Here is a 57,334-nt window from a genome sequence, read left to right as displayed (position 1 = left end):
GCGGGTTTTTCGTTCCGAGAACCGGCTGCCTGATCTTCGGCCCGCAGCTCAGTCGAGGAAATCGGCGCGGTGCGGCGTGAAGCTGTCGACCAGTCGTCCCGCCTCCAGCGCCTTGACGCCATGGACAAGGTTGGACGGAACGATGAAGCTGCTTCCCGTTTCCAGGACCTCGGTCCTGCCGTCGATGGTGACTTCGAAACAGCCTTCGGCGACGTAGCTTGCCTGGACATGCGGGTGCGAGTGCAGTGCGCCGACGCCGCCCTTGTCGAAACCGAACTCGACCATCATCAGTTCGTCCGTGTGCAGGAGCACGCGCCTGCGGTTGCCATCCGGCGTCGGCGTCCACGCAGCCTCGCCGGCATGCGAGAAGATTTTGGTTCCGGTCATCGCCAAACTCTCACCTTTTCATCGTGCCAGCCAGCCGCCGTCCACCGGCACCACCGCGCCGTGCATGTAGTTGGACGCCGGCGCCAGCAGGAAGACGGCTGCGTCGCCGATGTCTTCCGGCGCGCCCCAGCGTCCGGCCGGGATGCGCGCCAGGATCGAGGCGCTGCGGTCGGGATCGGCGCGCAGCGCCTCGGTGTTGTTGGTCTCGATATAGCCCGGCGCAATGCCGTTGACATTGATGCCCTTTGCCGCCCATTCACAGGCCAGCAGCCGGGTGATGCCGAGCACGCCGTGTTTGGAGGCGGTGTAGGAGGCGACACGGATGCCGCCCTGGAAGCTCAGCACCGAAGCGATGTTGACGATCTTGCCGCGCCGTCCCGGCTCGGCAAGCACGCGCCTGGCAAAACTCTGGCTGAGGAAGAACACCGTCTTCAGATTGACGCCGATGACGTCATCCCAGTCGGCTTCGGTCAGGTCGACCGCGTCGGCACGCCGGATGATGCCCGCATTGTTGACCAGGCCGTCGAGCGGTCCGGTGCCGTCCCAGACGCGGTCAAGCATCGCCTGGGCAGTTGCATCATCACCAAGATCGCAGCGGACCGCCTCGAAGCGGCCGCCGACAGCCGCAACCTTCTCCGCCGTCTCGTCCATCGCCGACCGGCCGACGCCGACGACCGCGCCGCCGGCGCGCACGATCGACACGGCGATGCCCTGGCCGATGCCGGTATTGGCGCCGGTGACGAGGATGCGCTTGCCGGCAAGGCTGAAGGCCGAGAGATCGCTCACCTGAGCTCCTCCATCGCCACCAGGTCGACATCGGTATAGTCGACATTGTCGCCGGCCATCGCCCAGATGAAGGCGTAGTTCGAGGTGCCGGCGCCCGAATGGATCGACCATCCCGGCGACAGCACCGCCTCCTCGTTGCGCATGACGAGATGGCGCGTTTCGTCCGGTTCGCCCATGAAGTGAAACACCCGCGCCGCCTCCGGCAGGTCGAAATAGAGATAGGCCTCCATGCGCCGGTCATGCACATGGCATGGCATGGTGTTCCAGACCGAACCGGGGGCAAGCTGCGTCATGCCGACGACAAGCTGACAGGTTTTTACGCCGTCGGCATGAATGAACTGGAAGATCGAGCGCTCGTTGGAGGTTGCCTGGCTGCCGAGATCGAGCCGCTTGGCATCGCCGATGCGGATCAGCCGGTTGGGGTGGCCCTGATGCGCCGGCGCGCTGAGCAGGTAGAACTTAGCCGGCTCAGCCGGATTGGCCGCAGCGAACGATACCTCATCCGTGCCCATGCCGAGATAGAGCATGTCGCGCGCCTGCAGCTCGTAGGATTGGCCGCCGGCTTTGACGACGCCTGCACCGGCGATGTTGACGATGATCATCTCACGGCGGTCGAGAAAATTCTTGGTCCCGGTCGGCTTGATCGCCTGCAGCGGCAGCGGTGTACCGGCGGGCATGGCGCCGCCGACGATCATGCGGTCGTAATGGGTGTAGGTCAGGCCGATGCGGCCGGGCTGGAACAAGTCCTCGATCAGGAAATTGTGTCGCAGCTCGTCCGTTCCCATGGCTGCGGCAGAAACAGGGTCGATGGCGAAGCGGGAGGTGAAATCCGTGTGATCGTCAGATTGAATCATTGCTGCCTCAATTGCTCATTCGGTTGCCGCGGCCTTGACCGAGTCGGCATAAAAAACCTGGCGCGCGTGCAGGCGCTCGCGATAGCGCTGCTGGCTGGCACCGAGATGCGCGCGCATCGCCTCCCGCGCCGCTTCGGCATCGCCTGACGAGATCGCATTGAGGATTACCAGATGCTCACGCTGCAGGCCGCGCTGATAGGCGTCCGATTGGGCGATCTCGGTCGACCAGGGCGAGGTCACGTCGCAAGGAATGGCGCGGCGGCCGAGCACGTCGAGCATCTCGACATAGAACGGATTGTTGGTGGCGCTGGCGATTGCACGGTGGAAGGCAAGGTCGGCCGGTCCAGTCGGCTCGCTGTTGAGGAGCAGCCGTTCGAACTCGAAGAAGGCTTCCTGGATTGCCGCTTCCTGCGCGGCGTTGCGCCGGATGGCGGCGAGCCCGGCGGATTCGATCTCGATCGCCAACCTGACTTCGAGCACGTTGAGGGCAATCGAATCCTTGCTGCCCATCTCCGCTGCCAGGGCACCGAACGCTGTCGAGATATGTTCGGTGACGAAAACGCCGGCGCCTTGGCGCGGCTCGACCAGGCCGTCCGCGGCAAGCTTGGCCAGCGCCTCGCGTATCACGGTGCGGCTGACCCCGAAGGTTTCCGTCAGCTGGCCCTCGGTCGGCAGCTTTTGCCCGGGCTGGATCTCGCCCGCCTGCAGCTGCTTGCGGATCGCAGCGACGACGGTTTCCGAAAGCTTCGGTCTTCGTTCGACGCGGAGCCCGACGGCAGTGTCCGATGCCATGTCGCACCCCCTATTTGAAGACGCTCGGCAGCCATAGCGAAATGGCCGGAATGTAAGTGACGAGCGCCAGCACCACGAGGCCTGCGCCATAGAACGGCCAGATCGAGCGCATCGATTCCCAGACGGATATCTTGCCCACTGCGCATGCCACGAACTGCACCGCGCCCACCGGCGGCGTGTTCAGCCCAATGCCGAAATTGAGGATCATGATGACGCCGAAATGCACCGGATCGACGCCGTAGGCCTGCGCCACGGGCAGGAAGATCGGCGTGCAAATGATGATCGTTGGCCCCATGTCCATGAACGTGCCGAGGAACAGCATCAGGAGGTTGAGCAGGAGAAGCACAACCAGCGGATCGTCCGAGATCGCGTTCATGGAGGCGATGAGCGCTGCCGGCACTTTCAGGAAGGCCATCAGCCACGAGAACGCCGCCGCCATGCCGATGATGAGCAGCACCATGGCCGTGGTGCGCACGGCGCCATGGGTGGCATGAACGAACCCTTCCCAGGTCATCTGCCGGTAAACGAAGACGGTCACGAGCAGCGCATAGATGACGGCGATACAGGAACTCTCGGTGGCGGTGAAGACGCCCGATCGCACGCCGCCGAAGATGATCGCGATCAACAGCAGGCCGGGCACGGCGACGGCGAAAAGATGCGCGACCGCGGTGAAGCCCGGAAACGCCTCGGTCGGATAGCCGCGGGAGCGCGCCACGATATAGGCGGTGACCATCAGCGACAGGGCCAGCAGCAGGCCCGGGATGATACCGGCCGTGAACAGATCGGCGATGGAGATCTTTCCGCCTGCCGAGATCGAGTAGATGATCATGTTGTGCGACGGCGGCAGCAGCAGCGCGATCAGCGCCGCCATCGACGTGACGTTGACGGCGTAGTCCGCTCCATATCCACGCGCCTTCATCTGCGGGATCATCAGGCCGCCTACCGCCGCTGCCTCCGCCACCGCTGAGCCGGAAATGCCGCCGAACAATGTAGCGGTGGCGATGTTGACCTGCCCGAGGCCGCCGCGCAGATGGCCGACGAGCGAGCCGGCGAAGGCAACGATCTTGCTGGCGATGCCGCCGCGCACCATCAAGTCGCCGGCGTAGATGAAAAACGGAATGGCCAGCAGCGAAAAGACGCTCATGCCGGAATTCAGGCGCTGGAATACGATCAGCGGCGGCAGGCCCATATAGAGGACGGTGGCGAGGCTTGCGACGCCGAGGCAGAAAGCGATCGGCGTGCCGATAAGCATCAGCAGGGTGAAGACGCCGAAGAGAATCCACAGTTCCATGGCGTCAGACCTTCACGTTGGCGGTGTCGAGTTCGGCCGCGACTTCGGCCGGCGGCAGTTCATCGAGGGCATCGTCGATCGGCGCGCCGGAGAGGCGAAGCACAATGCGCTCCAGCGTGAAGAGCACGATGAGCGCGCCTCCCGCGACAAGCGGGACGTAGTCCCAGCCCCCCGATATGCCGAGCGACGGCAAGACAGAGCCCCAGGTCAATGCGACCAGCTGACTGCCGTACCAGATCATGCCGATGCCGAAGGCGAGCGCGACGAGGTCCGAAATCATCCGCAGCCAGCGCTTGCCGCCTTTCGGCAGCACGTAGAGCAGGACGTCAAAGCCGAGGTGATAGTTCTCGCGCACGCCGACGGCAGCGCCGAGGAAAATGAACCAGCTCATCAGCATCACCGAGCCCGGCTCGGTCCAGCTCGGCGAGCGGTTCAGAATATAACGGCCGAACACCTGCCAGGCGACGAAGGCGGTCATCAGCACCAGCCCGATGCCGGCGATCGACAGCGCCGCCGTGCTGACGCGCGACATCACTTGCGCGACGCCGGACAGAAGCGGTGTTGGTCTTGGGCTGGAAGTCACCGGCTTTCTCCCCAGGAGGATGGCGGCGCGGAATGTCCGCGCCGCCGCTTGATCACTGCACGGCCTTGATGGCTTCGACCATGGCCTTCAGCTTGTCGTTCTTGACGTGCTTCTCGTAGACCGGCCCCATCGCGTCGATGAAGGGCTGCTTGTCCGGCGTCGTGATCTGCGAACCGGCCGCCTCGACCTTGGCGCGCGATTCCTTGACCTTGGCGGTCCACAGCTCGCGCTGCTTGGCGACGCTCTCCTTGGCGGCCGCCTTGAAGATCGCCTGGTCTTCCGGCGTCAGCTTGTCCCAGCTCGACTTCGCCATGACGAAGGCTTCCGGCACCATCGTGTGCTCGTCGAGCGAATAGTACTTGGCGACTTCCGCGTGCTTGGCGGTGTCGTAGCTCGGAAAATTGTTCTCCGCGCCGTCGATCACCCCGGTCTCGATCGCCGAATACACTTCGCCATACGGCATCGGCGTCGCGTTGGCGCCGAGTGCCGCCACCATGTCGACGAAGATGTCGGACTGGATGACGCGGAACTTCATCCCGGCCATGTCGGCTACGGTGTTGATCGGCTTCTTCGAATTGTAGAAGGAGCGCGAGCCGCCGTCGTAAAAGGCGAGCAGCACCAGCCCGACCTGGTCGAACGCCGCCGCGATCTGGTCGCCGATCGCCCCGTCCATGACCTTGTGCATATGCTCTTCCGAACGGAAGATGTAGGGCAGCGAGGGCACGGTGGTCTCCGGGATGAGCCCGTTGAACGGCGCCATCGAGACGCGGTTGAGATCGATCACGCCGGTGCGCACCTGCTCGATCGTGTCCTTTTCCTCGCCAAGTTGCGCGGAAGGATAGATCTCGACCACATAGCGGCCGCCCGTGCGCTCCTTCACCAGCTCGCCGAAATATTTGACCGCCTCGACCGTCGGATAGCCATCCGGGTGGGTGTCGGACGAGCGCAGGACCGTCTGGGCGCTTGCCGATCCGGCCAGCAGTGCGGCGGCAACTAGCGTAGCTCCCGCCAGTCTCGAAAAATGCAGCATTGGTTTCCTCCCGTTTTGAACGATGGCGGCAAGCGCCGTTAGAGCCGGTACGCCTTTTTCGCGAGCGTATAGGCAAGTTCCTGCGCCAGCTCGTGCGCTTCGTGCTCGCCGAGCCGATGCTCGGCGACGAGACGCGCCAGATATGCGCAATCGACCCGGCGCGCCACATCATGGCGGGCCGGTATGGATGGAAAGGCGCGGGTGTCGTCGTTGAAACCGACGGTGTTGTAGAAACCGGCCGTTTCGGTGGTCATCTCACGGAACCGGCGCATGCCTTCGGGGCTGTCGTGGAACCACCAGGCCGGCCCGAGCTTCAATGCCGGATAGACGCCGGCGAGCGGCGCCAGCTCGCGCGCATAGCTGGTCTCGTCGAGGGTGAAGAGGATGATGGTGAGGTCGCGCTCCAGCCCGACACAGTCGAGCAGTGGCTTCAGCGCCGTCACATAGTCGGTTCGGGTCGGAATATCGAAGCCTTTGTCCCTGCCGAACTTGTGAAAGATAGCCGGCGAATGATTGCGCCAGGAGCCGGGATGGATCTGCAGGACCAGCCCGTCGTCGCGGCTCATCTTGGCCATCTCGGTCAGCATCTGGGCGCGGAACAGCTTTCGCTCGCGCTCGTCGTCCGAGCCCCGGCGGATGCGGTTGAACAGCTCCTGCGCGGCGGCATCCGAGAGATTGGCGGTTTCGGCCGTCGGATGGCCGTGATCGGAGGAAGTCGCGCCAAAGCTCTTGAAGAAGGCCCGCCGCTGGCGATGCGCATCGAGATAGCCGGCCCAATTGCCGGTGTCGCAGCCGGTGATCTCGCCAAGCCGGTCGAGATTGGCCGAAAAGCCTTCGAAGTCGGGATCGACGATCGCATCCGGCCGATAGGCGGTGACGACGCGGCCCTCCCAGCCGCTGTCGCGGATCATCTGGTGCCATCTGAGATCGTCGAGCGCGCCTTCGGTCGTTGCGATGACTTCAATGTTGAAGCGCTCGAACAGCGCTCGCGGGCGAAAATTCTCCCACTGCAGCAAGGTCGAGATCATGTCGTAATGGCGGTCGGCGGTTGCGGCCGTCAGCGGCTCGTCGATGCCGAACAGGTGGGCAAGCACGTGGTCGAACCACAGCCGGGTCGGCGTACCCCGGAACAGGTAATAATGCTCGGCGAAGCACCGCCAGATCGTTCTGCCGTCGGTTTCAACCGGCGAGCCGTCAAGCGTCGGCACCCCAAGCTCCTCAAGCCGAACGCCCTGGCTGAACAGCATGCGGAAAATGTAGTGGTCCGGCACGATCAGCAACTGCGCCGGATCGGGAAACGCCTCGTTGAGCGCATACCAGCGCGGATCGGTGTGGCCGTGCGGGCTGACGATCGGCAGGTCTTTGACCGCGGCATAGAGATCGCGGGCCAGCGAACGCGGGCGCGCCTCGGCGGCAAACAGCAAGTCCGGATCCGTCAATGCGGCCACGTGAATCCTCCCAATCCGGACATCGGTAGGGTTGGAAAGAAATAATGTCAACATACAAAAACTGGGTTGTTGTATGATGACTTTTCGTCGGCCATTGCCCATTGTGCGTGACGGCATCGGGTGTTAGGCCGCCTGCCAGCAGTGACCCAACAATCTCGATCAGACACGTGGCGCAATGACCAATAGACGCCTTTCCAACAGCACGCTGAAGGCACTGCCGGCTTCGGTCGCGGTCCCGCGCTACGCCCGCGGCGCTATTGCACCGGGCATCGTCCATCTCGGCGTCGGTGCCTTCCATCGCGCCCACCAGGCGGCCTATGTCGACGACTGCCTGGCGGCGGGTGAGGCGGACTGGGGCATTGTCGGCGTGTCCTTGCGCAGTCCTGACACGCGCGACGCACTGGCGCCGCAGGATGGCCACTACACGCTGGCGATCAGGAGCAGCGTCGGCGAAGAGCTGCGCGTCGTCGGCTCGATCCTGTCGCTGCTGGTGGCGCCGGAAGATCCGGCTGCGGTGCTCGCCGCCCTGACCGATCCGCGCACCCGCATCGTCACGCTGACGATCACCGAAAAGGCCTATTTGAGGGCAGCCGGCGGCGGCCTCGACAATACCCACCCCGACATCGTCCATGATCTGGCCAACCCGCAAATGCCACGGACGGCGCATGGTTTCCTGACCGAGGCGCTGTCGCGCCGCCGTGCCGCCGGCATCCAGCCTTTCACCGTGCTCTGCTGCGACAACCTTCCGGCCAATGGTGCCACACTGCACCGCCTGCTGGTCGAATTCGCCGCACTGCGCGATGCCAGGCTCGCCACTTCGGGCGATGCCAGGCTCGCCGCACACATCGCCGACGGCGTCGCCTTCCCGTCGAGCATGGTCGACCGCATCGTGCCGGCGACCACCGATGCCGACCGGGCGCGTATCGCCGTCGAGCTCGGCGTCGAGGATGCCTGGCCGGTGATGACCGAGCCGTTCTGCCAATGGGTGGTCGAGGATGATTTCCCGGCAGGCAGGCCGGCCTGGGAAAAGTTCGGCGTCACCATGGTCGGCGACGTCGGGCCCTTCGAGGACATGAAGCTGCGGCTGCTCAACGGTTCGCATTCGGCAATCGCCTATCTCGGCCTGCTCAGCGGCTACGACACGGTCGACCGCGCCTTTGCCGATCCGGCGATCCGGCAATTCGTCGACGGACTATGGGCCGAGGCCATCCCGACGCTGCCGCAGGACGCCGGGCTCGATACGGCCGGCTACACGGCCCAGCTCGCCGAACGCTATTCGAACACCGCGCTCGCCCATCGCACCGCGCAGATCGCCAATGACGGCAGCCAGAAGCTGTCGCAGCGCATCGTCGCCTCGGCCCTTGATCGGCTGGGCGCCGGTGACCCGCCCGCGCATCTCATGCTGGTGGTGGCGGCCTGGATTGCCGCTTGCGAGGCGCGCGGCAAAACCTTGCCGGAAGCCCATTTCACCGACCCGATCGACACTCGGCTTACGGCGCTCGGCAGCCGGCCGGCTGATGAAACGGTGACAGCGATGTTCGATCTCGCCGGCTTCGCCAAGGACCATGCCCACCGCATGACACTGATCGATCTGACGGCAGCCCATCTCGAGCGCCTGCGGCGGGGCGGCACTGCCGCAGCTTTGGCGGCGCTTGGCATAGGGAGTGAGAAGCCATGAGACAGACCTGGCGCTGGTTCGGGCCGGACGATCCGGTGACGCTTGCCCATGTCCGTCAGGCCGGCGCCGTCGGCATCGTCAGCGCGCTGCATCACCTCAATGACGGCCGCGCCTGGCCGGCGGACGAGATCGCCAGGCGCAAGGCCGAGATCGAGGCAGCAGGCCTGACCTGGGATGTGGTCGAGAGCATCGTCGTCCATGAGGACATCAAGACCCGCAGCGGCAACTGGCGCAGCCTGATCGACAATTACAAGGCGTCGGTCCGCGCCGTCGCCGCCGCCGGGATCAATACCGTCTGCTATAATTTCATGGCGATCACCGACTGGACGCGCACAGACCTCGATTATCCCATGCCGCATGGCGGCACGGCGCTGCGCTTCGATGTCGTCGAGCTCTGCGCCTATGACGTCTTCATCCTCGAGCGAGAAGGGGCCGAGGCCGATCACCCACCGGCCCGCGTCGAGGCCGCGCGTGCGCGACTGCAAGGGATGAGCGACAGCGACAAGGCAAGGCTGGAGCGAAACCTGATCGGCTGGGTCCCGGCGCGCGAATTCATCTTCGATCGGGCAAGCTTCCGCCGCGCCCTCGACCTCTACAAGGACGTCTCCACCGAAGGCCTGCGCGAAAACCTGTTTGCCTTCCTGCGCGAGATCGTGCCGATCGCCGAAGAGGCCGGAGTCAGATTGGCGATCCACCACGACGATCCGCCCTTTTCGCTGTTCGGCCTGCCGCGCATCGTTTCCAACGCCAATGATGCCCGCGCGCTGCTCGACGCGGTCGCTTCGCCGGCTAACGGGCTGACCCTGTGCACCGGCTCCTACGGCGCGGGCGCGCAGAACGATCTGCCGACGATGGCCGAGGCCTTCGCCGAAAACATCCATTTCGCCCATCTGCGCAATGTCACCAAGGAGCCAGACGGCTCCTTCCACGAAGCCGAGCACCTCGACGGCGACACCGACATGGTGGCGGTCGTGTCGGCGCTGATTGGCGAAGAGCGGCGGCGCAAGGCGGCAGGCAGGGCGGACTGGCAGATCCCGATGCGTCCGGACCATGGCCATGCCATTGTCGATGACATCGGCAAGAAGGTGAACCCCGGCTATTCCTGCATCGGCCGCCTGAAGGGCCTCGCCGAACTGCGCGGCGTCATGCGCGCAGTAGAGGCACTGACGGTGTGACCAGCCCCCCTTCTCCCCTTGTGGGAGAAGGTGGCCGAGCGGAGCTCGGTCGGATGAGGGGTGCTCCAGGGATCGCCGCCGTCTCAGTTCTTCCAACACCCCTCAACCGTCTCGGCGCTGCGCGCCGATCCACCTTCTCCCACAAGGGGAGAAGGCAAGGGGCGCCTGTTAAGCCGGCAACAGCGCACCTTCAAGCGTCGTAAGCTGGTTGAGGAACTGCTCGGCCTTGCTGCGGGTCTGGTCGTCCTTGGCGTCGGCGGCGTCTTCCCTGGCCTCCTGGATGCGGCGGGCAAGGTCGGCGCGGTCGATGTCGCCGACGGCCACAGCCGATTCCGCCAGCAGCGTGCAGCCGGCCGGAACGATGTCGGCAAAGCCGCCGAACACCACATAGCGCTCTTCCTTGCCTTGGGCGGTCTTTAGCGTGACGACGCCCGGCTTGATCGTCGTCATGACCGGCGCGTGATGCGCCATGACAGTCATTTCGCCCTCGGCGCCCGGAATGACGACGGATTCGACCTGCTCGGAAACCAAGAGGCGCTCCGGCGAGACCAGTTCGAATTTGAAAGCTTCAGGCATGATCAATTTAGCGACTGGTGAATGGTGAATGGTGAATAGTCAGAAAGAATGACCTTCACTCAGCCCCCGATTTCCTATCCGCTACTCCCCATTCACAATTCACTATCGACCATTCACCATCAGGCCGCTTCAGCGGCCAGGCGCTGTGCCTTCTCGACCGCTTCCTCGATGCCGCCGACCATGTAGAAGGCGGCCTCCGGCAGATGGTCGTAATCGCCGTTGCAAAGGCCCTTGAAGCCCTTGATGGTGTCGGCGAGGTCGACCAGCTTGCCCGGTGCGCCGGTGAACACTTCGGCGACGAAGAAGGGCTGCGACAGGAAGCGCTCGATCTTGCGGGCGCGGGCCACGGTCTGCTTATCCTCTTCCGACAGCTCGTCCATGCCCAGGATGGCGATGATGTCCTGCAACGACTTGTAGCGCTGAAGGATCGACTGCACCTGGCGGGCGACCTGGTAATGCTCTTCGCCGACAACCATCGGGTCGAGCATGCGCGAGGTCGAATCGAGCGGATCGACCGCCGGATAGATGCCCTTTTCCGAAATCGCGCGGTTGAGCACGGTCGTCGCGTCGAGGTGGGCGAACGAGGTCGCCGGTGCAGGGTCGGTCAGGTCGTCGGCCGGCACATAGATCGCCTGCACCGAGGTGATCGAACCCTTGGTCGTCGTGGTGATACGCTCCTGCAGCGCACCCATGTCGGTGGCCAGCGTCGGCTGGTAGCCCACGGCCGAAGGAATGCGGCCGAGCAGCGCCGACACTTCCGAGCCCGCCTGCGTGAAACGGAAGATGTTGTCTACGAAGAACAGCACGTCCTGGCCCTGATCGCGGAAATATTCGGCAACCGTCAGCCCGGTCAGGCCGACGCGGGCGCGGGCGCCCGGCGGCTCGTTCATCTGGCCATAGACGAGCGCGGCCTTGGAGCCTTCGCCGCCGCCCTTCTTGTTGACGCCAGACTCGATGAACTCGTGATAGAGGTCGTTGCCTTCGCGGGTGCGCTCGCCGACGCCGGCGAACACCGAGAAGCCGCCATGCGCCTTGGCGACGTTGTTGATCAGTTCCTGGATCAGCACCGTCTTGCCGACGCCGGCGCCGCCGAACAGGCCGATCTTGCCGCCGCGGGCATAGGGGGCCAGCAGGTCGAGCACCTTGATGCCGGTGACCAGGATCTGCGCTTCCGTCGACTGCTCGACATAGGTCGGCGCCGGCTGGTGAATCGAGCGCATCTCGATGCCGTCGACCGGGCCTGCCTCGTCGACCGGCTCGCCGATGACGTTGATGATGCGGCCGAGCATGCCCGGGCCGACCGGCACGGTGATCGGAGCGCCGGTATCATAGACGTCCTGGCCGCGGACCAGACCTTCGGTCGAGTCCATGGCGATGCAGCGCACGGTGTTTTCGCCCAGATGCTGGGCCACCTCTAGCACCAGGCGATTGCCGACGTTGATCGTCTCAAGCGCGTTCAGGATCGCCGGCAGATGTTCGCCGAACTGGACGTCGACAACGGCGCCGATGACCTGGCGAACCTTGCCTGCCAGGCCGGTTTTCTTGATGGTGGCGGCCGGCGCATTCACAGCGGCGGCCTTGGTTGCTGCCGCCTTCTTGGCCGGAGCGGCCTTTGCTGCTGCCGGAGCCTTCGCTGGTGCCGCGGCCTTCGGGGCTACCGTCTTCGGGGTCGCTGCTTTCGCCATCGTTCTTACCCTTTTCGTCTCTTTGTTTCTCACACGCTTGAGGTCGATGACCTCCTTGTGGGCGTGCCTAGAGCGCCTCGGCGCCCGAAATGATTTCGATCAATTCCTTGGTGATCTGCGCCTGCCGCTGGCGGTTGTAGGTGATCGACAATTTGTTGATCATGTCGCCGGCGTTGCGCGTCGCATTGTCCATGGCGCTCATCTTGGCGCCCATCTCGCCGGCAGCATTCTCGAGCAGCGCGCGAAAAACCTGCACGGAAATGTTGCGCGGGATGAGATCGGAGAGGATCTCGCCCGGCTCCGGCTCGTATTCGTAGACGGCGCTGCCGCCATCCCTCACTTCCGCGCCAGCCGCAGGCGCGCCCGCCGGGATAATTTGCTGCGCCGTCGGGATCTGGCTGATCACCGACTTGAACTGCGAATAGAACAGCGTGCAGATATCGAAGCCGCCTTCGTTGAACAGGTGGATCACCTTCTTGGCGATGGCATCGGCATTGACGAAGCCCAGCGTCTTGACCTCGCGCAGGTCGACACGCTCGATGATCAGCGCCCCGTAGTCGCGGCGCAATATGTCGAACCCCTTCTTGCCGACGCAGATGATCTTGACCTGCTTGCCGTCTGCCAGAAGCTTACGGATGTGGTCGCGGGCAAAGCGGGCGATCTGCGAATTGAAGCCGCCGCACAGACCGCGTTCGGCCGTGCAGACGACAAGCAGATGCACGTCGTCCTTGCCGGTGCCGGTCATCAGCGCCGGGGCATCGCCGCCGCCGCCGATCGCCTGGGTGATGTTGGCCAGCACCGCGCCCATGCGCTCCGAATAGGGACGCGCCGCTTCCGCCGCTTCCTGCGCGCGACGCAGCTTCGCCGCGGCGACCATCTGCATCGCCTTGGTGATCTTCTGCGTCGCCTTGACCGAGGCGATACGGTTACGAAGGTCTTTTAACGAAGGCATGCTTCAAACCTGATCCCGTCCGTCCTGCTCAAGCAAAGGTCTTGGCGAAGGCGTCGATTTCTGCCTTCAGCCTGGCGCGCAGATCGTCGGACAGCGCCTTCTCCTTGCGGATGCCGTCGAGCACGTCCTTGCCGGCCGAGCGCATATGCGACAACAGGCCATGCTCGAACTTGCCGACCTGGTTGATCGCCAGCTTGTCGAGATAGCCGTTGACGCCGGCGAAGATCACCGCGACCTGCTCCTCGACTTTGAGCGGCGAGAATTGCGGCTGCTTCAACAGCTCGGTCAGACGCGAGCCGCGGTTGAGCAGGCGTTGCGTGGCGGCATCGAGGTCGGAGCCGAACTGCGCGAAAGCAGCCATTTCGCGGTACTGCGCGAGCTCGCCCTTGATTGACCCGGCAACCTGCTTCATCGCCTTGATCTGCGCCGAGGAGCCGACGCGCGACACCGACAGGCCGACATTGACCGCCGGGCGCACGCCCTGGAAGAACAGATTGGTTTCCAGGAAGATCTGGCCGTCGGTGATCGAGATGACGTTGGTCGGGATATAGGCCGAAACGTCGTTGGCCTGCGTTTCGATGATCGGCAGCGCCGTCAGAGACCCGCCGCCATTTTCGTCGTTGAGCTTGGCAGCGCGCTCGAGCAGGCGCGAGTGCAGGTAGAAGACGTCGCCGGGATAGGCCTCGCGGCCCGGAGGACGGCGCAGCAGCAGCGACATCTGGCGATAGGCGACGGCCTGCTTCGACAGATCGTCGTAGCTGATCAGCGCGTGCATGCCGTTGTCGCGGAAATATTCGCCCATGGTGCAGGCGGTGAACGGCGCCAGGAACTGCATCGGCGCCGGATCGGAGGCGGTCGCGGCGATGATGATCGAATAGTCGAGCGCGCCGCGCTCTTCCAGGACCTTGACGAACTGCGCCACGGTCGAGCGCTTCTGGCCGACGGCGACATAGACGCAGTACAGCTTTTCCTTCTCAGGGCCGTTGTCGTGCACCGATTTCTGGTTGAGCATGGTGTCGAGGATGATCGCGGTCTTGCCGGTCTGGCGGTCGCCGATGACCAGCTCGCGCTGGCCGCGGCCGACCGGGATCAACGCGTCGATGGCCTTGAGGCCGGTCGACATTGGCTCGTTCACCGATTTGCGCGGGATGATGCCGGGCGCTTTGACGTCGACGCGCTTGCGTTCGGTGGCCTGGATCGGGCCTTTGCCGTCGATCGGGTTGCCGAGCGCGTCGACGACGCGGCCGAGCAGACCCATGCCGACGGGTGCATCGACGATGGCGCCGGTGCGCTTGACGGTGTCGCCTTCCTTGATGTCGCGGTCGGCGCCGAAGATGACAACGCCGACATTGTCGGCTTCGAGGTTGAGCGCCATGCCGCGGATGCCGCCGGGGAACTCGACCATCTCGCCGGCCTGGACATTGTCGAGGCCGTAGACGCGGGCGATACCGTCACCGACGGACAGCACCTGGCCGACTTCGGAGACCTCGGCCTCCTTGCCGAAATTCTTGATCTGGTCTTTCAGAATTGCGGAAATTTCCGCGGCGCGGATGTCCATCAGCCGACCTCTTTCAGTGCAAGCTTGAGCGAATTGAGTTTGGTTTTGAGCGACGTATCGATCTGGCGCGAGCCGATCTTGACCACCAGTCCGCCGAGCAGCGACGGATCGACGGTGACCGTGATCGCCACGTCTTTGCCGGCGACGCTTTTCAGCGCTGCTTTCAGCTCGGTTTCCTGGGCAGGCGTCAGCGCATGCGCCGAGGTGACCTCGGCAGCGGTCTCGCCGCGGTGTTCGGCGGCGATCCGGCGGAACGCCTTGATCATGCCGGGCACGGCGAACAGCCGGCGATTCTGGGCAACGACGCGCAGGAAATTGCCGGTGAGGCCGGTAATCCCTGCTCTGTCGGCGATCGCGGCGATCGCCTTGGCCTGGTCCTCGCTGGAGAAGACAGGGCTCCTGATCAGCCGCGAAAGGTCAGCGCTGCCTTCGAGCATCGTTTCGAACCTGTTGAGGTCGGCCTCGACGCTGGCGACCGAATTGGCCTGCAGCGCGAGTTCGAACAGCGAACCCGCATAGCGTTCTGCGACACCTGAGATTGGCGATGACGATTGGGCCACGGACCGTCTTTTCTCTTGTCTGACAGGCCGCAGATTGTTGGCGCGAGCAAAAACTCTGGCTAAATCTTTGACCTTACTGCATTTTTCCAAGCACGGAGGCGCGGCTTCCGCTATCCCCGGTCGAAAGTCGATTGCCGTCTAGCACAGGCATTTTCAGACCGCAATGCGTCGTCCGGCATGGTTTTCAGGCACTATTGTCGCATCCGCCGGGCGAGTTCAGCAACCAACCCCGGATTGATCCATGATTCAGGGCAAAAAGCCGAAGGCGAAGGCAAGCGGCAGCGCCGCCAGCACCAGCTCGACGACGATGGAAGCCCAGTTGAACGGCGTGTTGGCGCCGTCCGACATCATCGATAGCAGCCGGCCGAAGGCGGTGAACAGCCAGGAGAAGCCGAGCGCCATATAGAGCAGCGGCTGCGCCAAGAGGATGCAGCACAGGCTGACACCGAGATAGAAGCCCGACATCCTGCCGCGACCTTCGGCGATCGCCGCCGCCTTCTCGGGCTTGACCTGCAGCCTGAGAATCCGGAAGGCCAGCCCTGGCGCCAGGAACAGCAGCAGCCCGAAAAGCAAGGTCACGACGGCGCTTGACCATGCCAGCCACTCGCCCTGGCTCATCGGCCATGGAAACGCAAATTCCATCCTTGTCCCCTCGTAAATGGATATTCAAAATTTTCGGGCATTCTAGCGAAGCAAGAGACATGCGCCAGATGGGCCGTCGCAATTTACGGGGCGTCAGCCCAACGCGAGCGCCGTTGTATCGACCGGGCTAACAGGACGTTACACAACGGGCTGTTTTTTTCTGCACAATTCCTATATTGTGACTACATGAGACCACAAGAGGTTCCGCGCATGAAGACGATGCAACTACGAGAGGCAAAGGCCAGCCTTTCCGCGCTCGTGGAGGCTGCTGAGAACGGTGAGCCCACGGTTATCACCAAGCACGGCAAGCCCGCAGTCATGGTGGTGCCAATCGGTGAGGGACGGAAACTTTATCCGCAGAACAGCCAAAAAGACTTCGTGGATTTCCTGCTTCAGTATCCAGGCGGCATCGAGCTTGAGCGAAACGAATCGCCGTCGCGGGAAGTGGAGTTTTGACCGGCTATCTGCTTGATACGTCTTTTCTCTCGGCATTTGCACCTGGTCGGCCTCTGCTTCCGGCACACGTGCAGAACTGGGTTGCCGAACAAGGAGAACGCGGCTCTTGGCAGCTCTCGTCGATCGTCATCTTGGAGGTGGAACGAGGAATCGCGAAACTGAAGCGGGCGGGCGGGCATATGAAGGCAGAGCGCATCAATGAGTGGTTCGAAAGGTTGCTTCTAGAGTTCAACCAGCGCATCCTTCCCATCGATTTAGCAATCGCGCGAGAAGCCGGAAAACTGGAAGACGCCACTATCGCCAGAGGCGCCAATCCGGGTCTGGCGGACGTTCTGATCGCAGCTACTGCCCGTTTGCACGGCCTGTCAGTTTTGACGGCCAACACCCGGCATTTTGCGATTCTCGACGTGCCTTACCTGAACCCATTCACCGAACGCGCCTCGAAAGGGTAATTCGACAGCTTACAAAAAGCTCTGCGGGTCGATGTCGACCTGGACTCGCACCGAGCCCCTTATCTTCGGTCCCTCGGCCAACATGGTGCGAATGAACCCTTGCATGTCGGCGCGCCGCTCGCCCTGGATCAGCAGGCGAAAGCGATGGCGGCCGCCGATCAATGACAGCGGCGCCTCGGCCGGGCCGAGCACGAACAGGTCGGTGGCTTGCGGCGCGGCGCGGCGCAGGCCACGGGCGTGCCCTTCGGCTTCGGCCCGTGTCGCCGCGCTGACGATGACGCCGGCGAGCCTGCCGAAGGGCGGCAGCCCCGCCCGCTCACGCTCGGCGATCTCGCGCTCGTAGAAGGCCTCGGCATCGCCTGAGACGATCGCGCGCATCACCGGGTGGTCGGGTTGGAAGGTCTGCAGCAGGCCGAGGCTTTTCTTGCCGGTGCGACCGGCGCGGCCGGTCACCTGGCTGAGCAGTTGGAAGGTGCGCTCGGCGGCGCGCGGGTCGCCATTGGCAAGGCCGAGATCGGCATCGACCACACCGACCAGCGTCATGTTGGGGAAGTTGTGGCCCTTGGCGACGAGTTGCGTGCCGATGACGATGTCGGCCTCGCCATTGGCGATGGCTTCAAGCTCGAGCCGCAGCCGCCGCACGCCGCCCATCAGGTCCGACGACAAGACGATGGTGCGGGCATCGGGGAAATGCGCGACGACCTCCTCGGCGATGCGCTCGACGCCTGGCCCGCAGGCGACCAGATGATCGAGCGTGCCGCATTCCGGACAGGCTTCGGGCCGGCGTTCATTGTGCCCGCAGTGGTGGCAGACGAGCTGGCCGCGAAAGCGGTGCTCGACCAGCCAGGCCGAGCAGACCGGACAGCCGAAGCGGTGGCCGCAGACCCGGCAGAGCGTCAGCGGCGCATAGCCGCGCCGGTTGAGGAACAGCAGCGACTGTTCCTTTCTTTCCAGCGTCTGCCGCATATGGCCGAGCAGCACCGGCGACAGGAAGCCGCCGCGTGCCGGCGGCGCGCGGCGCATGTCGACCGTCTTGAGATCGGGAAGTGCCGCCTCGGCAAAGCGCGCCGAAAGCACCGCCCTGCTGTAGCGGCCCTGGCTGGCATTGACCCGGCTTTCGACCGACGGTGTCGCCGAAGCGAGCACGACCGGAAAACCGCCGATATGGCCGCGCACCACGGCCATGTCGCGCGCGTTGTAAAAGACGCGATCCTCCTGCTTGTAGGCGGGATCGTGCTCTTCGTCGACGACGATCAATCCAAGCTCCCTGAATGGCAGGAATAGCGCCGAGCGCGCGCCTGCGACGACCCGCACGCCGCCTTCCGCTACCTGCCGCCAGACCTTTTCGCGCATCCGTGGCGGCAGGTCCGAGTGCCATTCCGCCGGCTTGGCACCGAACCGCTCCTGGAAGCGTTCGAGAAAAGCGTGGGTCAGCGCAATTTCCGGCAGCAGGATCAGCACCTGCTTGCCGCGATCGAGCGCGGCCGCAACCGCCTCGAAATAGACCTCCGTCTTGCCGGATCCGGTTACACCATCGAGCAGGGTGACGCCGAATGTGCCGGTCGCGACGTTGGTGCGCAGCATCTCGGCTGCTTCGCTCTGGTCCGGCATCAGTGAAGGCACGGCGTAGCCGGGATCGGGTGCTGCGACCACCGGCCGCGGCGGGATCATCACCGTCTCGAATACCCCCTGCGCCCGCAGCCCGTCCACAACCGTCGACGACACGCCTGCCGCATGCGCCAGGCCGGACCGCGTCCAGGCCAGTCCGCCTTCGGCCGTTTCCAGCACGCGCGTCCTCGCCTCCGTCATCCGGTCGGGCTTGGCGAAGGTGCGCTGCAGCCCTTCGATCCACGGCTCCGGGTCGAACGCCTCCGGCGCCCTGAGCAGCATGCGCGCCACCATGCCGGGCGGCGACAGCGTGTACTGCGCCACCCAATCGACAAAACGCCGCATCGCGCGGTCGATCGGCGGGCAGTCGAAAACCTGCTCGATCGGCCGCAATTTCTTCGCGTCGACCTTTTCGACGGCGCCGTCCCAGACGATGCCGGCGACCTGGCGGGGCCCAAGCGGAACGCGCACGATCGAGCCCGGCACCACGCGCATGCCAGCCGGCACGGCATAGGTGTAGGGGCGCTCGGCGGGCATCGGCACCAGCACCGGTGCGGCCGCGACAAAGGGCGAATCTTCCATCATGAGGCGTGACCTTGCCCCGACTTTGGTCTAGATCAAAGTCCGACCCCGAATGTGCATGACGTGCACATGAAAAATCTTCAGGAGACCGCCATGAAATTTTTTGTCGACACCGCCGATGTCAAGGAAATCCGCGAGCTGAACGATTTGGGGCTGCTCGACGGCGTAACCACCAATCCGTCGCTGATCCTGAAATCCGGCGGCAAGATCGCCGACGTCACACGGGAGATCTGCGAGATCGTCAAGGGCCCGGTCTCGGCCGAAGTCGTCGCCACCGAATACAAGGACATGATGGCGGAGGCCAAGATCCTGGCCAGGATCGCCGACAATGTCTGCATCAAGGTGCCGCTGACGCTCGACGGCCTGAGAGCTTGCAAGGACATCCGGTCGGACGGCCGCATGGTCAACGTCACGCTGTGCTTCTCGGCCACCCAGGCGCTGCTCGCCGCCAAGGCCGGCGCCTCCTTCATCTCGCCCTTCGTCGGCCGCATCGACGACAGCGGCTGGGACGGCATGGAGCTGATTGCCGATATCCGCACCATCTACGACAATTATGACTTCCAGACCGAGATCCTGACCGCTTCGGTGCGTACCGTGAACCATGTCAAGCAGGCGGCGCTAATCGGTGCCGATGTCATCACCGCGCCACCGGCGACGCTCAAGGCACTGGTCAAGCACCCGCTGACCGACAAGGGCCTGGAGCAGTTCCTCGCCGACTGGGCAAAGACCGGGCAGAAGATCGGCTGAAGCGACTATCCTACGAACAAAAAAGGCCGAGCAACCGGCCTTTTTTTTGCAGATTGCGCACTCTGGAAAGACCTAGCTTGCCGCCGGCTTGCCGTGCTTGATCAGATCCTGGGCGATCGACAGCCGCAGCACATCTGCCAGCTCGCGCGCCGCACGGTTCTCGGCATCGATCTGGGCTCGGTATGACGCGAATTCCTGGCGCGGCCTGTCGTATGACGACGGAATCGAGCGCTTGCCCCTCGCTATGACCGTGCCCGTCTTGGCATCGCTGAGCACATAGTTGGCAGTCAGCGTCACAGTGCCGGCGGTCGGCTCGTCCTCGTCGGTCGTGACCTGCTCGATTGCCGCCGATTCGACGAGTTCGGAGACGCCGAGATCAAGCGAATAGACCGGCGAAGCCGGCTCGCCGGCGCCCTGGCCGAGCGCGAAGATCAAATTGTTGCGGACCTGCTGGGCGTAGCGGGTCTTGACCGGCTTGACCGAGATCGATGCCAGCTCGGCAGCGGCGCCGACCTGCGAGCCGGCGATCAGCGGCGCGGTCGAATAGAGCGGCCGCACCGTGCAGGCGGAAACCAGCGCCACCGAGGCGAGCAGCCCGCAAAGCACGACACGGCGCAGCGTCAGCTCTGTCTTTCGCGGCTCAGGCAACGACATTGACGATCCTCTGCGGCACGATGATCACCTTGCGCGGCGCCTTACCTTCGAGCGCTTTCTGCACGAAGTCGAGGGCCAGAACCGCTTTTTCGACCGCACCTTGGTCCGCGTCGCGGGCAATTGTCAAATCGCCGCGCTTCTTGCCGTTGACCTGGACGGGCAGCACGATCTCGGCGTCGACGACAAGCGAGGGATCGTAGTCCGGCCAGGGCCGTTCGGCGACAAGGTCGGTGCCGCCGAGCGTCTGCCAGCACTCCTCGGCCAGATGCGGCATGACCGGCGCGATCAGGTGCACCAGGATCTCGACGGCCTCACGGCAGGACGCTTGCAGCGCCGGACCGGCTTTGCCCTCTGCCGCCTCGTTGAGCGGCACGGTCAAGGCATTGGCGAGCTCGTAGATGCGGGCGATGGCGCGGTTGAAGGCGAGCTTTTCGATATCCTCGCCGACCGACTTCAGGATCTTGTGCGCGGCCTTGGACACTGTCCCGGCCTCGCCGTCCTTCGCCGCCTCTGGCCGGACTCCGGCGAGCGATTCGGCAGCCGTCGACACCAGGCGCCAGATGCGCTGGATGAAGCGGTGCGCGCCGGCCGCACCCTCGTCGGTCCATTCGACATCGCGCTCGGGCGGCGAGTCCGACAGCATGAACCAGCGCGCCGTATCGGCGCCGTAGCCGTCGGTGATCTCTTCCGGACTCACCGTATTCTTCTTCGACTTCGACATCTTTTCGAGCGGACCGATCACCGCCTCTTCGCCGGTGGCGATTTCGAAGGCGCGGCGCTTGCCGTCGGCGTCTTCCAGCCTGACCTCGCTTGGCGCAAGCCAGCGGCCGTTCGAGGCGCCGCCAACCCGATAGGTCTCGTGCACCACCATGCCTTGCGTGAACAGGCCCCTGAACGGCTCGGCGAGATCGACATGGCCGGTCTCGCGCATGGCGCGGGTGAAAAAGCGCGAATAGAGCAAATGCAGGATCGCATGCTCAATACCGCCAATATACTGGTCGACCGGCAGCCATTCAGTCGCGGCCTCGGGATCGGTCGGATCGTTTGCCCACGGCGCGGTGAAGCGAGCGAAATACCACGAAGAATCGACAAATGTGTCCATCGTGTCGGTTTCGCGCCGCGCATCCTTGCCGCAACGCGGGCATTTGACGTGCCGCCATGTCGGATGGCGATCGAGCGGATTGCCCGGCCGGTCGAACTCGATGTCGTCCGGCAGCTTGACCGGCAGGTCGGCTTTCGGCACCGGCACCACGCCGCAATCCTCGCAATGGATCATCGGGATCGGGCAGCCCCAATAGCGCTGGCGCGAAATGCCCCAGTCGCGCAGGCGGAAATTCACCTTGCGCTCTGCCATCGGCCGGTTGCCGATGGTCCTTTGTTCCAGCAGCTTCGCCACCTCGTCGAATGCCTGATCCGGCTTCATGCCGTCGAGGAAGCGCGAATTGATCATCGCGCCATCATCGACGTAAGCCTCGTCGATGACCTGGAAGCTTCCTTGATTCTCGCCTTCCGGCATCACCACCGGAATGACCGGAAGGCCGTATCTGTTGGCGAAGTCGAGGTCGCGCTGGTCATGTGCCGGGCAGCCGAAGATGGCGCCGGTGCCATAGTCCATCAGCACGAAATTGGCGACGTAGACGGGTAGCGTCCACCTCTCGTCGAACGGATGGACGACGCGAGTGCCGGTATCGAAACCCTTCTTCTCGGCCGTCTCCAAGGCCGCCGCCGAAGTGCCCATATGGCGGACTTCGTCGATGAACTTTGCCAGTGCCGGATTGTCTTCGGCGGCCTTTTTGGCCAGCGGATGGTCGGCCGCAATCGCCATGAAGGACGCGCCGAAGATCGTGTCGGGCCTTGTCGTATAGACTTCGAGCTCATGCTCGCCGGCGATTGGCTTGACCAGCGGCCAGCGGATCAGCAGCCCTTCTGAACGGCCGATCCAGTTCGCCTGCATCAGCTTCACTTTTTCCGGCCAGTCGTCGAGCTGATCGAGCGAATCCAGCAGATCCTGCGCATAATCGGTGATCTTGAAGAACCACTGCGTCAGCTCGCGCTGTTCCACCAGCGCGCCTGAGCGCCAGCCGCGTCCGTCGATGACCTGCTCGTTGGCAAGCACCGTCATGTCCTCCGGATCCCAGTTGACCTTGGAGGATTTGCGCGTCACCAGCCCCTTCTCGACGAAATCGAGGAACAGCATCTGCTGGCGGTGATAGTAGTCGACATCGCAGGTGGCGAACTCGCGCGCCCAATCGAGCGACAGGCCCATGACCTTGAGCTGCTCGCGCATGGCGGCGATGTTCTGATAGGTCCAGTCCTTGGGATGGACCTTGTTCTGCATCGCCGCGTTTTCGGCTGGCATGCCAAAGGCGTCCCAGCCCATCGGGTGCAGCACATTGAAACCCTTGGCCCGCTTGTAGCGCGCCACCACGTCGCCCATCGTATAGTTGCGGGTATGGCCGATATGGATGCGCCCCGACGGATAGGGGAACATCTCCAGCACGTAGTATTTCGGGCGCGGGTCGTCATTGTCGGCTTCGAACAGCTTCTTGGCGTCCCAGGCCTTCTGCCATTTGGGCTCTGACGCGCGCGGATTGTATCGTTCGGTTGCCATCGGGTGTTTTTCACTTAAAAGCATGCGCGAGCCGCCGGACAATGCCCGGGCGGCTCAGGAAATGTCGTCGCGGTGTTCACCATGGATTGCCGGACCCGTCAACTGCGGCGATCCGGCGAAAAGCCAAACACAGGCAGGATATAGGCATGGCGAGCGCCGTCGAACAGCTTTTCACGGTCAAGGCAAGGATCGCTGCCGCCGAGCGCGAGGCAGGACGTGAAGCCGGAGCGGTGACGCTGGTCGCGGTCTCGAAAACCTTCAACGCCGCCGATATCCGCCCCGTCATCGAGGCCGGCCAGCGCGTCTTCGGCGAAAACCGCGTCCAGGAAGCACAAGCCAAATGGCCGGCACTGCGGACGGCGTTTCCCGACGTCGAGCTGCATCTGATCGGTCCGCTGCAATCGAACAAGGCCAAGGAAGCGGTGGCATTGTTCGACGTCATCGAAACCATCGATCGTGAAAAGATCGCCGCAGAGCTGGCCAAGGAAATCGCCAGGCAGGGCAGGACGCCAAGGCTCTATGTCCAGGTCAACACCGGCTCCGAGCCGCAAAAGGCCGGCATCGAGCCGCGCGAGGCTGTCGCCTTCGTCGCCCGCTGCCGCTCGGTTCACGCCCTCGCCATCGAAGGGCTGATGTGCATTCCGCCGGCCGACGAGAACCCCGGTCCGCATTTCGCGCTGCTGGAAAAGCTTGGGCTTGAGGCCGGCGTCGACAAGCTCTCCATGGGCATGTCCGGCGACTACGAAATCGCGATCGCCTTCGGCGCGACCAGTGTCAGGGTTGGATCGGCGATTTTCGGCGCCAGATGAGGCGCAGCCGACCTTAGGCCACAGGCTGACATCGACTAAGCCAGCGTATAGAAACGGAACGTTTCGTTCCTATATCGGTCGAGTTATTCTCAACCCGTCTGGAGCCACCATGCGTTACAATCAACTTGGAAATACGGGGATGTTCGTCTCCGAACTTTGCCTCGGCACGATGACGTTCGGCGCGGCCGGCGAGAATGCCCAATGGGGCCTGATCGCCAGCCTCGACCAGAAGGGCGTCGACGAGATCGTTGCCCGCTCCCTCGCCGCCGGCGTCAATTTCTTCGACACGGCGGATGTCTATTCCTTCGGCGCCTCGGAACGGCTTCTCGGCCAGTCGCTCAGGAACCTTGGCGTCAACCGTCAGGACGTGATCATCGCCACCAAGGTTCATGGCGCCATGGGCGGCGGCCCGAACCAGCGCGGTTCCTCGCGCGGCCACATCATGGATTCGGTCGAGAGCAGCCTCGAGCGGCTACAGCTCGATCACATCGATCTCTACCAGCTGCACGGCACCGACACGGTGACGCCGATCGACGAAACGCTGCGGGCGCTCGACGACCTGGTTGCCGCCGGCAAGGTCCGCTATGTCGGCGTCTCGAACTGGCAGGCCTGGCGCATCGCCAAGGCGCTGGGTATTGCGGAGCGCAAAGGCTTTGCCCGCTTCGAGACCGTGCAGTCGTATTATTCGATCGCCGGCCGCGATCTCGAGCGCGAAATCGTGCCGCTGCTCAACGAGGAGAAACTCGGGCTGATGGTCTGGTCGCCGATGGCTGGCGGCCTGCTCTCCGGCAAATACGGACCGGGCGCCCCCGGCAATGGCGAGGGCCGCCGCGCCAGCTTCAATTTCCCGCCGGTCGACGAGGACCGTGCCTGGGCAGCCGTCGCTGTCATGCGCGAGATCGCCGTCAAGCACGGCGTCAGCGTCGCCACGGTGGCGCTCGGCTATGTCCTGGCCAAGCCATTCGTGATGAGCGTCATCATCGGCGCCAGCCGCATGGAGCAGCTGGAACAGAACCTTGCAGCCACCGAGTTGCAGCTCGATGCCGATGATCTTGTTCGCCTCGACGAAGTCAGTGCCCTGCCCGCCGAATACCCCGGCTGGATGCTGGAGCGTCAGGCGGCCGGCCGGCGGCCGGCGCCCTTTGTGCCGAAAAAGTAGTTCAATTTACCTTCGATTCGATGCTTCGGGAGCCGGCAGGCTCCCGATCTTTTTTGGGCTCAAGTCAGCCGGACAGTCTCGACCAAAAAGTCCAAAAACGCCCGCACCCGCGCCGGCAGATACTTGCCTTGGCCGACATAGACGGCGTGGGTGAGTTCCTCGTCGCCGGGATTGAACTCTTCCAGCAGCGGCAGCAGCCGGCCGGCGGCAATGTCGGCCTCCACATGCCAGCGTGCCAGCCGGGCGATGCCCGCCCCCGAGAGCGCCATCAGCCGCATCGCCTCCCCGTCGCTGACCAGCGTATTTCCGATGATCGACAGGGTGATCGGTTTGCCGGCCGCGTCGATAAAAGGCCAGCCCTCGAGGTGACGAACGAAACGGAATCCCATCCGGTTGTGACGATCGAGGTCGGCGGGCGTCTTGGGCGTGCCACGCGCTTCGAGATACGATGGCGCCGCAACGACGACCACCCGGCTCTGCCCGAGCTTGCGCGCCACCAGCCGTGATTCGCCGAGCGGCCCGGCGCGGATGGCGACGTCAGCGCGCTCCTCCATCAGGTCGATGACATCGTCGGTCAACACCAGATCGACCGAGATTTCGGGGTAGCGCTCTAGGAAACGCGGCAAAAGCGGGATCAGCCGATGCTGCCCGAAAGGCACGTAGCTGTTGATCCGCAGCCGGCCACGCGGCGCGGCACCCGCCGCTGCCTCGCGCTCGGCCGCCGCCATGTCGGCAAGGACGCGCACGCCGCTGTCGAAGAACGCCGCCCCCTCCGGCGTCAGTTGCAGCTTGCGCGTCGAACGGCTGACCAGCCGCGCACCAAGCCGCGCCTCCAGCCGCGCGATCAGCTTGCTCACCGCCGACGGCGTCATCCGCAACGCGCGGGCAGCGGCTGAAAAGCTGCCCGCCTCGACGACGCGGACGAACACTTCGATCTCGCCGGAGCGATTGATGTCGGGCCTGGCCATTGGTGAATCTATTTCACAGACGATGTGCCCGATGCAAGGCTGGTTCACAGCACATCGCGGCACGATCTTCCGGATCGGGGCGTGGGAGGACACGGCACCCGTCGTCAAAACTGGTCGTCATCGAAGTGGGAACCGCCATGCCCCTTGCTCTTTACGCTCTTGCCGCCGGTGCCTTTGGCATCGGCGTCACCGAATTCGTCATCATGGGCCTGCTGCTCGACGTCAGCACCGATCTCGGCGTCTCGATCTCAGCTTCCGGCCAGCTGATTTCCGGCTATGCGCTGGGCGTCGTCATCGGCGCGCCGCTGCTGACGATCGCGACCGGCCGTTGGCCGCGCAAGACCGTGCTTCTGGCGCTGATGGCGATCTTCACGCTGGGCAACCTCGCTTGTGCGCTTGCCCCAGACTACTGGACGCTGATGGGTGCGCGCGTACTGACCGCCTTCGCCCACGGTACCTTCTTCGGCGTCGGCTCGGTCGTGGCGACCGGACTGGTGGCGCCCAACAAGAAAGCCTCGGCGATCGCCCTGATGTTCACCGGCCTGACCATCGCCAACATCCTCGGCGTGCCCTTCGGCACATGGCTCGGCCAAGCCTTCGGCTGGCGCGCGACCTTCTGGGCGGTGACCCTGGTCGGCATCGCCGCCTTTACCATCATTCTGCTGCTGGTGCCGCGCAGCCGAACAGAGCCTGAGAAGAGCAATTTGCGCGCCGATCTCGCCTTGCTCGGCCGCGCGCCGGTCCTGCTTGGCTTTGCCACCACCGTGCTTGGCTATGCCGGCGTCTTCGCCGTCTTCACCTACATCGCCCCGTTGCTGACCGAGATCACCGGTTTTGACGAGACAGCGGTGTCGCCGATCCTGCTGGTCTTCGGCGGCGGCCTCATCGCCGGCAACCTCGCCGGCGGCAAGTTCGCCGATCGCTGGCTGGTACCGTCCGTTCTCGGCAGTCTCGTCGTGCTGGCGCTGGTGCTCGGCACCATGACCTTCGCCCTGCACAGCCAGGTCATGGCCGTTATCTATGTCGGCCTGCTCGGCGCCGCCGCCTTCGCCACCGTCGCGCCGCTACAGTTATGGGTGTTGCAGAAGGCGCAAGGCGCCGGCCAGAGCCTAGCTTCATCCTTCAACATCGCCGCCTTCAACCTCGGCAATGCGGCCGGCGCCTGGCTCGGCGGCGTGGTCATCGCCCATGGTCCCGGCCTCGGTGCCGTCACCTGGGTCGCGGCGCTGTTGCCACTTTCAGCGCTTGCCGTAGCGGCGTTTGCGCTGCGTCTCGACCGAGATCCTGTCCTCGCTACACCGGAAATCGCGCGGTCATAGAACGCAAACCTCAGCCAATCTTTGAAACAGCCATCCTTCCACAAGGAGCAAACCCATGGATTATCGAAATCTTGGCGCATCAGGCCTGAAGGTCCCGGTGCTCTCGTTCGGCGCTGGAACCTTCGGCGGTTCAGGCCCGCTGTTCGGTGCCTGGGGCAACAGCGATGCGGCGGAAGCACGGCGGCTGGTCGACATCTGCCTTGAGGCCGGCGTCAACCTGTTCGACACCGCCGATGTCTATTCGAATGGCGCTTCCGAACAAGTGCTCGGCGCTGCCATCAAGGGCCGCCGCGACGCCGTGCTGATCTCGACCAAGACCTCGCTGCCGATGGGCGACGGTCCCAACGATGCCGGCTCGTCACGTTCACGCCTGATCAAGGCCGTCGAAGACGCGCTGAAGCGTCTTGGCACCGATTACATCGACCTGCTGCAACTGCACGCCTTCGACGCCGCAACACCGATCGAGGAGGTGCTGTCGACGCTGGACAGTCTCGTGCGCGCCGGCAAGCTGCGTTATGTCGGCGTCTCCAATTTTTCCGGCTGGCAAGTGATGAAGTCGCTCGGCCTGGCGGATAGACATGGCTATCCCCGATACGTCGCCCATCAGGTCTATTACTCGCTGGTCGGACGCGATTATGAATGGGAGTTGATGCCGCTCGGCCTCGACCAGGGCGTCGGTGCGCTGGTGTGGAGCCCACTCGGCTGGGGCCGCCTGACCGGCAAGATCCGCCGTGGCCAGAAGCTGCCTGAGAAAAGCCGGCTGCACGACACGGCAAGCTTCGGACCGCCCGTCGAGGATGAGCATCTCTATCGGGTCGTCGACGCGCTTGATGTTGTCGCCGAGGAAACCGGCAAGACCATACCGCAGATCGCCATCAATTGGCTGCTGCAGCGGCCGACCGTCGCCTCCGTCATCATTGGCGCGCGCAACGAGGAGCAGTTGCGCCAGAATCTCGGCGCCGTCGGCTGGTCCTTGACAGCCGAGCAGATGAAGAAGCTCGACACGGCAAGTGAGGTCACCGCACCCTATCCGTATTTTCCCTATCGCCGGCAGGAGGGTTTTGCCCGGCTGAACCCGCCCGCAGTCTGACGCTCCAAAAGCTGGGCGGCGGCTCCCAGACTGCCGCCCGCCCGGCTAATGCAGAACGAACTCGCCGTCGACCTTGCGCCATTCGTTCGGCGCGATCAGCTTCTGGTGCGTGTAGCTGACCGAATGCAGCGGGCCTTCGAGCTTGGCCTTCCAGAACTCGATGAAGCGGATCAGCACGGGAAATTTCGGGGCGATGTCGTAATCCTGCCAGATGAAGCTCTGCAGCAGATGCGGATGATCTGGGAAGTGATAAAGAATCTTGGCCGTGGTCAAGCCATAGCCCTTGAGCATCAGGTCCATTTCTGAATGGTCGCGCATTGCCGGTCCCCTGGTTGATTCTCCTTCCTCCCAGCCTGAAATTGTGCACCCCATTTGCTTATTCGTCTATTGATATTTCTGCGATCAAACCAGATTCCTCCCGCAAAAACATGCGCTTAGCAGCCGCCTCACGAGAGTGCTGACACCGCCCGGCAAGGCACCTGCGGCATCCCGCCGCGCGAATCCAACGTCTAATGTTGCCGTCACCGCCGAACTGTTAATAATGCGCGCGAATTCGCGGCCGCATCGCCGCGATCCTGCCGGCGGTCAAGCCGGCGGTTTGGTTTTGGGGAGGAAGGCGAAGAAATGTCCGATGTTCATGTCCATCGCGTCCAGCCGGCGTGGAAGAAGAACGCGCTGATTGACAATGACACCTACCTGAAATGGTACGCCGACAGCGTCAAGAACCCGGACAAGTTCTGGGGCAAGCACGGCAAGCGCATCGACTGGTTCAAGCCCTACAGCAAGGTCAAGAACACGTCCTTCGACGGCAAGGTTTCGATCAAATGGTTCGAGGATGGCCAGACAAACGTTTCGTGGAACTGCATCGACCGGCATCTGAAGAAGCGCGGCGAACAGACCGCCATCATCTGGGAAGGCGACAATCCCTACGACGACAGGAAGATCACCTATAACGAACTTCACGCACGTGTCTGCCGCCTCGCCAATGTGATGAAGAAGCACGGCGTCAAGAAGGGCGACCGCGTCACCATCTACATGCCGATGATCCCGGAGGCCGCTTATGCGATGCTCGCCTGCACGCGCATCGGCGCCATTCATTCGGTTGTCTTCGGCGGCTTTTCGCCGGATGCGCTGGCCGGACGCATCGACGACTGCAAGTCGACCTTCGTCATCACCGCCGACGAAGGCCTGCGCGGCGGCAAGACTATCCCGCTGAAGGAGAACACCGACAAGGCGATCGAGATCGCCGCCAAGGCCGGAACGAAAGTCGAAAAGGTCTTGGTCGTGCGCCGCACCGGCGGCAAGACCGGCTGGGCCGCCGGGCGCGACGTCTGGTACCATGACGAGGTCGCCACGGTTAAGGCCGAATGCAAGCCCGAGAAGATGAACGCCGAGGACCCGCTGTTCATCCTCTACACATCCGGCTCGACCGGCAAGCCGAAGGGCGTGCTGCACACCACCGCCGGCTATCTCGTCTATGTCTCGATGACCCACCAATATGTCTTCGACTATCATGAGGGCGATATCTACTGGTGCACCGCCGATGTCGGCTGGGTCACCGGCCACAGCTATATCGTCTATGGGCCGCTCGCCAACGGCGCCACCACGCTGATGTTCGAAGGCGTGCCGAACTACCCGTCGCAGTCGCGTTTCTGGGACGTGATCGACAAGCACAAGGTCAACATCTTCTACACCGCGCCGACGGCGCTGCGCGCGCTGATGGGCGCCGGCGATGCCCATGTCACCAAAACGTCGCGCAAGTCGCTGCGCGTGCTCGGCACCGTCGGCGAGCCGATCAATCCGGAAGCCTGGGAATGGTATTTCAACGTCGTCGGCAACGGCAAGGTGCCGATCGTCGACACCTGGTGGCAGACCGAGACCGGCGGCATCATGATCACGCCGGTTCCGGGCGCCACCCACCTCAAGGCGGGTTCGGCGACGCGGCCCTTCTTTGGCGTCAAGCCGCAGCTGGTCGACGCCGACGGCAAGGTACTGGAAGGCGAAGCCAGCGGCAATCTTTGCATTGCCGACTCATGGCCGGGCCAGATGCGCACCGTCTATGGCGATCACGACCGCTTCGTGCAGACCTATTTCTCGACCTACAAGGGCAGGTACTTCACCGGCGACGGCTGCCGCCGCGATGCTGACGGCTACTACTGGATCACCGGCCGCGTCGATGACGTCATCAACGTCTCCGGCCACCGGATGGGCACCGCCGAGGTCGAATCGGCGCTGGTTTCGCATGAGAAGGTCTCGGAGGCCGCCGTCGTCGGCTACCCGCACGATATCAAGGGCCAGGGCATCTACTGCTATGTCACGCTGATGGCCGGCGAGACGCCAAGCGAGGAATTGCGCCAGGAGCTCGTCGCCCATGTCCGCAAGGAGATCGGCGCCATCGCTTCGCCCGACAAGATCCAGTTCGCGCCCGGCCTGCCGAAGACCCGTTCCGGCAAGATCATGCGGCGCATCCTGCGCAAGATCGCCGAGGATGATTTTGCCGCGCTCGGCGACACCTCGACGCTCGCCGACCCGGCAGTCGTCGACGACCTGATCGCCAACCGGCAAAACAAGAAGGGCTGATGCAACCCGCATTGGGCGCCGTCACCGAGCTTTGGCGCTATCCCGCGAGCTCGCTCGCCGGCGAGTTTCAGGAGGCGATCTCCGTCGACTGGTATACCGTCGAAGGCGACCGCCTGTTTGGTCTTGTCGATACCTCGACCGATGAAATCGCGCGGCCCGACCGCGAAGCGAAATGGCACAAGGTGCCCCGCATCCGCACCCGGCTGTCGCAGGCCGGCAGGCTGGAGGTCGCCATCCCCGACGGACGCTGGCTTTCGGCACCTGGCGCGCAAAGTGATCGCGCGGTTTCCGCGTATCTCGGCTTTGCGGCTTCCATCCGGCCGTTCCGCCGGGAAAATGCGGCTCCGGATTACCTCGGCCCCCTGCTGACGGAACGCTACGTCAAAACCCCTATTCATCTGCTGACCACCGCCTCACTGGCGCGTTTGAAAGTGCTGCATCCAGAGGGCGCCGCCGACGCGCGCCGCTTCCGCCCCAACATCGTCGTCGATATGCCAGAGGTCGAGGGGTCGTTTCCCGAGACGGAATGGATCGGGTGCAAGCTGGCAATCGGCGACCTGCTCCTGACCATCTCCGAGCCGTGCCGCCGCTGCGGCTTCACCATCATTGGCCAGAACGGGTTCGACCACGACCCGGCAATCCTGCGCAGCCTGGTCCGCCACAACGCCCATAATCTCGGCGTCTACTGCACCGTCGACCGACCGGCCCGCGTCGAGATCGGCGCCACGATGCGCCTCCTGTAGCTATCGATACAAATCCGCCCGCGTCGGCGGCAGGCCGCTCGGGCCGCGCGCGCGCCTGGTGACAACGGTCTGGAAGACCTGCGCCGAGGCGCGTTCGAAGGTGATCGAGCAACCGGTGAGATAAAGCAGCCAGAGCCGCGCCTTGGCTTCGCCGACCTCGGCGATGGCTTCGTCGAAGCGTGCGTGGAGACGCTCTGCCCATAGCCTGCAGGTGCGCGCATAGTGCTCGCGCAAGTTTTCGACGTCGTAGACGAGGAAGCCGTGCGCCTCGAGATTGCCGAGCGTCATGCCGATCGTATCGAGTTCGCCGCCCGGAAAAATGTATTTGATCAGCGCCTTGAATTCCGGCCCCTTGCGCAGCGTCTTCTTCAAGCTGCCCTTGTCGCGCCGGGTGATGGCGTGGTGCAGATAGATGCCGCCGGGCTTGAGCAGGCGATGGATCCTCGAGAAATAGGCCGCATGGTTGGCAAGCCCCAGATGCTCGAACATGCCGATCGAGGAGATCTTGTCGAAGGAGCCGGACAGCTCGGCATAGGACTTGATCTCGATGGTGATGCGGTCCTCCAGCCCGGCGGCGCGGATGCGTTCACGGGCGAGTTCGGTCTGTGCTTCCGATAGCGAAACGCCGTGGCCGACGACGCCATAATTCTTCACCGCATGGATGAGCATCGCTCCCCAGCCGCAGCCGATGTCGAGCAATCTGTCGCCGGGCTTCAGGCGAAGCTTGCGGCAGATATGGTCGAGCTTGTCTCTCTGGGCCTGATCGATATCGTTGGCGAAATCCTTGAAGTAGCCGCAGCTATAGACCATGCGCTCGTCGAGGAAGAGCCGGTAGAATGCGTTGGAAATGTCGTAATGATGCTGGATCGCCTCCTTGCTCGAACCGCTGACGAAAGGATTGCGGCCGGAAAGATCGGTTCGCGTCGTCATCTGTTTTCGCGAAAACAGCACCGCCGGCAGGTCGCGCAGGATCGCCAGCTTCGGCAATGTCTTGAGCTTCGTCCTGAGCTTGCCGTGCGTGGGCAAGGCGTAGAAATCGAACAGCGATCCGTCTTCGACGTCGACCGCCTTGGCAATCCACATCTCGATCAGCGTCGATAAAGAGGGCCGACGTACGATCTGCCAGACGATGTCCTGGTCGTTGATAGTGAGCACCGGGCCGGTAGCCGGGCCGATCCGCTCGCCTGTCCACAGCCTCACCGCGAAACCCGGCTTCAGCGTCTCGATGACCGTCCGAACAATCCGGGCCGCTCTCTCGGCTGCCTCCATCCCCGTCCTCCCTTACCCGGCAAATAACGGCCCGGAACAATCGCGGCTCGATCTTGCCTGCCCGATCGGCCGGCCGCAAGCCGCCCGAGTGCACAAGCACGCTTGTTCAGGATTTTCGAGTGCCGCGCCTTGCCATTTGCCGGATGACATCCCATCATGAGGAAGTGTTCAACAAATCGAAAGGAGGTGATCCGATGTCGAGTGATTTCGTTTTCCAGAACGTGGCCTCAGCGGATCGCACCTTCGGGAAGCAGTCTTCCCGTTAAGGCGCGAGATGCGCGGCTGGCGACCAACCGTCGCCGCCAGGAGCCGCGCCATGGACGGAAACACGGAAGGCCGCCGACTTCGCGAGAAGCGGCGGCCTTTTCCTTTTTGGGCTGTTGTCCCTTATTTGGTTACGGTCAACATCTCGACGTTGCGCGCTATGTCCTGGAAAGCCTGGTTGAGTTCGGTTCCATTGGCAGCTTGGTAGAAGTGCTTGATCTTGGCGGTGTCCGGGCTCGCGCAATCCTGGAGCGTGGCCTTGGCATTCGTTTCGTTTAGGTCAAACCCAATAGTGAAGATCTCGATGCCGTTGTCGCGCATGGCAGCGCAAAGTTTCTTGGCGGCCGTGCGGGTCGGCTCCTTGCCGGCGTCATTGTAGACGTCGCTCACCGTGCTCGCATCGAAGTAGGACAGGTTGAATTCGCCGTCGGTCATCAGGATCGCGATTTTGGCGACCTTTTTTGGATCCATCTTGGCCGGCCGCTGCGAAGTCCTCATTATGCTCCCCCAGTTCTCCGAGAGCATGTACCAGGTCCACTGTACGCCGATATGGCCGGCAGTGCCGCCGGAGGCGATGAAATTCTTGATGACCGTCTTGAGCGCCGTCGCATCCGCCGTCAGCGGCATCAGCGTGGCGGCCGGGCAGGCGGCGGTGCCGGTTTGCCAGGCGAAGGACGACAGCAGGTAGTCGCGGTTGACCATGCTGGCGTCGGGGCCCGCGTCCGAATATTGGTAGGTCCCCTTGCGTTCGGTGGCGCAATTGTCAGGACGGATGAGGCCCGAGACATACTGCACAGCGTCATTGGCCGGCGCCTGTTTGCGTTGGCTGGCGGTGGTTTCCACATAGACGCTGCTGGCGGCAAGTGTACCGGCATTCACCGAATTGGCATAAGGTACGATGGCAACCCGCACGCGCGGTTTGGAGGTGTCCTGACCGCCCAGAAAACTGTCGACGGCATTCGCCGCAGCCGTCCGCAGATCGATGATTTTCTGGCCTGCCATCGAGCCGGTCACATCGAGCATCATCGCGACTTCGATCTGCTTGTCCGAATAGAGAGCTGTCGTCGATGCGGGAACGCGCTGCATGCTACCCGTGCTGAAAAGCGGGAAATAATAGCTGACATTGACATGAACGTCCGCCTGAACGGTCCTGGCGGTCTGGTCGACGGTCAGTTTGTCGAGAACGATCTGATTGTCCTGCAGGATACCCGCCGTGCTGTTGGCATCGAGAAAGGCCTGCACCGATTTGCTGGCTTCGGCCTCGCTGATGACGCCGGTCGTCAGGTCGCGGGCCGTCGAGGTGACCGCAGCGTCGACGACGCCTTGCAGGCTCGATTTCACATTGTAGAGTTGGGATACGTTGACGGCAAAGCCGACACTCAGCGCCAGTACTGAGCCGATTATACCAAACAGGACCGCGAAATTTCCGCTGCGATCCCCGGCAAAGCCGCCGATCGCCTGAACAAGACCCCCGAAACGCCGCATTCCTTCCGCCTCCATTCGCTACAGCCTGCAGCTGTCCGAACGCGCATTGCAGGAATCCGGCCGGATCGCGCCGCCGGGCGCGGGAAAGCGAGCGGCCCCCGCTCAGGCCATTGTTTCCAAACGGTTTCGAGCGGCGACAAGGTAAACAGCGGGTAAACGAAAGCCGCGTCGGCACGGCTTTGTTCAAAAAGCGCTTACCAAGATTCGGGCTCGCAATTCGAGACGGCTGGACTGCGTCCCAATCCGGTACAGACGAGATGTATCGAACAGGATCAGTGCTGCCGCAGTGGCGGCAGGTGAAAATCCGGACTGCGAATGTGTCCGAAGATCAGGCCAGCATCCGTGCGCTGACAGTCTTGTCGACGCCGCGATAGGGCGGCTTGAACAGATTGCCTTCCTGCTCGTGGGTCCAGACCTTGAACAGGCTGAGCCGATGAGGGCCGAAACTGTGCAGCAGCGGCACGTCGGTGGCGTCGCGGCCGCGGGCTATGACGACGCGGCCGATCCTCGGCACATTGTGGCGAGGATCGAAGGTGTACCATCTGCCGTCGAGGAACACTTCCACCCAGGCCGAGAAATCCATCGGCGCCGGATCGGCGGGCACGCCGATATCGCCGAGATAGCCGTTCACGTAGCGGGCCGGGATGTTCATGCAGCGGCAGAGCGTGATCGCCAGATGGGCAAAGTCGCGGCAGACGCCGACGCGCTCCTCATGCGCCTGCGCCGCCGTGCGGGTCGAGCGCGCATAGCCGTAGCCGAAGGACAGGCGGTTGTGGACATAGTCGACGATCGCCTGCACCCGCGCCCAGCCCGGCGGAAGCTGGCCGAAAAGTTGCCAGGCCAGGTCGCCGAGATGGTCGGTCTCGCAGTAACGGCTGCCGAGCAGATAGCCGAGCACCTCGTCCGGCAATTCGGCAACCGGGACTTCCCTGGCCAGCGTGTTGACTTCGTCCGTCTCGCCGCTGTCCTCGACCACCGCGTCATAAAGGATGCGAAAGCTTCCGGCCGGCGCCGTGAAGCGGCGGCAGCTATTGCCGAAAAGATCGTGGTAGACCCTGGTCGGAACCGACGGCGACGTCAGCACGCGCGTCTGCCGCTTGATGTCGGCCTGGCGATCCCGATGGATCTCGAGCAGCGAAACAATCGGCGTGGCTGCAGCGCATTCAATGGCAATTTCATAGCCGAGCCTGATCAGCATCGCCGTCCCCCTACGATCGTCATGGAAGATAGTGCTGGTCAACGCAGGAGAGTGTGCGGCGGTTCCTTGTGGTCGTCAAAAACGGCGCCTCGCGGCTTCCCATACGGACGCGGCAACGTTACGGTCGATCGACACGCGTCTTTCGAAATAATTCCTCCAAAATGACCCCGGGAAACCGATGTTCGCAGGCAGAAAATTCGCGGCCTTCCTGTTCGATATGGACGGCACGATTCTCAATTCGATCGCCGCGGCGGAAAGGGTCTGGGCAGCGTGGGCGCATCGGCAAGGTCTTGACGTCGCCGCATTCCTGCCGACCATCCACGGCGTGCGGGCGATCGAGACCATCAGCCGGCTGGCGCTCCCAGGCGTCGATCCTGCCCGCGAAGCCGAATCGCTTTTGCAGGCCGAGGCGGCCGATGTCGAGGGCATTCGCCCGATTGCCGGCGCCGCGGCCTTCTTGGCGTCGCTGCCGCCTGGAAGCTGGGCGATCGCCACTTCGGCACCGCGCGAACTTGCCTTGCTGCGCCTGCAGGCCGCCGGCATTCCGGCTCCCGCCGTGATCGTCGCGGCGGAGGACGTGGCTCGCGGCAAGCCGGCGCCCGACTGCTTCCGGCTGGCGGCCGAACGGCTCGGCGTCGATGTGGGCGACTGCCTCGTCTTCGAGGACGCGCCGGCCGGCATAGCGGCGGCCGAAGCCGCGGGCGCTGCGGTCGTGGTGATCAGCGCCACGCACCGGCATCCGTTGGAGACGCCGCATGCCACCATCGCCGGCTATGACGCGATCGGCATCGCCGTCGATTCCAGCGGCTGGATTGCCATCGGAGTGGAGCGGGCCGCGCTGCCTGTTTGACTAACACCCTGCCTGGGCTAAAAGTCGCTGGTCAGGCCCTTGACCTCCCAGTCGCCGTAACGGCCGGGCTCCTTGTCTCCGCGCCCGCCGATCTCCCTCGGCAGCGTGGCTTCCTGCTCGCGATATTTCTCCCGCCGGACCTCGGCCTCGACCAAGGCGCGCCTGGCTGCCGGGGTCAGCGGCTTTTGCGGCGAGCCGTTAGCATGCGTTTGGCTGGTTTTGTCGATCATGCGATCTTCCGCTAGATTGAAACAGGCCCCGATTGAAACGGGAACCGCTGTTTCCCATCATATAGCGATGGGCCCACAAGGATCGACCCCTTTGTTGGGCCCAAATGGAGCAGACGATGAACACCCTTCGCACCGCCATGCTTTTGGCCGCAATGACGGCCCTGTTCATGGGCGTCGGCTATCTGGTCGGCGGATCCGGCGGCATGATGATTGCCTTGCTGATCGCCGCCGGCACCAATTTGTTCAGCTATTGGAACGCCGACAAGATGGTGCTGTCGATGCACCGTGCGATCGAAGTCGACGAACGCAACGCGCCTGAATATTACGCCATCGTGAAGGGTCTCGCGCAACGTGCCGGCCTGCCGATGCCGAGAACCTATCTCATCGACAATCCGCAGCCCAATGCCTTCGCCACCGGCCGCAATCCGCAAAATGCCGCTGTCGCCGCCAGCACCGGCCTGCTCGAGCGGCTATCGCATGAAGAAGTCGCGGCGGTGATGGCACACGAGCTCGCCCATGTGCAGCACCGCGATACGCTGACCATGACGATCGTCGCCACCTTTGCCGGCGCAATTTCGATGCTCGGCAATTTCGCCTTCTTTTTCGGCGGCAACCGCGACAATAACAATTCCTTTGGCATCGTCGGCGTGCTGGTGGCGATGATCGTTGCGCCCTTGGCCGCCATGATCGTGCAGATGGCGGTGAGCCGCACCCGCGAATACGAGGCCGACCGGCGCGGTGCCGAAATCTGTGGACACCCGCTGTGGCTCGCCTCGGCACTTGACAAGATCGCGCGGGGCGCCGAACGCATCCGCAACCCGGATGCCGAGCGCAATCCGGCAACCGCCCATCTCTTCATCATCAATCCTCTTTCCGGCGAGCGCATGGACAGTTTGTTTTCCACTCACCCGAGCACAGAAAACCGCATCGCCGCGTTGCAGAGGATGGCGAGCGAAATGGCCGGCGCACCCGAAGCGGCCGCGACGTCAAGGCCGGCGCCGGAAGGGACCGGGCAGCAGCCGTCTGGTCCGTGGGACAGGGCCGCGCGGCCCGAGAGGCCGCCTGAGCCGGCCAAGCCGAGACCCAATCCCTGGGGACGCAATCCGACCGGACCCAAAGGTCCGTGGTCGTGACGAGCGCGACAGACAAAAAAGGCGGGATCTCGCTGGCGGAAATGCGCGATCTTTGTGCAAGGCACTGGAACCCTATCGGCATACCGATGGCGAGCATAGCAACATCAAGTGACCTGGGCTTTCGCCCACTTCCTGAAGATGAATATGACACCTATCTCCGCCACATCGTCCGACTTGTCGGGGATGGTGCATCTCCAAAGCAAGTCGCGGACTATGTCGGCACGGTTGAGAAAGACTACATTCAGGTGATCTCCCCCCTAGGAAGCAAAGAAGATTTTGTCAGCGCCATATTTAAACTAGTCAACCGATCGCCGACACAATGAGGCCAACTCACAGTGAGGCTTCAGAAGCTCGCGGCCTCGCCGCGCGCAAGGCAGCCGCGCGCCTGCTTGCCGCCGTCATTGACGCGAAAACGCCGCTCGACGGGCTGACCGACCATGAAAACGGCCATCCACAATACAAGGCGCTCGACCTGCGCGATCGCGCTTTGGTGCGCGCCATTCTGGTCACCGCCCTGCGCTACCGCATGACCATATCAGGCCTTTTGGCCCGTCGCCTGGAAAAGCCGCTGCCGCCCAACGCCACGGCGCTTTCGCACATTTTGCATGTGGCGGCAGCGCAGATCCTGTTCCTCGATGTTCCCGACAGCGCCGCCGTCGACCTCGCCGTGACACACGCCAAGTCCGATCCGCGCACGGCGCGCTTTTCCGGCCTCGTCAACGGCGTGCTGCGCACGCTGGCGCGGGCCAAGCAGGACGAGCTCGCCGCAGCACTTGCCGCTACCGACGAGGCGCCAAAATGGTTTTCCGACCGTTTGAAAACGGTCTACGGCCTCGACAAGGCCAGGCAGATACTGCTCGCCCATCGCCATGAGGCACCGGTCGATTTCTCGGTCAAGTCGGACCCGGCGCTGTGGGCCGAACGGCTCGGCGGCTTTGTCTTGCCGACCGGCACGGTGCGGGTGGAAAAGCTCAGCGCTTCCGTGACCGAACTGCCCGGCTTTGGGGAAGGCGCCTGGTGGGTTCAGGATGCAGCGGCCAGCCTGCCGGCCCGGGTGTTCGGCGATATCGATGGTTTGCGAATCGCCGACCTCTGTGCCGCGCCGGGCGGCAAGACCGCCCAGCTGATCCTCGCCGGCGCCCACGTCACCGCGCTCGACATGTCCAAAACGCGGCTGGCACGGCTGACGCAGAACCTCGAACGGCTCGGTCTGGCCGCCGAGATCGTCCAGGCCGATCTGCTCAAATACGAGCCGAAGGACCTCTTCGATGCCGTCCTCCTCGACGCACCTTGCTCTTCGACTGGCACGGTGCGGCGGCATCCCGACGTTCCCTGGACGAAGACGGCGGCCGACGTCGAAAAACTGGCCGACCTGCAACGCCGGCTGCTTGCCCGCGCCGTCACCCTGGTCAAGCCTGGTGGACGCATCGTCTTTTCCAACTGTTCGCTCGATCCGCTGGAAGGCGAAGAGCTTTATCGCGACTTTCTCGCCGGCAATGCGGAGATTGTCGACGACCCGCTTCGGCCGGGTGAGATCGCCGGCATCGACCCGTTTCTGACGCCGCAAGGCACGTTGCGCACCACGCCTGCCGATCTGGAGCTAGGCTCGCCGGGCCGCTCCGGGCTGGACGGCTTCTTCGCCGCCCGCATGTGCAGAGCCGGCTAAGGGCCGATCTTGAAGCGCCGTCCGGCTTCTTGGGGCGAGGAGGCATGGAAAACAGGCTGAACGGCCCCACTGCCGCGGAATTCGCCTTCGCACAAGTTCTTGAATCATATAAACTTGTGCCTGGGTGAGGACGATCAGGAGGGGTTTTGGCAATCGCTGCCGGTAACACGACGCGTCTGTGGACGCTTGTCGCGAGGGAGTTCTGGCGCAAGACGCGCCGGCGCTTGCGCGCCGGGCCACTCTATCGCTGGCGCTACTCAGGCCGCACGCCGGAGCGCGTCCTGATCGCTCCACCGGACCTGCGGCTCGCCGATCCTCAGATCGCGCTCGAGATCTATTACGGCCGCTATCCGCTTTCGGGGCATCTGGTCGAGACCGGCGGCAAATCGCCCTTCCAGATCGACGTGCCCAACCCCGGCTGGCAAAAAACGCTGCATGGCTTTCGCTGGCTGCGCCATATGCGTGCCGCCGGCACCGAGCTAGCCGCCGCCAACGCGCGGGCGTTGGTTTCCGACTGGATTGCAATCCATGGCAGCCATATTTCCGGCGTCGCCTGGGAGCCCGGCACGACGGCCAAGCGTGTCATTGCCTGGCTGCAGCATTCCTCGATCGTGTTGCAGGGCGCCGAATTTCCGTTCTACCGCGCGTTCTTGAAATCGCTCGCCGTCCAGATCCGCTATCTGCGCGCCATGGTGCGCGAGATGCCGGACGGCAAGGACCGGCTGCGCGCCCGCATTGCGCTGGCCTTTGCCGCTTTGTCGCTGCCGGCGCCGGCCTCGGCGCTACGCGGTGCTACCCGCAATCTCGCCGAGGAGCTCGACCGCCAGATCCTGCCTGACGGCGGCCATATCTCGCGCAATCCGATGGCCGTGCTTGAAATCCTCGCCGACCTTCTGCCGTTGCGCCAGACATACGCCAATCAGGCCGAGACACCGCCGGCCGCCCTGATCGGCGCCATCGACCGGATGCTGCCGGCATTGCGCTTCTTTCGCCATCAGGACGGCAGCCTTGCCCGCTTCAACGGCATGGGCGCCACCATTCACGATCGTATCGCCAGCATCCTGCATCACGACGACACCGCCGGCGCACCGTTGCTGCACGCGCCGCATTCGGGTTATGAGCGCCTGTCGATGGGCGGTGTCACTGTGATCGCCGATACCGGCCCGCCGCCCCCTGTCGACGTATCCAATGCCGCTCACGCCGGATGCCTCGCCTTCGAATTGTCGTCGGGCCGCCAGCACTATATCGTCAACGCCGGAATAGACACTTATGGCGCCGCCGAGTTCCGGCCGCTTGCCCGCGCCACCGCCGCCCACTCGACCGCCACCATCAACGACACGTCGTCGGCGCGCTTCAATCACTCCTTGCGCGTCAACGACCTGCTCGGCACGCCTTTGATCGGCGGGCCGCAGCATGTGCCTTGCAAGCGCACCGACCAGAAGGGCAGCCAGGGCTTCATCGCCCGCCATGACGGCTATGCAGCGCGCTTCGGCTTCCTGCATGAGCGCGAGCTGAAATTATCGACCGAAGGCAATGTGTTTGCCGGCAGGGACCGTTTTCTGCGCCCGGGCGGCGCTTCTATCCGCAACAATGGCCGTGACTTCGTCACGGTGCGTTTCCATGTCCATCCCGATATTAGCCTGCTCCAGGATGAGCATGACCGTCTGGTGCTGGCCGCCGACCATGCCGACACCTGGGTGTTTACCTCTACCGAAGTGGTGCCCGAGGTCGAGGAATCGATCTATTTCGCAGGGCTTGGCGGCCCGCGCCGCAGCCGCCAGATCGTGCTTGCGTTCAAGGCCTCGGAAACGTCGGAGGTCCACTGGCAATTGACGCGCACCATCATCGCCGGCCGTCCGGAAAAAGCTGAAGCCGGTGGCAACGGCAGACACTGATCAAGTCTTGCGGCTTGATTTCCGGGCCTCATATGCTACGGCCCGCGGACGCTCTCCAACCAGAACTGGAAAGGCCGCCAGCCCATGGCCGTCGCCGCCAAGAACATTCCCGCGCCCGACCTTGTACCCATCCGTCGCGCGCTCCTTTCCGTCTTTGATAAGACCGGCCTGATCGATTTCGCCAGGGCGCTGGCTTCGGCCGGCGTCGAGCTAGTCTCGACCGGCGGCACCGCAAGGGCGCTTGCCGAGGCAGGCATGGCGGTGCGCGACGTGTCCGAGCTCACCGGCTTTCCCGAGATCATGGACGGCCGCGTCAAGACGCTGCACCCGTCGGTGCATGGCGCACTGCTTGGCGTGCGCGACGATCCCGAGCACGCCGCAGCGATGCGCGACCACGGCATCGAGCCGATCGATCTCGTCGTCTCCAATCTCTATCCGTTCGAAGAGGTGCGTCGCTCCGGCGCCGACTACGCGGCGATCGTCGAGAACATCGACATCGGCGGCCCGGCGATGATCCGTGCCTCGGCCAAGAACCACGCCTATGTCGGCATCGTCACCGATCCCGATGACTATGCCTCGGTGCTCAACGCGCTGGAGATGAATTTCGGCTCGTTGTCGCTGGATTTCCGCAAGAAGCTGGCAGCCAAGGCCTTTGCCCGCACCGCCACCTACGATGCGGCGATCTCGGGATGGTTCGCCGAGGCGCTTGAGATCGAGCATCCGACATGGCGCGCCTTCGGCGGCAAGCTGCAGTCGGTGATGCGCTATGGCGAAAACCCGCATCAGGGCGCCGGCTTCTATGTCAACGGCGACAGGCGGCCGGGCATCGCCACGGCGCGCCAGCTTCAGGGCAAGCAGCTTTCCTACAACAACATCAACGACACCGACGCTGCCTTCGAGCTGGTCGGCGAGTTCGACCCGTCGCGCTCCGCAGCAATTGCCATCATTAAGCACGCCAACCCGTGCGGCGTCGCTGAGGACGCTTCGCTGCAGGCGGCCTATGCCAAGGCGCTGGCCTGCGATCCGGTCTCGGCCTTCGGCGGCATCGTCGCCATGAACCGCATCCTCGATGCCGGAACCGCCGAAGAGATCGTCAAGACCTTTACCGAAGTGATCATCGCACCGGAGGCGTCCGAAGAAGCAGTCCGCATCATTGCCGCCAAGAAGAACCTACGCCTGCTGGTCACCGGCGGCCTGCCCGACCCGCGCGCGGCGGGCCTTGGCTTGAAATCGGTTGCTGGCGGTTTGCTGGTCCAGGGCCGCGACAACGCGGTGGTGGATGACCTCGAGCTGAAAGTGGTGACCAGGCGCGCTCCGACGCCGGCCGAATTGGCCGATCTGAAATTCGCTTTTCGCGTGGCAAAGCACGTCAAGTCGAACGCCATCGTCTATGCCAGGGATGGCGCTACAGTCGGCATCGGCGCCGGCCAGATGAGCCGGGTCGATTCCTCGCGCATCGCGGCGCGCAAGGCGCTCGACGCGGCCGAGGCTGCCGGCCTGACGGAGCCTTTGACCAGGGGCTCGGTCGTCGCCTCGGATGCCTTTTTCCCGTTCGCGGATGGGCTTTTGTCGGCAATCGAAGCCGGCGCCACAGCCGTCATCCAGCCCGGCGGCTCGATGCGCGACGACGATGTCATCGCCGCCGCCGACGCTCACGGCATTGCCATGGTCTTCACCGGAGTGAGGCATTTCCGGCATTGAACGCGTTACCCTCCCGCTGCGGGAGAAGGCAAGAGCAGCTCACTCCGCCGGCCGATCCGCTGGATAGGGCGTGCCGATCAGGATCGCCATGCCGGCGCCAAGGAACAGCACGATCGCCGCCATGCCGAGCCGCGCCGAGCCGCTAGCCAGGGTGATCGTGGCCACCATGAAGGGTGCGGCAAAACTGGTTGCCCGGCCGGCCAGCGCATAGATGCCGAAATAGCGGCCCGATTCGGCAGCGGAGACGCTGCGCGCCATGTAGGAGCGCGACGATGCCTGCACCGGCCCGAAGGCAAGCCCGATCAGCAGGCCGTAGAAAATGTAGGCTTTTTCCGCCGCCGTGCCGAACAATCCGCCGCCGTCCAGTCCGGGCATCACCCAGGCGCCGAACAGCGTATAGCCCGGCCCGGTCGAGACGATGCCGAGCGTAGCGATGCTTAGCATGACCAGCGAAATCATCACTATGGTCTTGGAACCCAGTGCTGTGTCGAGGCGTGCGGCAACCAGGCAGCCGACGATGGCAACGACGTTGAGGATGATGCCGAACAGGCCGATCTCGGTAATCGACCAATGGAACATTGCCGCCGCAAACGTTCCGCCCAGCGCCAGCAGTGCATTGACGCCGTCCTGATAGATCATGCGGGCGACGAGAAAGCGAAAAATGCCGCTGCGCTTGCGCACTTCGGCCAGCGTCGACTTCAGTTCCGACAGGCCTTCGCGCACCGCCGGCCCGATTGGAATGCCTTTGATCGCATCAGGCGTGAAGAAGAACATCGGCAGGATGAACAGGAAATACCAGGCCGCCGACAATGGTCCGGTGGCGCGCGCGTCCTCGCCGAGCCTGGGGTCGAGGCCGAAGATCGGGTCGAGCCCAACGACGGTCTTACCGGTTTCAGGCGAGCCGGCCATGACGGTAACGACGAAGATCAGTGCGATCATGCCGCCGAGATAGCCAAGTCCCCAGGCCATGTTCGAGATCCTGCCGATGTCGCTCTTCGGCACCAGGCGGGGCATCATCGAATCGTTGAACACAGTCGAGAATTCCGCCGCGACCGACGCCAGCGAGAACAACGCCACGACCAGAAAAAGATTAGAGCCGGGCGCGGCGAACCACAGCAGGGTGAGGCAGGTGATTTTAACCGCGGCGAAGAAGGCTATCCACGGTTTGCGTGGTCCAGTCTGATCGGCGATCGAGCCGAGGACCGGCGACAAAACGGCAATGACGACGCCGGCGGCGGCAATGCCGTAGCCCCAGGCCGCTTGCCCGGTCTCTGGATTGCTGGCCATGCGCGAGACGAAATAAGGACCGAAGATGAAGGTGGTAACGACCGTGAAAAACGGCTGTGCCGCCCAGTCGAACAGCATCCATCCCCAGATGCCGCGTCCCGATGCCCGCTGCACTGCCATCTCAGCCATGTCCCCTCCGCTGGAGCTTGCTCCATGCCGATCGAATCGGAAGGATGCTCCGTCTTGTTGTTGAGCACGATCTTGTCCAAAAGCCGATCGTCACTTTTTGGGATCATGCTCCGGCGCCCCCCAACGCAGGGCGCCGTTCGCTCAATAGCGCAGTTCTTCCCGGCAATCCCGCGCAATATGGAAGACGTCTCACAGCCCTGTCAGATCGCTCATCAGGCCGGACGCCACCGACAGCCGCGACACGGTGATGTCGCCGCCCTCGGTCAGAGCCTGCAGCCGCTCGCGGATGCGTCCGACCCGTTCGCCGCCGGCCTCCAACCATGCCGACACCGGATCCGCCGCCTCGGCATGGCCGGTCAGCGCCGCCACCGCGATGCCGCGCCTGGCCGCGCCGATCGTGTCGGTAGCGCGGGAAAGCGCCAGTTGATCGTAATAATCCGAGGGCGTGATCGAGCGCGCCGCATCTTCGACGCGCGGTATGCGGAAGACATCGCTGACTGCAAAAAACGCCTTGGCGGCAGCGACGATGCCGGCATTTGCCGTCCGCGCCGTCAGCGCAATGTCGGGGATGAGTTCCGCCACATCGGTCAACGCCAGTTGCTCGGCCAGGCTCTCGGGCGCGCCGCCCTTCGACAGGCTGTGCCGCCGCTCCTCGATCCGCTCGCGCGAGAAGGCCGGCAACAGCGCAACGAGCTTCGGCTCCAGCACCTTGCGCGCATCCTGCAACTCGGTGATCCGCTGCCCGAGTGGTGCGGTGCCGGCATCGTTCTTCAGGTACCAGCCGCTGGTCACATAGATCAGCCGGCTGACCGCCTGATAGAGGTCGAGCTGGATCTGTCCGTCGATCCGGTTGTCGAGCGCGTCGATCTGGCGATAGAGCGCCGGCAGCGCAAAGCCATCCCGCACCACGGCGAAGGTGCGCACGACATCGGCGGCACTGCGCCCGGTCGCTTCCTGCAGCCTGTTGACGAAGGACGGGCCGCCGCGATTGACCAGGTCATTGGCGACGGCACGGGCGATGATCTCGCGGCGCAGGCGATGGCCGTGGATTTCCGCCGCATATTTCTTTGCCATGCGGTCGGGAAAGTAACCCATCAGGTCGCGGTCGAAATGCGGATCGTCCGGCACGTCGCTGGCGACGATATCGGAAAACAGCACGATCTTGGCATAGGCAAGCAGCACGCCGAGCTCGGCCCGTGTGAGCGGCTCGCCGTGCGCTTCGCGCGCGCAAAGCGCACCCGGCGACGGCAGCGTCTCGACGACACGGTCGAGCAGCCCGCGCGCCTCGAGCGCCTCCATGAAGCGGCTCTGATGGGCAATGTCGGCAAGGCCGCGCTTGCGAGCAAGGGACAGCGCCAGCGTCTGCTGGTAATTGTTGGACAGCACCAGGGCGCTGACCTCGTCGGTCATCTCGGCCAGCAATTTGTTGCGCGACGGCCGCGTCAGCGATCCCTTCCGCATGGCGGAAGCCAGCGCGATCTTGATGTTGACCTCGACGTCTGAGCAGTTCACGCCGCCCGAATTGTCGATCGCATCTGAGTTGCAGCGGCCGCCATTCAATCCGAATTCGATGCGCGCCCGCTGTGTGACGCCGAGATTGGCGCCTTCACCGATGACCTTGGCACGCAGGTCGAGCGCGGTGATGCGGATCGCGTCATTGGCACGGTCGCCGACGTCCTGGTTGGTCTCGCCCGATGCCCTGACATAGGTGCCGATGCCGCCGAACCACAAAAGATCTGCCGGCGCCTTGAGGATGGCACTCATGATCTCGACCGGCGTGGCCGTTGTCTTGCCGAGGCCGATAGCTGCAGCCGCGGCGGCCGGCAAGGTGATCGACTTCTGGCTGCGCGAGACGATGATGCCGCCTTCGGACAGCTTCGTCTTGTCGTAATCCTGCCAGCTTGAGCGAGCGAGAGCGAACATACGCCGGCGCTCGGCCATCGAAGCGGCCATGTCGGGATCGGGATCGATGAAGATGTCGCGATGATCGAAGGCGGCGATCAGCCGGGTCTGCTCCGACAGCAGCATGCCGTTGCCGAACACGTCGCCCGACATGTCGCCAACGCCGACGACGGTGAACGGCGTGGTTTGGATGTCGCGGTTCATCTCGCGGAAATGCCGCTTGACCGCTTCCCAGGCGCCCTTGGCGGTGATGCCCATCTTCTTGTGGTCGTAGCCGGCCGAACCGCCGCTGGCGAAAGCGTCGTCGAGCCAGAAGCCGTGCCTTTCGCTGATGGCGTTGGCGATGTCCGAGAAGGTCGCCGTGCCCTTGTCCGCGGCGACGACGAAATACGGATCATCCTGATCGCGCCGCACGACGCCGGCTGGCGGGATGACGCCATCCAGCCCGATATTGTCGGTGATCGACAACAGGCTGGAAACGTAATTCTTGTAGGCGGCCGTGCCGGCCTCGAAAATTGCGTCGCGCCCCGCGCTCATCGGCAGCTTTTTCGGGTAGAAGCCGCCCTTGGCGCCAACCGGCACGATCACCGCATTCTTGACCTGCTGTGCCTTGACCAGGCCGAGCACCTCGGTGCGATAGTCCTGCGCACGGTCCGACCAGCGCAGGCCGCCGCGCGCGACCGGGCCGAAGCGCAGATGCACACCCTCGACCTCGGAGCCGTAGACGAAGATCTCCCGCCATGGCCGCGGCGCCGGCAGCCCGTCGACCGATTGCGAATCGAGCTTGATCGCCAGCGATTGGCCTTTCTGTTTCGTATCGGCAACGAAATGATTGGTGCGCAGCGAGGCTTCGATCAGGTTCAGATAACGGCGGATGATGGTGTCGTCGTCGATGTTGGGAACGTCTTCCAGCGCATCCGTGATCTTGGCCTTCAAATGTTTGGCCTGGACGACGCCTTCTGTTTCGGCCGTCGGGCCGAGGCGGGCGACGAACAGCGCATGCAGGCCGCGGGCGATCTCGGGATAGCGGTTGAGCGCGGCGGCGATGAAATCCTGGCTCTGCGGGATGCCGGCCTGCTGCAGATAGCGGCCATAGGCGCGCAGGACGGTGATCTCGCCCGACCACAGGCCTGCGGTCTGGGCAAGGCCGTTATAGCCGTCATTGTCGACATTGCCGCGCCAGACGGAAAGGAATGCATCCTCGAACAGCGCGCCGCCATTGCCGAGGTCGATCGGCCTGCCGTAGTTGTTCTCGAGTTCCATGTCGTGGATGAAGACCATGCCGGGCTGATCACTATTGATCATGCCGGATTGATTGTCGCCGACCTCGAAAGTGCGCTCGCTGATGACGCGGAAACCGATGTTTTCCAGCACCGGCACGCGCCGCGACAGCGCCACCGGGCTGCCATGGTGATAGATCTTCAGCGCCGCCTGATGCGGCTTCTGGTCGGCGTGACGGTAATAGTCGATGGCGATCGGATTTGACGCATCGAGCTTGGCGATGCGCCCGGCATCGGCCAGCGCCACGCCCGGCCGAAAACTGTCGCGATAGCTTTCCGAAAAACGCGAGGCGATGGCCGTGAGTCTCGCATCGGCGCCGGTCTCGGTCGCGGTCTCGCGCAGGGCATCGTCCCAGGTCCGTACGATGTCGCGAATCGCCGCCTCGATCGTTGCCTGCTCGACCTTCGGCGTCTTGCCGCCGGAGCGGCCGATGATGAAATGGACGCGCGCCAGCCCGCCTTCCGGGAAGGCCGGGTAATAGGCGGACAGCCGGCCTTCGAAGACGGTCTTCAGATAGGTGCCGATCTTCTCGCGCACGACGCTGTCGTAGCGGTCGCGCGGCACGAAGACGAGCACGGAGACGAAGCGGTCGAACTGGTCGACACGCACCAATGCCCTGACGCGCGGCCGCTCGATCAAGCCCAGTATGGCTTCGGCATGCTTGCGCAGGATCGGCACCGGAACCTGGAACAGCTCGTCGCGCGGATAGCTCTCCAGCACGTTGATCAATGCCTTGCCGGAATGGTCGCTTGGATTGAAGCCGGATTTGGCGATGACGGTTTCCGCCTTCGAGCGCAGATAGGGGATTTTCATCACCGAGCGCGTATAGGCAGTCGAGGTGAACAGGCCGACGATACGGAGCTCGCCCGAAAGCACGCCTTTGCCGGTGTAGGTCTTGACGCCGATGTAGTCGAGGTAGATGCGGCGGTGCACCGACGACTTGGCGTTGGCCTTGGTGACGATCAGCGGTTCCGGCCCATGCAGGAAGGCACGGATTTCCGGCGTCGTGCTTACCGCTTCGGTGCCGCGCCTGAGCACCAGCACGTCGGGATCGGAAAGGATGCCGAGGCCGGGCTTTTCGGCGCGCTCGAGCATGCCGCTCGTCTCGCCGCCGGTGTAGTTGAATTCGCGCATGCCGAGAAAGGTGAAATTGTCGTCGCGCAGCCATTCGAGGAAGGCGATCGCCTCGGTGACATGGGCCTTGTCGAGCGGCACTGGGGAGTAGCGGAATTCCGAGATCGCCTGGTCGAGGCGGGCAAGCATCGGCTTCCAGTCGGTGACGGCGGCTCGCACCTGGCCGAGCAGCTTCGTCAGGCGTGCGGCCAGGCCTTCGGCCTGCTCGGCCGAAAGGCGGCCGATATGGACATGGATGACGCTCAGTCGGTCATGGCTGTGGTCGCCCTTGGCATAACCGCCATCGCCGAGGATTTCCTCGACGCCGTTCTTGCCGTGCCTGACGACTATGACTGGATGGGTAACCAGCAGCGGCTCGCCGGCGCTTTCTGTAATCTCGCCGAGGACGGAATCGAACAGGAACGGCATGTTGTCGTTGACGACAGTGATCACCGTCATCGGCCGGCCCTGGCGGACGACACCGGAATCGACGTCTATGGCAACGACGCAGTCGTCCTTCTTGTGCCTGGCCACTGCGCGGCCGGCGAGTTCGGCAGCGCGTTCGAGATCGATGACGTCGTAGGCGGCGACATCTTCGGCCGGAGCTCGGGCCAGCAGGTAGTCGGCAAGCCTGCCGGGCTTTTCACCACCCGCGGCTTCACCCCTCGTCAGGCCGGCTTTTTTCAACCGGCTCGCTGACTTTACGCTGGCCATGAGTCCCTCCCGTCACATGTTTTTGCGGCTATGCTAACAGATGACGGGTATTTGGCGACAAAGGTTTGACGGCTTGCGACGAAATGTCGGAATTCACCGGCAGCCTGGCGAAAAAGAGGAGAGATCCGCCATGACGGACAAAATCACCGCGCTTGACCTGGCACCGGCGGAGCTGAGCGACGCGACCAAGGCCTATTTCACCAAGTGCCGGGAGAAGCTCGGCCTCGTTCCCAACGTGCTGCTCGCCTATGCCTTCGACGAGAAGAAGCTGCGCGCTTTCACCGACATGTACAATGATTTGATGCTGGGTGAATCCGGCCTGTCGAAACTCGAGCGCGAGATGATCGCGGTGGCCGTCTCATCGGTCAACCATTGCTACTATTGCCTGGCCGCGCATGGCGCGGCGGTGCGCCAGCTTTCCGGCGACCCAGCCTTCGGCGAGATGATGGTGATGAATTTTCGCGCCGCCAAGCTGTCGGACAGGCAACGCGCCATGCTCGAATTCGCGGTGAAGCTGACCGGGCAGCCGGCAAAGATCGTCGAAGCGGACCGGGCGGCGTTGCGGCAAGTCGGCTTTTCCGACCGCGACATCTGGGACGTCGCCTCGACCGCGGCGTTCTTCAACATGTCGAACCGGCTGGCATCGGCAATCGATATGCGGCCGAACGATGAATACCATGCGATGGCGCGATAGGGCACCGGCGTTGCGAGTCAACGGCATATTATATTAGCTACTTCGCATTCTCGTTGCTTGTTTGCCGGTTTGGTCCGATGATCGGCATGCGGCATGACCGCATGCCGGTTCGATGCCGCCGATCAGAGGAGGAGAACATGGCGAAATTTCTCTACGTCTATCACGGCTCGGGCAAGATGCCGACCGAGGAGGCCGAACGGAAGGCAGCGATGGATGCCTGGAACGGCTGGTACGGCAAGCTTGGCTCAGCGGTGGTCGACGGCGGCAATCCAGTCGGCATGTCGAAGACCCTGCTGCCTGGCGGCAAGGTCGAGAACAATGGCGGCAGCAATCCGACCGCCGGTTACACCATCATCGAAGCGAAAGACATCGACGATGCCGTCGGCAAGGCCAAGGATTGTCCTATCCTGACGGACCCGGGTTTCAGCGTCGAGATTGCGCCGATAATCGAAATGGGTTGACGCGCCGGCTCAAGACCGCGCGGCGATCGCCGCCGCAGCGCCGGCCATGGTACCGGCGCTGATGCGGTTGGCGATTTTCATCGCCCGCTTGCTCCTCAAGAGCTTGCGCGCCTGCGATGCGGCGAGCACCCATGTCAAATCGATGGCGACCAGGACCACTGCCATGGTCGCCGTCAATTCGATCCAGCCGACCATGCTGACCGAACCGAGGTCGATGATGGTCGGCAGCAGCGCCAGATAGAACATCATGATCTTGGGGTTGCCGAGCGTCACGGCCATGCCGGCAAAGAACAGTCTGACGGGCGAATCTTCGCGCGGCAGCGCGCCTTCCTTGGCCTCGACCGGTGCCGTCCACATCTTCCAGGCAAGCCAGCCGAGATAGGCGACGCCGACCCACTTCACGACGACAAAGGCAAAGTGGAACGTCTGCGCCACCACGGCGAGGCCAAACACCGCCAGCGACAGCCAGATCGCTTCGCCGATCCACATCGCAAGCAGGAACGGGAACACGTCGCGAAACCCTTTTGCGATGACCCGCGCCACAAGAGCGGCGATCGATGGGCCGGGCGAGCCGGCGGCAACAAGCAGGGCGCCGGCAAAAATCAGAAGCGATGTGAAATGCATGACGCGGATCCCGTTTGAAATGTTTGGGTCGTTCAAGATAACCCAACTGGTCCGACGACAGTAGCGTCCACCGAAAGAAGGCTTGTCGGCCAGGCACCTCGCGGCTAGAAATGTCGTCCCGACATCATTTCGAGCTTCACTTTGCCTTCGTAACCGCCGGTCTCGTCAACTCCCCCAACACAGAGCAGGGCGTCGCAGTCGCGATGCCTGTTTTCACATCATGTGTTCCTCGGGTGGCGGTTCGAGACCGGTTTGGCACTGCTGAACCGCTGTCGCGCATAACCACCCGCGACACCTGATTTCCAACTGCCGCAGTCTCTCGCCACGCCGTGCCCGCATGGGTTCTCGATATCGCCGATCTGACGAACTTCCCGACGGGAAGGGCTTTCGGCATGCCTTCGATACTGCGTATCCGCTGGACGATCACACCCAAGACCGCACCTCGACCTCACCTCAACTGCAATCGCTGCGGCGGCCTGAAAGCCTATCGCTGCAGCGGCAAATTCCGGGTCAATGCCAACGGCAAGCGCATTGACGCCTGGTTGATCTACCGCTGCATCGACTGCGACAATTCCTGGAATTTCGGCATTCTGGAGCGCTGCAGCCGCCGCGATATCGAACCGACAATATTGCAGGCGCTCGAAAGCAACGATCCGGTCCTGGCGCGGCGCCATGCCTTCGATGTTGCCGCATTGCGAAGCAGTATCGGGCGCGTCGAGGAGTTTCCCGAAGCCGTCGTTCATAAGCAGGCGCTCGGGGATAGACCGGAAAATACCAGCGCGCTCGAACTTCAGCTCTGGCTCGAAATGCCGACAGCGCTGCGGCTCGACCGGTTGCTCGCCAACGAACTCGGTGTCTCGCGATCGCGGCTTCAGGTTTGGGAAGAGAAACGATTGCTGGTGGTTGGTCCGGACGGAGCCAAAGCCTTGCGCAAGCCAGCGCGGGCGGGAACGGCGATCCAGATCCACCTGTCTGGCGAACCAGACCGGGACAAAATCATTTCGGCTGCAGGTGAATGAGGCAACGGCAGGAATCCGTACGGCCAGGGGTCAGTCGCCCTCTTTGGAGGCCGAGCCAATCAAACCCTTGGCCGCATCGAGATCGAGTCGGCGACTTGCACATGGATCAAGCCAAGCCTGCCCGTATCGAGAAGATAATTCGCGAGAGCATAAATTCCATACGCGTCGAGCATCGACACGCAAACTTCGGCCTCGGGTCGATTGTCGTATATGACAGCCGTGACGAGTTTACCGCTCATTGCGCGGTATTGCCCTTTACGCCGCGCCGACCACTTTCGCCGACTTCTCAAAACGCTTGCGCTCATTCGGATCGAGATAGAGCTTGCGCAGGCGGATGGTCTTCGGCGTCACTTCGACCAGCTCGTCGTCCTGGATCCAGGCCAGCGCGCGTTCCAGCGTCATGCGGATCGGCGGTGTCAGCTTTACCGCCTCGTCCTTGCCGGCGGCGCGGATGTTGGTCAGCTTCTTGCCCTTGAGCACGTTGACTTCGAGGTCGTTGTCCCTGGAATGGATGCCGATGATCATGCCCTGATAGACCTTGACGCCCGGGTCGATGACCATCGGGCCACGGTCTTCCAGGTTCCACATGGCGTACGCCACCGATTCACCCTGTTCGTTGGAGATCAGCACGCCGTTGGTACGGCCCGGCAGCTCACCCTTGTAAGGTTCATAGGCATGGAACAGCCGGTTCATCACAGCGGTGCCGCGCGTGTCGGTCAACAGTTCCGACTGGTAGCCGATCAACCCGCGCGTCGGCGCGTGGAAGACGATGCGCTGGCGATTGCCGCCCGAAGGGCGAAGCTCGACCATCTCGGCCTTGCGCTCCGACATCTTCTGCACGACGACGCCGGCATGCTCCTCGTCGACGTCGATGACGACTTCCTCGACCGGCTCCAGCAATTCGCCGCTATCGCCCTTCTGCATGACGACGCGCGGCCGCGACACGGCGATCTCAAAACCTTCGCGGCGCATCGTCTCGATCAGCACGGCCAGCTGCAATTCGCCGCGGCCGGAGACGAAGAACGAATCCTTGTCCGGCGATTCCTCGATCTTCAGCGCGACATTGCCTTCGGCCTCGCGCAGCAGGCGGTCGCGGATGACGCGGCTGGTCACCTTGTCGCCTTCGGTGCCGGCCAGCGGCGAATCGTTGACCAGGAACGACATCGTCACGGTCGGCGGATCGATCGGCTGCGCATGCAGCGGTTCGGTCACCGACGGGTCGCAGAAGGTGTCGGCGACGGTGCCTTTCGACAGGCCGGCAATGGCGACGATGTCGCCCGCCTGCGCCTCGTCAATGGGCTGGCGCTCGAGCCCGCGGAAAGCAAGGATTTTTGAGATTCGGCCGGTTTCGACCTGGGTGCCGTCATGGTGCAGCACCTTGACCGCCTGGTTGGATTTCAGCGTGCCGGATTCGATACGGCCGGTGATGATGCGGCCGAGGAAAGGATTGGCTTCCAGGATGGTGCCGATCATGCGGAATGGGCCGGGATGAACGGTCGGGGCCGGCACGTGCTTGATGACGAGGTCGAACAGCGGCGCCAGAGCCTGGTCCTTCGGACCTTCGGGGTTTTCCGAGACCCAGCCGTCGCGGCCTGAACCGTAAAGGATAGGGAAGTCGAGCTGCTCGTCGGTAGCGTCAAGTGCTGCAAAAAGATCGAACACCTCGTTGACCACTTCGACGTGGCGGGCATCTGGCCGGTCGATCTTGTTGATGACGACGATCGGCTTCAGTCCAACCTTGAGTGCCTTGCCGACCACGAATTTGGTCTGCGGCATCGGCCCCTCGGCGGCGTCGACCAGCACGATGGCCGAATCCACCATCGACAGAATGCGCTCGACCTCGCCGCCGAAGTCGGCGTGGCCGGGCGTGTCGACGATGTTGATGCGGGTGTCCTTCCAGTCGACCGAGGTCGCCTTGGCCAGGATGGTGATGCCGCGTTCCTTTTCGAGGTCGTTCGAATCCATGGCGCGCTCGGCGACGCGCTGGTTGTCGCGGAACGAGCCGGACTGTTTCAGAAGCTGGTCGACGAGGGTGGTTTTTCCATGGTCGACGTGCGCGATGATCGCGATATTGCGGATTTTCATGTTTTGGTCTCGGGAGCGTTGCAGGCAGCAGGCCAAAAGGCGCTGCCTCTTTCGGTTGGGCGGCTCATACAGGGTTTTTCGCAATTGCGAAAGAGGAGGCGAGCCACCAAATAAAGTCACCAAATCTTAAATGTCTTGGTGTGAAGTGGAATTATTAACCAAGGCGGAACCTTTCATGGTCCGGACAGTTCGAATTTCATGATCGAGATAGGCATCAAACTCCGGCCGATTTTGGCATGTACCGCGCTCGCCGTCCTCCTCGCGGCCGGCGCGGCGCAATCGGCGGCGTCGTTCAAGGAGACGCGGTCTGCTTTGCCGTCCGACAAGCCGTCGGCGGAGCAGCTTTTTGCCGATGCTCCCGATGGCGTCGATCCGGTGGTGACCGGGCCGGTCAGCGCCGCCTTCAAGCAGCGGCAGCAAAATGCCGGATGCGACAGCGCCGTCTGGCCCAACATTCCCGTCGTCTGCTATCCCGATTGATATACGTTCCTACCCTCGGGCTGGCCCGAGGGTAGTGGCGCCGTCGCTCACGCCGACCGCACCGGATCGAGCGTGACCTTGTAGAGTTCGCTGTCGTCGCGATCCATCAGCCGCACCGTCAACTGTTCGGTGGCGCCATCGATCTCGACGAGCCCGAAGAACTGCAGGCCGGCCGAAGGCGCCAGGTTTTGACCCTGTTCGGCAGTTGGTGCCTTTATGAACTTCAGCTCCGGGCCGAATGTCATATCGAAACCATTAGGCCCGAACGTCCCGGAATGGATCGGACCCGAAACGAATTCCCAAAACGGATCGAAGTCCTGGAACTGCGCCTTGTCCGGATTGTAGTAATGCGCGGCTGTGTAATGCACGTCTGCGGTGAGCCAGACAGTGTTGCTGATACCCGCATTCTTTATATAGCGAAGAAGGTCGGCAATTTCCAGCTCACGCCCTTTGGCCGGGCCATTGTCGCCATTGCTGACCGCCTCGGCCCCTACCTTCTTGGTGCCGTCGTTCCAGACGACGAGGCCGAGCGGCATGTCGGCGGCGATGATTTTCCAGGTTGCGTTGGAATTCGCCAGTTCACGCTTCAGCCACTTGATCTGCTGTTCACCGAGGATGCGCGATTGCGGCGTCATCGTCTCCTGCATATCCGGACCGTTGGGGCCGCGGTAGGAACGCATGTCGAGGAAGAACACGTCGAGCAGCGGACCATAGGCGATCTTGCGGTAGACGCGGCCGGGCTCCGACGGCTCGTAACGGATCGTCGTCATTTCGTGGAAGGCGCGCGCCGCACGTGCCGCCAGCACATGGATGGATTTTTCAGTGTAGCGATCGTCGGCGCTCAGGTCCTTCGAGTCCGACCAGTTGTTCAGCACCTCGTGGTCATCCCACTGATAGAAGGTCGGACAGATGGCGCTGAGCGCCAGCACATGCCTGTCCATCATGTTGTATTTCCACTGCGCCCGGTATTCGTCCAGCGTCTCGGCAACCTTGCGCTTCTCGTCGATCAGCACTTTGTTTTTCCACTTGCCGCCGTTGGGCAGGTCGACCTCGTCCTTCATCGCACCATCGGCATAGATCGTATCGCCCGAATGCAGGAAGAAGTCGGGCGTGTGCTTGGCAATGGCGGCGTAGGTCTTCATGCCGGTCTCGTCGATGCCCCAACCTTGGCCGGCGGTGTCGCCCGACCAGGCAAAGCGAATGTCGCGCTTCGAGGCAGGTGCCGTGCGGAAGCGGCCGACGACCGGCTCGGAAACGGCGTTGATGTCGGCAAGATCGGCCGCGACCATGCGGTAGAAGATGTCCTGGTCGGAGGCGAGATCGGTAAGCAGCCGCTTCACCGTATAGTCGCTGGCCGGCGAGGTATCGAGCGGCGCCAGGCGGACGGCATTGGTGAAGCTTTCGGTCGACGACACCTCGAACATGACGCGCGACGGCCGGTCGGTGCGTGTCCAGACCATGCCGCTGGTGGCGTCGACGTCGCCGGATTGGATGCCATGGGTGAACGCCGGGCGCTGATTGGCGCGCGAGTAATAGGGAAGGGCGAGGCCCGAGGCGCCGACCAGGCCAACGGCGCTGGCCGACGTGACGAAAGCGCGCCGCGTCATCGAAATCTTGTTCATGGCTGTCTCCTGGATGGCATTGAACGTCGCCGCCAAGCTCCAGCTTCAATGTTTCAGGCACATTTCGAAACGATGAAGGTTTGATAACAGTGAACAGGCTGGCGAATCTCCCCCCTCGAGGGGGAGATGTCGCCGAAGGCGACAGAGGGGGTCGTCTCGGATGGAGCACCGACCTCTTGCGCCTGCGATAAGGGGCCGAGCCCCGTTGGACCGACCCCCTCTGGCCGCTTCGCGGCCATCTCCCCCTCAAGGGGGTGTTTGGACCGGAGACATCGCGAACAGGTGTGCGAGGACATCGCGAACAGTTTGGCGCGCTTTGCGCCGGGAGGTTCGGGATGCCCTTCGAGGACACGCGCGCGATGAAACAGAAGCTGGAATTTGTCAGGTTGGCGAGCGCGCCGGGGGCGAATGTGAGCGCGTTGTGCCGGCGCTTTGGGATCGGTCGGACCGTGGCTCA

49 protein-coding genes are annotated in these 57,334 nt (G+C 63.5%); 21 read left to right on the top strand and 28 right to left on the bottom strand.

Annotated elements, in window-relative coordinates; translation table 11 throughout:
• Window positions 1-48: 48 nt before the first annotated feature.
• The 8 genes from NKH28_RS13015 to uxaC form a co-directional block, all read right to left on the bottom strand.
• Window positions 49-387, bottom strand: a complete 339-nt coding sequence (locus tag NKH28_RS13015; protein WP_352979097.1) for a cupin domain-containing protein — start codon at window positions 385-387, stop codon at window positions 49-51.
• A gap of 18 nt (window positions 388-405) precedes the next feature.
• Window positions 406-1,173 carry a 2-dehydro-3-deoxy-D-gluconate 5-dehydrogenase KduD gene (gene kduD / locus NKH28_RS13010; RefSeq protein WP_352979095.1) on the bottom strand — a complete coding sequence of 256 codons (768 nt, stop codon included), beginning with the start codon at window positions 1,171-1,173 and terminating at the stop codon, window positions 406-408.
• Window positions 1,170-2,027, bottom strand: a complete 858-nt coding sequence (gene kduI, locus NKH28_RS13005; RefSeq protein ID WP_352979093.1) for a 5-dehydro-4-deoxy-D-glucuronate isomerase — start codon at window positions 2,025-2,027, stop codon at window positions 1,170-1,172. Before kduI ends, kduD begins: the two co-directional genes overlap by 4 nt.
• A gap of 15 nt (window positions 2,028-2,042) precedes the next feature.
• Window positions 2,043-2,819 (bottom strand): FadR/GntR family transcriptional regulator, encoded by a 777-nt coding sequence (locus NKH28_RS13000; protein WP_352613286.1) that lies wholly within the window; start codon window positions 2,817-2,819, stop codon window positions 2,043-2,045.
• Window positions 2,820-2,829: 10 nt separating this feature from the next.
• Window positions 2,830-4,110: a TRAP transporter large permease gene (locus NKH28_RS12995; protein WP_023678089.1), complete on the bottom strand. Its 1,281-nt coding sequence runs from the start codon at window positions 4,108-4,110 to the stop codon at window positions 2,830-2,832.
• Window positions 4,111-4,114: 4 nt separating this feature from the next.
• Window positions 4,115-4,642 carry a TRAP transporter small permease gene (locus NKH28_RS12990; RefSeq protein WP_352979198.1) on the bottom strand — a complete coding sequence of 176 codons (528 nt, stop codon included), beginning with the start codon at window positions 4,640-4,642 and terminating at the stop codon, window positions 4,115-4,117.
• Between the two features lie 103 nt (window positions 4,643-4,745).
• Window positions 4,746-5,723, bottom strand: coding sequence for a TRAP transporter substrate-binding protein (locus NKH28_RS12985; protein WP_352979091.1), 978 nt, complete (start codon window positions 5,721-5,723; stop codon window positions 4,746-4,748).
• 38 nt (window positions 5,724-5,761) lie between these two features.
• Window positions 5,762-7,171, bottom strand: coding sequence for a glucuronate isomerase (uxaC, locus tag NKH28_RS12980; RefSeq protein ID WP_352979089.1), 1,410 nt, complete (start codon window positions 7,169-7,171; stop codon window positions 5,762-5,764).
• A gap of 175 nt (window positions 7,172-7,346) precedes the next feature.
• Between uxaC and NKH28_RS12975 the strand changes: the two genes are divergently transcribed.
• On the top strand, window positions 7,347-8,849 hold the full coding sequence (locus NKH28_RS12975) for a mannitol dehydrogenase family protein (RefSeq protein ID WP_352772104.1): 1,503 nt from the start codon (window positions 7,347-7,349) through the stop codon (window positions 8,847-8,849).
• On the top strand, window positions 8,846-10,024 hold the full coding sequence (uxuA, locus tag NKH28_RS12970) for a mannonate dehydratase (protein ID WP_352979087.1): 1,179 nt from the start codon (window positions 8,846-8,848) through the stop codon (window positions 10,022-10,024). Before NKH28_RS12975 ends, uxuA begins: the two co-directional genes overlap by 4 nt.
• Window positions 10,025-10,192: 168 nt before the next feature.
• Here uxuA and NKH28_RS12965 read toward each other — a convergent pair whose 3' ends face one another.
• From NKH28_RS12965 to NKH28_RS12940, 6 genes are all read right to left on the bottom strand, one after another.
• On the bottom strand, window positions 10,193-10,600 hold the full coding sequence (locus NKH28_RS12965; RefSeq protein ID WP_023678096.1) for a F0F1 ATP synthase subunit epsilon: 408 nt from the start codon (window positions 10,598-10,600) through the stop codon (window positions 10,193-10,195).
• 119 nt (window positions 10,601-10,719) lie between these two features.
• The gene (gene atpD, locus NKH28_RS12960) at window positions 10,720-12,285 is read right to left on the bottom strand and encodes a F0F1 ATP synthase subunit beta (RefSeq protein ID WP_352683656.1); all 1,566 of its coding nucleotides are present in this window, start codon (window positions 12,283-12,285) and stop codon (window positions 10,720-10,722) included.
• A gap of 67 nt (window positions 12,286-12,352) precedes the next feature.
• Window positions 12,353-13,237 carry a F0F1 ATP synthase subunit gamma gene (locus NKH28_RS12955; protein ID WP_352471280.1) on the bottom strand — a complete coding sequence of 295 codons (885 nt, stop codon included), beginning with the start codon at window positions 13,235-13,237 and terminating at the stop codon, window positions 12,353-12,355.
• 28 nt (window positions 13,238-13,265) lie between these two features.
• A complete protein-coding gene (gene atpA / locus NKH28_RS12950) occupies window positions 13,266-14,795 on the bottom strand; it encodes a F0F1 ATP synthase subunit alpha (protein ID WP_352489181.1) in 1,530 nt (509 codons plus the stop codon).
• Window positions 14,795-15,355 carry a F0F1 ATP synthase subunit delta gene (locus NKH28_RS12945; protein WP_352540923.1) on the bottom strand — a complete coding sequence of 187 codons (561 nt, stop codon included), beginning with the start codon at window positions 15,353-15,355 and terminating at the stop codon, window positions 14,795-14,797. Before NKH28_RS12945 ends, atpA begins: the two co-directional genes overlap by 1 nt.
• 246 nt (window positions 15,356-15,601) lie before the next feature.
• On the bottom strand, window positions 15,602-15,997 hold the full coding sequence (locus NKH28_RS12940; protein ID WP_352500793.1) for an AGROH133_08824 family phage infection protein: 396 nt from the start codon (window positions 15,995-15,997) through the stop codon (window positions 15,602-15,604).
• A 210-nt stretch (window positions 15,998-16,207) separates the two neighbouring features.
• Here NKH28_RS12940 and NKH28_RS12935 point away from each other — a divergent pair, with 210 nt between their 5' ends.
• Together NKH28_RS12935 and NKH28_RS12930 are read left to right on the top strand one after the other, a co-directional pair.
• Window positions 16,208-16,453, top strand: coding sequence for a type II toxin-antitoxin system Phd/YefM family antitoxin (locus NKH28_RS12935; RefSeq protein WP_254018681.1), 246 nt, complete (start codon window positions 16,208-16,210; stop codon window positions 16,451-16,453).
• Window positions 16,450-16,905: a type II toxin-antitoxin system VapC family toxin gene (locus tag NKH28_RS12930; protein ID WP_352471284.1), complete on the top strand. Its 456-nt coding sequence runs from the start codon at window positions 16,450-16,452 to the stop codon at window positions 16,903-16,905. The genes NKH28_RS12935 and NKH28_RS12930 overlap by 4 nt, the downstream gene beginning before the upstream one ends.
• Before the next feature lie 9 nt (window positions 16,906-16,914).
• Here NKH28_RS12930 and NKH28_RS12925 read toward each other — a convergent pair whose 3' ends face one another.
• Window positions 16,915-19,098, bottom strand: coding sequence for a primosomal protein N' (locus NKH28_RS12925; RefSeq protein ID WP_352979085.1), 2,184 nt, complete (start codon window positions 19,096-19,098; stop codon window positions 16,915-16,917).
• A 90-nt stretch (window positions 19,099-19,188) separates the two neighbouring features.
• Between NKH28_RS12925 and fsa the strand changes: the two genes are divergently transcribed.
• Window positions 19,189-19,842 (top strand): fructose-6-phosphate aldolase, encoded by a 654-nt coding sequence (gene fsa / locus NKH28_RS12920; RefSeq protein ID WP_023719712.1) that lies wholly within the window; start codon window positions 19,189-19,191, stop codon window positions 19,840-19,842.
• 72 nt (window positions 19,843-19,914) lie between these two features.
• Here the strand turns inward: fsa and NKH28_RS12915 are convergent, their stop codons facing one another.
• Together NKH28_RS12915 and leuS are read right to left on the bottom strand one after the other, a co-directional pair.
• On the bottom strand, window positions 19,915-20,496 hold the full coding sequence (locus NKH28_RS12915; RefSeq protein WP_352979083.1) for an LPS assembly lipoprotein LptE: 582 nt from the start codon (window positions 20,494-20,496) through the stop codon (window positions 19,915-19,917).
• A complete protein-coding gene (gene leuS / locus NKH28_RS12910) occupies window positions 20,483-23,107 on the bottom strand; it encodes a leucine--tRNA ligase (protein WP_352979081.1) in 2,625 nt (874 codons plus the stop codon). Before leuS ends, NKH28_RS12915 begins: the two co-directional genes overlap by 14 nt.
• Window positions 23,108-23,253: 146 nt before the next feature.
• On the opposite strand from leuS, the gene NKH28_RS12905 reads away from it, so the two are divergent.
• Window positions 23,254-23,916, top strand: a complete 663-nt coding sequence (locus tag NKH28_RS12905; protein WP_352979079.1) for a YggS family pyridoxal phosphate-dependent enzyme — start codon at window positions 23,254-23,256, stop codon at window positions 23,914-23,916.
• A 109-nt stretch (window positions 23,917-24,025) separates the two neighbouring features.
• A complete protein-coding gene (locus tag NKH28_RS12900; RefSeq protein WP_352979077.1) occupies window positions 24,026-25,075 on the top strand; it encodes an aldo/keto reductase in 1,050 nt (349 codons plus the stop codon).
• Window positions 25,076-25,134: 59 nt separating this feature from the next.
• Here NKH28_RS12900 and NKH28_RS12895 read toward each other — a convergent pair whose 3' ends face one another.
• Window positions 25,135-26,043, bottom strand: a complete 909-nt coding sequence (locus NKH28_RS12895; protein WP_352767523.1) for a LysR family transcriptional regulator — start codon at window positions 26,041-26,043, stop codon at window positions 25,135-25,137.
• A 137-nt stretch (window positions 26,044-26,180) separates the two neighbouring features.
• On the opposite strand from NKH28_RS12895, the gene NKH28_RS12890 reads away from it, so the two are divergent.
• Together NKH28_RS12890 and NKH28_RS12885 are read left to right on the top strand one after the other, a co-directional pair.
• Window positions 26,181-27,362, top strand: coding sequence for an MFS transporter (locus NKH28_RS12890; RefSeq protein ID WP_352471291.1), 1,182 nt, complete (start codon window positions 26,181-26,183; stop codon window positions 27,360-27,362).
• Window positions 27,363-27,417: 55 nt separating this feature from the next.
• Window positions 27,418-28,452, top strand: a complete 1,035-nt coding sequence (locus NKH28_RS12885; protein WP_352683663.1) for an aldo/keto reductase — start codon at window positions 27,418-27,420, stop codon at window positions 28,450-28,452.
• A 45-nt stretch (window positions 28,453-28,497) separates the two neighbouring features.
• On the opposite strand, the gene NKH28_RS12880 is transcribed toward NKH28_RS12885, so the two are convergent.
• Window positions 28,498-28,770, bottom strand: coding sequence for an usg protein (locus tag NKH28_RS12880; protein WP_023678111.1), 273 nt, complete (start codon window positions 28,768-28,770; stop codon window positions 28,498-28,500).
• 306 nt (window positions 28,771-29,076) lie between these two features.
• On the opposite strand from NKH28_RS12880, the gene acs reads away from it, so the two are divergent.
• Complete coding sequence (gene acs, locus NKH28_RS12875) at window positions 29,077-31,032, top strand: acetate--CoA ligase (protein WP_352451223.1); 1,956 nt, start codon at window positions 29,077-29,079, stop codon at window positions 31,030-31,032.
• The gene (locus tag NKH28_RS12870) at window positions 31,032-31,775 is read left to right on the top strand and encodes an MOSC domain-containing protein (RefSeq protein WP_352817503.1); all 744 of its coding nucleotides are present in this window, start codon (window positions 31,032-31,034) and stop codon (window positions 31,773-31,775) included. Before acs ends, NKH28_RS12870 begins: the two co-directional genes overlap by 1 nt.
• Here the strand turns inward: NKH28_RS12870 and NKH28_RS12865 are convergent, their stop codons facing one another.
• The 3 genes from NKH28_RS12865 to NKH28_RS12855 form a co-directional block, all read right to left on the bottom strand.
• On the bottom strand, window positions 31,776-33,044 hold the full coding sequence (locus NKH28_RS12865; RefSeq protein WP_352451225.1) for a class I SAM-dependent methyltransferase: 1,269 nt from the start codon (window positions 33,042-33,044) through the stop codon (window positions 31,776-31,778).
• A 387-nt stretch (window positions 33,045-33,431) separates the two neighbouring features.
• Entirely contained in the window at window positions 33,432-34,793 is a 1,362-nt protein-coding gene (locus NKH28_RS12860; protein WP_352767513.1) for a pilus assembly protein TadG-related protein, read from the bottom strand.
• Between the two features lie 328 nt (window positions 34,794-35,121).
• Window positions 35,122-35,991, bottom strand: coding sequence for a transglutaminase-like domain-containing protein (locus NKH28_RS12855; protein ID WP_352979075.1), 870 nt, complete (start codon window positions 35,989-35,991; stop codon window positions 35,122-35,124).
• Window positions 35,992-36,169: 178 nt separating this feature from the next.
• On the opposite strand from NKH28_RS12855, the gene NKH28_RS12850 reads away from it, so the two are divergent.
• Entirely contained in the window at window positions 36,170-36,841 is a 672-nt protein-coding gene (locus NKH28_RS12850; RefSeq protein WP_352979073.1) for an HAD-IA family hydrolase, read from the top strand.
• 17 nt (window positions 36,842-36,858) lie between these two features.
• Here the strand turns inward: NKH28_RS12850 and NKH28_RS12845 are convergent, their stop codons facing one another.
• Window positions 36,859-37,071, bottom strand: a complete 213-nt coding sequence (locus NKH28_RS12845) for a DUF1674 domain-containing protein (protein WP_352979071.1) — start codon at window positions 37,069-37,071, stop codon at window positions 36,859-36,861.
• A 116-nt stretch (window positions 37,072-37,187) separates the two neighbouring features.
• Between NKH28_RS12845 and htpX the strand changes: the two genes are divergently transcribed.
• The 5 genes from htpX to purH all read left to right on the top strand — a co-directional run bounded on the left by htpX (window position 37,188) and on the right by purH (window position 43,466).
• Window positions 37,188-38,204 carry a zinc metalloprotease HtpX gene (gene htpX / locus NKH28_RS12840; RefSeq protein WP_352832905.1) on the top strand — a complete coding sequence of 339 codons (1,017 nt, stop codon included), beginning with the start codon at window positions 37,188-37,190 and terminating at the stop codon, window positions 38,202-38,204.
• Entirely contained in the window at window positions 38,201-38,527 is a 327-nt protein-coding gene (locus NKH28_RS12835; RefSeq protein WP_352451231.1) for a hypothetical protein, read from the top strand. The genes htpX and NKH28_RS12835 overlap by 4 nt, the downstream gene beginning before the upstream one ends.
• Window positions 38,524-39,870 (top strand): RsmB/NOP family class I SAM-dependent RNA methyltransferase, encoded by a 1,347-nt coding sequence (locus tag NKH28_RS12830; protein WP_352979069.1) that lies wholly within the window; start codon window positions 38,524-38,526, stop codon window positions 39,868-39,870. Before NKH28_RS12835 ends, NKH28_RS12830 begins: the two co-directional genes overlap by 4 nt.
• A 146-nt stretch (window positions 39,871-40,016) precedes the next feature.
• Window positions 40,017-41,765 carry a heparinase II/III family protein gene (locus tag NKH28_RS12825; RefSeq protein WP_352474667.1) on the top strand — a complete coding sequence of 583 codons (1,749 nt, stop codon included), beginning with the start codon at window positions 40,017-40,019 and terminating at the stop codon, window positions 41,763-41,765.
• 84 nt (window positions 41,766-41,849) lie between these two features.
• Window positions 41,850-43,466, top strand: a complete 1,617-nt coding sequence (gene purH, locus NKH28_RS12820) for a bifunctional phosphoribosylaminoimidazolecarboxamide formyltransferase/IMP cyclohydrolase (protein WP_352979067.1) — start codon at window positions 41,850-41,852, stop codon at window positions 43,464-43,466.
• A gap of 39 nt (window positions 43,467-43,505) precedes the next feature.
• Here the strand turns inward: purH and NKH28_RS12815 are convergent, their stop codons facing one another.
• Window positions 43,506-44,882: an MFS transporter gene (locus NKH28_RS12815; protein WP_352474669.1), complete on the bottom strand. Its 1,377-nt coding sequence runs from the start codon at window positions 44,880-44,882 to the stop codon at window positions 43,506-43,508.
• Window positions 44,883-45,071: 189 nt separating this feature from the next.
• Window positions 45,072-49,892: an NAD-glutamate dehydrogenase gene (locus NKH28_RS12810; protein WP_352979065.1), complete on the bottom strand. Its 4,821-nt coding sequence runs from the start codon at window positions 49,890-49,892 to the stop codon at window positions 45,072-45,074.
• Window positions 49,893-50,022: 130 nt separating this feature from the next.
• Here NKH28_RS12810 and NKH28_RS12805 point away from each other — a divergent pair, with 130 nt between their 5' ends.
• Together NKH28_RS12805 and NKH28_RS12800 are read left to right on the top strand one after the other, a co-directional pair.
• Entirely contained in the window at window positions 50,023-50,586 is a 564-nt protein-coding gene (locus NKH28_RS12805) for a peroxidase-related enzyme (RefSeq protein WP_352683681.1), read from the top strand.
• A 137-nt stretch (window positions 50,587-50,723) separates the two neighbouring features.
• On the top strand, window positions 50,724-51,047 hold the full coding sequence (locus tag NKH28_RS12800; protein WP_023678126.1) for a YciI family protein: 324 nt from the start codon (window positions 50,724-50,726) through the stop codon (window positions 51,045-51,047).
• A gap of 9 nt (window positions 51,048-51,056) precedes the next feature.
• On the opposite strand, the gene NKH28_RS12795 is transcribed toward NKH28_RS12800, so the two are convergent.
• On the bottom strand, window positions 51,057-51,671 hold the full coding sequence (locus NKH28_RS12795) for a LysE family translocator (RefSeq protein ID WP_352834068.1): 615 nt from the start codon (window positions 51,669-51,671) through the stop codon (window positions 51,057-51,059).
• Window positions 51,672-52,063: 392 nt separating this feature from the next.
• Here NKH28_RS12795 and NKH28_RS12790 point away from each other — a divergent pair, with 392 nt between their 5' ends.
• Entirely contained in the window at window positions 52,064-52,690 is a 627-nt protein-coding gene (locus tag NKH28_RS12790) for a DUF1062 domain-containing protein (RefSeq protein WP_352540902.1), read from the top strand.
• A 255-nt stretch (window positions 52,691-52,945) separates the two neighbouring features.
• Here NKH28_RS12790 and typA read toward each other — a convergent pair whose 3' ends face one another.
• Window positions 52,946-54,775 (bottom strand): translational GTPase TypA, encoded by a 1,830-nt coding sequence (typA, locus tag NKH28_RS12785; RefSeq protein ID WP_023678130.1) that lies wholly within the window; start codon window positions 54,773-54,775, stop codon window positions 52,946-52,948.
• Between the two features lie 198 nt (window positions 54,776-54,973).
• Here typA and NKH28_RS12780 point away from each other — a divergent pair, with 198 nt between their 5' ends.
• On the top strand, window positions 54,974-55,255 hold the full coding sequence (locus NKH28_RS12780) for a hypothetical protein (RefSeq protein WP_352451242.1): 282 nt from the start codon (window positions 54,974-54,976) through the stop codon (window positions 55,253-55,255).
• A gap of 47 nt (window positions 55,256-55,302) precedes the next feature.
• On the opposite strand, the gene NKH28_RS12775 is transcribed toward NKH28_RS12780, so the two are convergent.
• Window positions 55,303-56,877 (bottom strand): alkaline phosphatase D family protein, encoded by a 1,575-nt coding sequence (locus NKH28_RS12775; protein ID WP_352767496.1) that lies wholly within the window; start codon window positions 56,875-56,877, stop codon window positions 55,303-55,305.
• Between the last annotated feature and the right edge of the window lie 457 nt (window positions 56,878-57,334).

It is taken from the genome of Mesorhizobium sp. M1227, assembly GCF_040318315.1.
Taxonomy (GTDB): Bacteria; Pseudomonadota; Alphaproteobacteria; order Rhizobiales; family Rhizobiaceae; genus Mesorhizobium.
The sequence above is the reverse complement of the archived record's forward strand: the minus strand, read 5'-3'. Positions and strand labels throughout refer to the sequence as shown.

What these genes read in the sequence shown, in the direction of transcription:
- NKH28_RS13015 (WP_352979097.1), bottom strand. Translation starts at nt 387, where the DNA reads ATGACCGGAACCAAAATCTTCTCGCATGCCGGCGAGGCTGCGTGGACG.
- kduI (WP_352979093.1), bottom strand. Translation starts at nt 2,027, where the DNA reads ATGATTCAATCTGACGATCACACGGATTTCACCTCCCGCTTCGCCATC.
- NKH28_RS13000 (WP_352613286.1), bottom strand. Translation starts at nt 2,819, where the DNA reads ATGGCATCGGACACTGCCGTCGGGCTCCGCGTCGAACGAAGACCGAAG.
- NKH28_RS12995 (WP_023678089.1), bottom strand. Translation starts at nt 4,110, where the DNA reads ATGGAACTGTGGATTCTCTTCGGCGTCTTCACCCTGCTGATGCTTATC.
- NKH28_RS12990 (WP_352979198.1), bottom strand. Translation starts at nt 4,642, where the DNA reads ATGTCGCGCGTCAGCACGGCGGCGCTGTCGATCGCCGGCATCGGGCTG.
- NKH28_RS12985 (WP_352979091.1), bottom strand. Translation starts at nt 5,723, where the DNA reads ATGCTGCATTTTTCGAGACTGGCGGGAGCTACGCTAGTTGCCGCCGCA.
- NKH28_RS12975 (WP_352772104.1), top strand. Translation starts at nt 7,347, where the DNA reads ATGACCAATAGACGCCTTTCCAACAGCACGCTGAAGGCACTGCCGGCT.
- uxuA (WP_352979087.1), top strand. Translation starts at nt 8,846, where the DNA reads ATGAGACAGACCTGGCGCTGGTTCGGGCCGGACGATCCGGTGACGCTT.
- NKH28_RS12965 (WP_023678096.1), bottom strand. Translation starts at nt 10,600, where the DNA reads ATGCCTGAAGCTTTCAAATTCGAACTGGTCTCGCCGGAGCGCCTCTTG.
- atpD (WP_352683656.1), bottom strand. Translation starts at nt 12,285, where the DNA reads ATGGCGAAAGCAGCGACCCCGAAGACGGTAGCCCCGAAGGCCGCGGCA.
- NKH28_RS12955 (WP_352471280.1), bottom strand. Translation starts at nt 13,237, where the DNA reads ATGCCTTCGTTAAAAGACCTTCGTAACCGTATCGCCTCGGTCAAGGCG.
- atpA (WP_352489181.1), bottom strand. Translation starts at nt 14,795, where the DNA reads ATGGACATCCGCGCCGCGGAAATTTCCGCAATTCTGAAAGACCAGATC.
- NKH28_RS12940 (WP_352500793.1), bottom strand. Translation starts at nt 15,997, where the DNA reads ATGGAATTTGCGTTTCCATGGCCGATGAGCCAGGGCGAGTGGCTGGCA.
- NKH28_RS12935 (WP_254018681.1), top strand. Translation starts at nt 16,208, where the DNA reads ATGAAGACGATGCAACTACGAGAGGCAAAGGCCAGCCTTTCCGCGCTC.
- NKH28_RS12925 (WP_352979085.1), bottom strand. Translation starts at nt 19,098, where the DNA reads ATGATGGAAGATTCGCCCTTTGTCGCGGCCGCACCGGTGCTGGTGCCG.
- fsa (WP_023719712.1), top strand. Translation starts at nt 19,189, where the DNA reads ATGAAATTTTTTGTCGACACCGCCGATGTCAAGGAAATCCGCGAGCTG.
- NKH28_RS12915 (WP_352979083.1), bottom strand. Translation starts at nt 20,496, where the DNA reads ATGTCGTTGCCTGAGCCGCGAAAGACAGAGCTGACGCTGCGCCGTGTC.
- leuS (WP_352979081.1), bottom strand. Translation starts at nt 23,107, where the DNA reads ATGGCAACCGAACGATACAATCCGCGCGCGTCAGAGCCCAAATGGCAG.
- NKH28_RS12905 (WP_352979079.1), top strand. Translation starts at nt 23,254, where the DNA reads ATGGCGAGCGCCGTCGAACAGCTTTTCACGGTCAAGGCAAGGATCGCT.
- NKH28_RS12900 (WP_352979077.1), top strand. Translation starts at nt 24,026, where the DNA reads ATGCGTTACAATCAACTTGGAAATACGGGGATGTTCGTCTCCGAACTT.
- NKH28_RS12895 (WP_352767523.1), bottom strand. Translation starts at nt 26,043, where the DNA reads ATGGCCAGGCCCGACATCAATCGCTCCGGCGAGATCGAAGTGTTCGTC.
- NKH28_RS12890 (WP_352471291.1), top strand. Translation starts at nt 26,181, where the DNA reads ATGCCCCTTGCTCTTTACGCTCTTGCCGCCGGTGCCTTTGGCATCGGC.
- NKH28_RS12885 (WP_352683663.1), top strand. Translation starts at nt 27,418, where the DNA reads ATGGATTATCGAAATCTTGGCGCATCAGGCCTGAAGGTCCCGGTGCTC.
- NKH28_RS12880 (WP_023678111.1), bottom strand. Translation starts at nt 28,770, where the DNA reads ATGCGCGACCATTCAGAAATGGACCTGATGCTCAAGGGCTATGGCTTG.
- acs (WP_352451223.1), top strand. Translation starts at nt 29,077, where the DNA reads ATGTCCGATGTTCATGTCCATCGCGTCCAGCCGGCGTGGAAGAAGAAC.
- NKH28_RS12870 (WP_352817503.1), top strand. Translation starts at nt 31,032, where the DNA reads ATGCAACCCGCATTGGGCGCCGTCACCGAGCTTTGGCGCTATCCCGCG.
- NKH28_RS12865 (WP_352451225.1), bottom strand. Translation starts at nt 33,044, where the DNA reads ATGGAGGCAGCCGAGAGAGCGGCCCGGATTGTTCGGACGGTCATCGAG.
- NKH28_RS12860 (WP_352767513.1), bottom strand. Translation starts at nt 34,793, where the DNA reads ATGCGGCGTTTCGGGGGTCTTGTTCAGGCGATCGGCGGCTTTGCCGGG.
- NKH28_RS12855 (WP_352979075.1), bottom strand. Translation starts at nt 35,991, where the DNA reads ATGCTGATCAGGCTCGGCTATGAAATTGCCATTGAATGCGCTGCAGCC.
- NKH28_RS12850 (WP_352979073.1), top strand. Translation starts at nt 36,170, where the DNA reads ATGTTCGCAGGCAGAAAATTCGCGGCCTTCCTGTTCGATATGGACGGC.
- NKH28_RS12845 (WP_352979071.1), bottom strand. Translation starts at nt 37,071, where the DNA reads ATGATCGACAAAACCAGCCAAACGCATGCTAACGGCTCGCCGCAAAAG.
- htpX (WP_352832905.1), top strand. Translation starts at nt 37,188, where the DNA reads ATGAACACCCTTCGCACCGCCATGCTTTTGGCCGCAATGACGGCCCTG.
- NKH28_RS12830 (WP_352979069.1), top strand. Translation starts at nt 38,524, where the DNA reads ATGAGGCCAACTCACAGTGAGGCTTCAGAAGCTCGCGGCCTCGCCGCG.
- purH (WP_352979067.1), top strand. Translation starts at nt 41,850, where the DNA reads ATGGCCGTCGCCGCCAAGAACATTCCCGCGCCCGACCTTGTACCCATC.
- NKH28_RS12815 (WP_352474669.1), bottom strand. Translation starts at nt 44,882, where the DNA reads ATGGCTGAGATGGCAGTGCAGCGGGCATCGGGACGCGGCATCTGGGGA.
- NKH28_RS12810 (WP_352979065.1), bottom strand. Translation starts at nt 49,892, where the DNA reads ATGGCCAGCGTAAAGTCAGCGAGCCGGTTGAAAAAAGCCGGCCTGACG.
- NKH28_RS12805 (WP_352683681.1), top strand. Translation starts at nt 50,023, where the DNA reads ATGACGGACAAAATCACCGCGCTTGACCTGGCACCGGCGGAGCTGAGC.
- NKH28_RS12800 (WP_023678126.1), top strand. Translation starts at nt 50,724, where the DNA reads ATGGCGAAATTTCTCTACGTCTATCACGGCTCGGGCAAGATGCCGACC.
- NKH28_RS12795 (WP_352834068.1), bottom strand. Translation starts at nt 51,671, where the DNA reads ATGCATTTCACATCGCTTCTGATTTTTGCCGGCGCCCTGCTTGTTGCC.
- NKH28_RS12790 (WP_352540902.1), top strand. Translation starts at nt 52,064, where the DNA reads ATGCCTTCGATACTGCGTATCCGCTGGACGATCACACCCAAGACCGCA.
- typA (WP_023678130.1), bottom strand. Translation starts at nt 54,775, where the DNA reads ATGAAAATCCGCAATATCGCGATCATCGCGCACGTCGACCATGGAAAA.
- NKH28_RS12780 (WP_352451242.1), top strand. Translation starts at nt 54,974, where the DNA reads ATGATCGAGATAGGCATCAAACTCCGGCCGATTTTGGCATGTACCGCG.
- NKH28_RS12775 (WP_352767496.1), bottom strand. Translation starts at nt 56,877, where the DNA reads ATGAACAAGATTTCGATGACGCGGCGCGCTTTCGTCACGTCGGCCAGC.